This is a genomic window from Xanthomonas populi (assembly GCF_002940065.1).
In the GTDB taxonomy this organism is placed as follows: domain Bacteria; phylum Pseudomonadota; class Gammaproteobacteria; order Xanthomonadales; family Xanthomonadaceae; genus Xanthomonas; species Xanthomonas populi.
Genome location: NZ_MDEJ01000024.1, coordinates 1 through 40,736, shown reverse-complemented (window position 1 = coordinate 40,736; position 40,736 = coordinate 1). Strand labels below are relative to the sequence as shown.

The window sequence follows — 40,736 nt, the reverse complement described above, 5'->3', positions numbered from 1 at the left end:
GTCAGCTCAACACCAGCTTGCAGATGATCCACCTGGCGTTCCTGGCGTTGCTGCTTAGAAGACTTTGAACAGGCTCTGAGTTTTGTTAGCCGCTCTAAGGCCCGCGATCCTCAAGCACACGCCGCAGGAACGGCACGGTGATGCGGCGCTTGGCAGCCAGCGATTCGCGATCCAGTCGATCCAGCAGCACCACCAGCCCGGCCAGTTCGCGTTCGCTGTGGGTCAGCAGCCAGTCGATCGCCGCCTCGTCCAATGCGAGTCCGCGGCGTTGCGCACGATCGCGCAACACCGCCGCGCGCCCCGCGTCGTCGAGCACCGGCAGGCTGATACGGATGCACTGCGACAGCCGCGAGCGCAGATCCGGCAGCACCAATGCCAGGCCATCGGGCATCTGCCGCGCGGTGTACAGCAGGGTGGTGCCGGCCGCGCGCGCGCGGTTGTGGAACTCGAACAAGGCCACTTCGTCGTCGCGCTGTCCGGCGATGGTATCCACGCCGTCCAGCACGACCAAGCTGCGCCCTTCCAGCGCTTCGAGCGCATCGCGCAGTCGGCCTACCGCCGCGTGCAACGGAAGGTAAGTCGGCACGCGGCAGGCCTGCTCAGCCGCCGCGCACAAGGACAATGCCAGATGCGTCTTGCCGGTGCCTGCGGGGCCAGACAGATACAGCCAGTCGCTCACCTGCCCTGCCGCTAACGCCTGCAATTGCGCCAGCAGTCCATCTGGCGCGGCAATGTAGCTATCGAAGCGCTGATCGGGTGGCGCGCGCAACGCCAGCGGCAACTGCGGAACACTCACAACCGATCTGCGTCCTTGCTCGGGTCGATGATCACGCTGCGCTCGGTGGTACCGGATTGCAGCACGATGCCGGCGCGCTCGCCCGCGTACAGGTCGCTATGCGTGTATTGCTCATGCGCATAGCGCAGCAGTACGTTGGCCACCGCTGCAACCGGCAACGCCAGCAGCATGCCGAGGAAGCCGAACAACTGGCCGCCCGCCATCACCGCGAAGATCACCGCCACCGGATGCAGGCCGATCTTGTCGCCGACGATGCGCGTGGTCAGCACATAGCTTTCCAGCAACTGGCCGACCGTGAACACCACACCCACGCCAATCAGCAATTTCAGATCCAGGCCCTGCGCCTGCACCACCGCCGCCAACAACGCCAGAACGATGCCGGTGGTGGCGCCCAGATACGGGATGAAGCTGATGAAGCCGGCAATGATGCCGATCAACAACCCCAGATTGAGCCCGATGATGGACAGCCCGCTGGCATAGATGACGCCTAGCGCCAGCATCACCAGGAACTGACCGCGAATGAATCCACCGAGTACGTCGTTGGATTCTTGCGCCAGCCGGCTCACGGTGCCGATGTAGGCGCGCGGGATGACTGCGGCCACGCGCTCAACCAGGCGGCACCAGTCGCGCAGGAAGTAGAACGCCAGAATCGGCAGCAGCGCCAGGTTGACCACCCAGGTCACCATCGCAAAGCCCGAACGCGAGACGTAGCCGAAGAAAGTCCTGGCGGCGCCGCCGGCCTGTTCCCAATGGCTGCGGATCCAGTCGATCAGGCGCTCCGGGTCCAGCCAGCCCATCAACTCCACACCGGTCTTGGCTTCCAACCATGGAATCGCGGTACCGATCGCCCAGGTGCGCATCTGCGGCAGCGCCTCGATCAAGGTCATGATCTGGCGCTCGATCATCGGCACCAGAATCATCAGCGCCAGCACGAACAGCAGCAGCGCCAGCACGAACACCAATGCCACCGCCATGTTGCGCGAACGCCCGGCACGCTCGATGCGGTCCACCAGCGGGTCGCCCAGCCAGGCCAGCAGCAATGCGAGTACGAACGGGGTCAGGATCGGCGACAGCAGCGATACCACCCACAACACGCCGACACTCACCGCCACCCATTTGAGGCGGCGCAGGAACAGCGCGATTTCGGCTTCCGGAGTCAAAGTCATTTCAGGCGGTACTCGGCGTGCTCGTTTTCGAGAATGATCGGGCCCTCGGTCGGTACCGATACCGGTACCAACGGGCTGTTGTCGCCGAGCATACGGTTGAGGCCGGAAATACCCGTGAGCAGTTCCAGATCCACTTCCATACGATCGCCATTGGCACTGACCGGGCGAATGCTGCGCACCACCGACACGCCCTGCAGCGCAGCCGAGACACGCAGATAATCGTCGGCGCTGGTGATGCCGGTGATCACGGCGCGGTAGACGCCGGGCACGCCCGAGTCCACGCGCTGGGCATAACGCTTGACCAACGCATCGGCCGCGCCGTCGGCGCCTGCCGCCATTGCACGACGGGCATCGCCATCGCTGCTTGTCCAGCTGGACAGCACATTGCCGTTGTCGACGAAGACCCAATCGGCAGTCCAGCCTGCATCTGTGCGGTAGAGCTTGCCGATCAGCTGCATCGGGGGGCTGTATTTGGCCGATGCGCGCGACACCGCAGCGGTGTCCTTGCGCCAGATCGCGCCGGCCAGCACCTGTTCGGCGGCCGCGCCGCCCGGCAGGCCGAGCCGGTAACCGCGCTCGATGGCCCGGTCCAGCACGCTGCGCGCAGCATTGGCCTGGGTCACGCTGACCAGGCGCGGGCCGCTGCCGTCGTCGATGGCCAACCACAGCACCGGCTTAGGACGCGGCAGCGGCCACACCGGCAAGCCCAGAGCCGCGATCAGGCTATCCACATCGGTTTGCCGGAAGCGCGCCACCAGGGTGGTGCGGAAGGTCGGCGCGCCGGTACGCGAGGTGCCTTGATCCTGACGGTAGTCGTAATGTTCGACATAGTTGGCCGCATTGCGCAGCGCCTGCGAGACGCCGGGGCGGCTCATCGCGCTGCGATCGCCGGAGACCTTGCCCAGCACTGCGCCCAGCGCGCGCGCCAGGGCGCCAGGGCGGTCGGACTCGCTCTGGCTGTTGACCAGCACTTCGGCATCGTAGGCACTTTGCGCCTTGGCGACATCGCCTTCGATACGCAGATCGGCCTGCGCGAAGGCCGGCAGGACGGGCACGGCGACCACGATGGCGAGAAAGAAAGCGAGACTGCGGCGCATCGACGATTCCATGACTTAAGCGTATCCGGGTGAATTGTTGCCCGAATGGGACGCCAGCGCCAACGTGGCTGCTAAAATCGCCACCTTTACAGCTGAGCCCTCCCCGCCCGTGACCAGCCCAACGCCTTCCACTCCCTCGCCCATGACCTACCGTGAGGCAGGTGTCGACATCGATGCCGGCAATGCATTGGTCGAACGCATCAAGCCACTGGTCAAGCGCAGCTTCAGGCCGGAGGTGATGGGTGGCCTGGGCGGTTTTGGCGCCTTGTTTGACCTGTCGGGCAAGTACAAGGAGCCAGTGCTGGTGTCCGGTACCGACGGCGTGGGCACCAAGCTCAAGCTCGCGCAGCAGTTGGGCCGACACGACACCATCGGCATCGACCTGGTCGGCATGTGCGTCAACGACGTGCTGGTGCAGGGCGCAGAGCCGCTGTTCTTTCTGGATTATTTCGCCACCGGCAAGCTGGACGTGGGCACCGCTGCGGCCGTGGTAGGCGGCATTGCGCGCGGCTGCGAGCTGTCCGGTTGCGCCCTGATCGGCGGCGAAACTGCCGAAATGCCCGACATGTATCCGCCGGGCGAGTACGACCTGGCCGGCTTCACCGTCGGCGCGGTGGAAAAATCGCAGCTGCTGGATGGCGCGCAGGTGCGCGCAGGCGACGTGCTGATCGGCATTGCCTCGTCTGGCCCGCATTCCAACGGCTATTCGCTGATCCGCAAGATCTACGCGCGTGCCGGCGCGCCGGCCGAGCTGGTGCTGGACGACGACGTCAAACTGATCGATGCACTGATGGCGCCGACCGCGTTGTATGTCAAACCGATCCTGGCACTGCTCAAATCGCACGGCGAGACGATCCACGCGATGGCGCACATCACCGGCGGCGGGCTGACCGAAAACATCATCCGGGTGATCCCCGACGACCTGGGCCTGGACATCGACGCCAAGGCCTGGACGCTGCCGCCGGTGTTCGCCTGGTTGCAGCGCGAAGGCGCGGTGGCCGATGCCGAAATGTGGCGCACATTCAACTGCGGCATTGGCTTCGTGCTGGTCGCCGCGCCCGCGCAGGCCGCCGCGCTGGAACAGGCACTGGATGCACAGTCGCTGTCGCATTGGCGCATTGGCCAAGTGGTGCCGGCGCAGGGCGATGAGCGCGTGCGCATCGGTTGATCCAGGAGACCTGCATGGACGCTTCCCCACTTGCGCCGACCAACTCGGCCAGCGCTGAAGACCTGCAGCAGCTCAAGCTGCTGTCGGCCTTCCATTACGTGTTGGCCGGCATGACCGCCTTGTTTGCGCTTTTCCCGTTGCTCTATCTATTCATGGGCATTGCGATAATCACCGGGCATCTGCCCATGGCAAATGCCAATGCGGATGCAACATCGATGGATCCGCGATTGTTCGGCTGGTTCTTCGTGGTGTTCGCAAGTGTGTTCATTGTCTGCGGCCTGACGCTGGCAGGTTTCATGGCCTACGCCGGTCGCTGCATTGCTCAACGCAAACGGCATCTGCTGTGCCTGATCGTGGCCGGCCTCTCCTGCTCCTTCATGCCGTTCGGCACCATCGTCGGTATGTTTACGCTGGTGGTGCTGCTGCGTCCGCAGGTCAAGGCGGCGTTTGCGCCTGCCACTGCGGCAGCGTGACGCGCATCGTGCGATGACATCAGCGAATCAGACCGAATGAGTCTGCGCCTGGCGGTTCTGGCCTCCGGCCGCGGCAGCAATCTGCAGGGCATTCTCGATGCGATCGGCAGCGGTCGGCTGCGGGCCGAGGTCGTCGGCGTGTTTTCCGATCGTCCGCAAGCGCCGGTCTTGCAGAAGGTGGACGAAGGACGCCGCTGGAGCGCCAGCCCACGCGACTTCGCCGACCGCGCAGCCTTCGACACCGCGCTGGGCGATGCGATCACCGCCGCGCAGCCGGACTGGGTGGTCTGCGCCGGTTACATGCGCATCCTCGGCGAGCCGCTGGTGCGTCGCTTTGCCGGGCGCATGCTCAATATCCACCCCTCGCTGCTGCCCAAGTACCGCGGCCTGCACACCCACGCGCGCGCACTGGAAGCCGGCGATGCCGAGCATGGCGCCAGCGTGCATCTGGTCGTGCCGGAGCTGGATGCCGGCACGGTCATTGCCCAGGCGCGCGTGCCGGTGCTGCCCGACGACACGGCCGAGCAGCTGGCCGCCCGCGTGCTGGCCCGCGAGCATCCGCTGTTGCTGGCAGCGCTGGATCTGCTGACAAGCGGGCGCGTGGATGTGCAGGGCGACAGCGTCCAGATCGACGGTCAGTGCCTGTTTACGCCACTGCGACTAGAGTCCGCTGACACCGCACTCCGCTGAATGCGGAGACATCTCTCTCATCCTGCTTCGGACATCCTTGCAGCCCCCGTGCCTCGCTCTCAGCGCATGAACGTCATCCCGATCGCCACCGCGCTGTTGACCACTGCCCTGCTCGCCCAAGCCGGTACCTGCCGTGCACAACAGGCCCCGGCCCTGTCTGAGCCAGTTACTCCTGCGCCAGTTGCGCCGCCGCCGGCTGCGCCGGCATCGGCAGCTGTCCTGCCCGCCAGCAGCTGGACGCCGCCGACGCTGGCACCGTTCGTGGCGACCTATCAGGCGTTCTACCACGGCAAGGAAGCCGGCGATGCAACCATGCAGGTTAGCCATGGCGAAGGCAGCCAGTGGCGCATCGACATGTCGGTGCGCGGACGCAAGGGCTTTGTCAGCATCCTGGGTTTGAATCTGGAACAGAGCACCGTGTTCCGCGTCGATGGCGACACCTATGTGCCGCTGAGCCAGAGCACGGTGCGCAAGGCGATGTTCTTCGGCAAGAAGGTCAGCGGCGTCTACAACTGGCAGGCAGGTAGTGCGCAGTGGGACGGCGACTTGAAGAAGGAACGCCAGCAGCCGATTCCGCTGCAGCATGGCGACCAGAGCGCGCTGTCGTTGAACCTGTCGCTGATGCGCGACGCGCAACCCGGACGCAGCCTGAGCTATCGCTACGTCGATGTCGGCCGGGTGCGCAAATACGATTACAAGGTCGCCGATGCCACCGAAGTGGTGCAGGTCGGCGATCTGAGCTACGACGCGTTGCGCGTTTACCGCGTCAACAGCGGCGACAGCCAAACCATCCTCTGGATCGCCAACGGAGTTCCCACTCCGGTGCGCATCTTGCAACGTGACAAAGGTGAGGATCAGGTCGATCTGCGCCTGGTCGAATATCAAGGATTCTGACCGATGAAGAACGCTTCCCGCACCTATTCGCTGATCGCTGCCGCTGCGCTGAGTCTGGCGAGCCTGCCGGCGTTTGCCGTGCAGCCGTTCCAGGCCGATTATTCGGCAAACTACATGGGCATGCAGGCCAACGGCACCATGACCCTGGCCGCAGCCGGCGCCAATCAGTGGCGCTACACGCTCACCATCCAGAACCAGTTGGCCAATCTGACCCAGAGCACCGTGTTCGAAGAGAGCAACGGTCAACTGCGCCCGGTCAGCAGCAACGACACCTCGTCGATGATGGTCAAACGCCGCAACGTCACTGCCAATTACGACTGGAAGACCAGTCAGGCCACCTGGGGCGGCGACATCAAGCCGGACCGCCGCGGCCCGGTGAAGTTGCAGCCCGGCGATATGGATGCGCTGCTGATCAACCTGGCGATCACCCGCGACTTGGCCGCCGGTAAGCCGCTGAACTACCGCATGGTCGACGAAGGCCGCATCAAGCCGATGAGCTACAAAGTGATCGGCAAGGAAACCATCACCGTCAACGGCAAGCAGGAACAGGCGACCAAGGTGTCGCGCGTGGACGGCGATAAGGAACTGATCGCCTGGGTGGTCAAGGATCTGCCGGTGCCGGCGCGCTTGCTGCAGAAGGAAAAAGGCCAGGACGCGCTAGATCTGACAATCAAGGCGTTGCGCTGAGCGATGTGCGCCTGAGCAGGCGCAGGAATGCGCCGAGGCACGCTGCTGCGTAAACATGTAGCCTGGACACCAGCCAAGCGCAACAGGCAGCGATCGAACGTGAAAAGCCCGGCTGCATGCCTAAGAGCGGCTAACAAAACCTCTTGAATGCTATCTCGAGGTTGTAAAAATGGTGCCATGGCACGGAACAAAGAGATCCCTATTGCGCTGTGGAAGCGCATCCAACCACTGAGTCCGCAAGTCAAGCCTTATGCTAAAGGTTGGCGATCTTGTCTCAGTGATCAGCAGGCCCTCAATGGCATCGTCTGTGTCTTGCGCACGGGCATACCGTGGGAAGGAAGAGCTGCCTGTGGAAGCTGGCGATGGCAGCGGCATGACCTGCTGGCGCCGGTTGCGTGATCGGCAAGCCGCCGGTGTGCGGCATCGTCTGCATCAGGTGTTGCTGGCCGAGCTAGGGAAGGTCTGATTAACCCATGTATCGCCGCCATGCGGCTCATTCCAAATCAATAAGTTAAGCTTCGCGCAAGTGGTTAATCAGAGAATCCCTAGGTCGCGCCCAGACGCTGGATCTGAGCCGAGCCAGTCTGGACGCCGCCAGTGTGGCCTGCCCCCGGGGGCGCCTACACCGGGCCAAACCCGACCGGTCGCGGCAAACTCGGCAGTAAACGGCATCTGATCCTTGCTCGCAACCGCGTGCCCTTGGTGGTGTGCGTCACCGGTGACTCGGTTGTGTTTGAGGCGTTGCTTGAGGCCTTGCCTCCCATCACCGGAAAACCAGGACGCCCGCGACGTTGGCCAGACAAACTGCATGCCGGCAACGCCGACGATATCGAACGTTGTCGCACCTTCCGCAAGCAGCGCGGCATCATTGCGCCGATTGCACGCAAGGGCATCGACCGCAATGCTCGTCTGGGCCGTCATCGCTGGGTCGTCGAGCGTATGCATGCCTGGTTCGAAAGCATGGGCAAACTGCGTATCCGCCTTGAAACGCCGCATCAATCTCCACTTGGCGTTGCTCTGGCTTGCATGCTCCATCATCGGCTTACGGCTTCTTGCTAGGTGTTGTTAGCGACTCTGAAGAGCGCCGTTTGAGATCGGCCTCCGTGCGGCGATCCACGAGGTGCGGGATGTAGCCGTGCCTTGTCGATGGCGCGCAGGCAGGGCGCGCCACGATAGCCTGCATCGGCGCACAGATGCTTGCTGCGCCGATAGCATGGTCTCTGAACGCTTGACCACGATGGAATCCAGTACCGACTCCAGCGCTTTGCTGCCGTGCACGTTGGCCCCGGTCACGACGATCCACGACGGGACGCCACGCCCGTCCCCACTAACAGGCGGCGTTTGCTCCTTTCAAGAAAGCGTTTGTGGATGGGGCTGGCACTACCAAAGCGCTGCTTGGGTAGCGCTTTCCACTGGATGCCGGTCCGCAACACAGACGCACTCGCTGCCAATACCTGTCGCGCCGGCAGCGGCGGGCGACCGGCACCACCAGGCTTGCGCAGATAGATCTTCTTCGCCGCTACCGCCCGTGCAGGTATCAGCGGCTCCACCCGCGCCCAGAAAGCATCCGTTACTTGCCAAGACTCAACGCGTTGGCTCAATCTCGCTCTACGATACCGCTTCTTGAGCGGCGTCGGTCTGCTGGGTTACATAACTGACGGATAGGTTCTTAGGCTAGATGCCGCTGGATCATCCCGATCCAACCCCGGCAAAAAACCCCGAACCGGCACCACCCGCATTCTTTGGCCTGAATTTTGGCCTCAAAAACACTGGCTGTCGGTGGATGTCCGTGGTTTTTGCTGGAATGAAAAAGGAGCCGAAGCTCCTCTTTTCAACGACCTACAGATGCCAGTGGAAGTCTGTAGATCGATATTTGGAGCGGGAAACGACACTCGAACTCGCGACCTCAACCTTGGCAAGGTTGCGCTCTACCAACTGAGCTATTCCCGCTTGGGAGGCGAAATTCTACAGCGAACAGCCGGGCTGTCAACTATTGCTTTCGACTTTTTTGGCTTGCTGGTAATTGCGGCTTTTTCATCGGCGCGCAGGCTCGGCCATGCGGCCTGCAGGTACTGAAACCCGGACCACAGCGTCAGCAACGCGGCGATCGCCAGCGTCCAGTAACCGGCGCGGAAAATCAGATTACCGAACCAGATTTCATGCGTAGGCATCTGCCCTGGCGTGACCGAATACAGCAGGCACAGCAGCGCGACCATCTGTGCGGTGGTCTTGACCTTGCCGATCACCGCCACGCGCACCTTGGCGCGCTGGCCGATCTCTGCCATCCATTCACGCAGTGCGGAAACCGCAATTTCGCGGCCCACGATCACCGCTGCCCAGAACGCCATCCACGGTGTCGGGTGGCCTTGCACAATCAGAAACAACGCCACTGCAACCATCAGCTTGTCAGCCACCGGGTCGAGGAATGCGCCGAATGCGGAGTATTGGTGATAACGCCGTGCGACCCAACCATCCAGCCAGTCGGTAATGGCAGCTAGCCCGAACACGCCAGCGGACGCAAAATTGGTCCACGTATAAGGCAGGTAGAACACCACAACCAACACCGGGATCATCAGGATCCTCAGCAATGTCAGCCACGTGGGGATGGTCAACTTCATTACGGACTCGACTCGCCTGCCGCATCGGGGAGCGCCAGCCCATGCAGGTTAGCGTAGATTCGCGCGGCGAGTGCGGCATTAACCCCATCCACGCGCGCAATCTCGGCCTCGCCGGCGGCCTTGAGCCCGACCAGACCGCCGAAATGCTTGAGCAGGCTGGCGCGACGGCGCGGGCCGATGCCTGGGATATCCTCGAGCTTGCTGGTAATGCGCGTCTTCTGACGGCGACCACGGTGACCTGTGATCGCAAAGCGGTGCGCTTCGTCACGCACCTGCTGGATGAACTGTAGCGCCGGCGATGCAGCGCCCGGTCGCAATTCGCGGCCGTCGGCCATGATCAACGCTTCATGCCCTGCCCTGCGCTCCTCGCCCTTGGCCACGCCAACCAGCAGCACGTTCTCGATGCCCAGATCGGCGAGCGCGCCCTGTGCCTGCGCCAGCTGGCCGGCGCCGCCGTCAATCAGCAACACATCCGGCAGCACACCGTTCTCTTCCACTGCGCGTCGAAAGCGCCGTTCGATGGCCTGCCGCATTGCGGCGTAGTCGTCGCCCGGCGTGATCCCGGAAATATTGAAGCGCCGGTACTGCCCACGCACCGGCCCGCTGGCATCGAACACCACGCACGAGGCCACCGTCGCCTCGCCCATGGTGTGACTGATATCGAAGCACTCCACCCGCTTGACCTGCTCGGCCAGCCCCAGCATTTCACGCAGCGCTTCGCTGCGTGCGTGCTGCGCGCTTTGGCTGGTGAGCTCGGTGACCAGGGTCAGCTGCGCGTTGCGGGTGGCCAGCAGCAGATAGCCGGCACGCTCGCCGCGCACATTCCACTTCAAGTTCACCTTGTACTCACCGGCGGTGCTGAGTGCGGCTTCAATCAACTCCGAATCAGGGATTTCGCGATCGAGCAGGATCTCGCGCGTCGGCGAATGCTCGGCGTAGTACTGCGATACGAACGCGCCCAGGATTTCGTCGGCGCTGTCTTCGCCATTGGTCTTGGGAAAGAACGAGCGCGTGCCCAGATTGCGGCCGTCGCGAAAACTCAGCAGCAGCACACAGGCTTGACTGGCTTGCGTGGCACACGCCAGTACATCCAGGTCGGCGGCGCGGCCATCCACGTACTGGCGGTTCTGCATGCTGCGCAGGGAAGACAGCAGATCGCGCAGACGTGCGGCACGCTCGAACTCCAGTGCCTCGCTGGCCTGCTGCATCGACTGCATGATCTCTTCGCCAAGCTGGTCGCTCTTGCCTTCGAGAAACATCGTGGCGCGGCGTACCGACTCGGCGTAGTCGGGCGCTGCGACCAGATCCACGCACGGCGCGCTGCAGCGGCCGATCTGATACTGCAGACACGGCCGCGAGCGATTGCGAAACACGCTGTCTTCGCAACTGCGCAGCTTGAAGAGCTTGTGCATCAGGCTCAGCGTTTCGCGCACGCCGGTCACGCCGGTATACGGGCCGAAATAGCGCCCCTGCACCGCGCGCGGGCCACGGTGCAGCGCGATGCGCGGCCAGTCTTCGCGCGTCAACAGCACGTACGGGTAACTCTTGTCGTCGCGCAGCGACACGTTGTAGCGCGGCGACAGCGACTTGATCAGCTGGTTTTCCAGCAGCAGCGCTTCGGCTTCGCTGCGGGTCACGGTGACGTCCATGCGCGCGACCTGCGACAGCATCGAGGTCAGCCGCGCATTCTTCGGCGTGCCGTTGAAATAGCTGCCCACGCGCTTGCGCAACGCTCCGGCCTTGCCGACGTACAGAAGCGTATCGTCGCCCGCATACATGCGGTAGACGCCGGGCGCTGTGCTCAGTTGGGCAGCAAACGCCTTTCCATCGAAATCAGCTTGGCGCCTTGCGCTCATTCTTCTATCGAAACATCCTGCAGTTGGCCGCTCGCCAGGTCGTAGCGCAAGACGGCATGGGCATCGGTTTCGGCAATCCAAACCGCACCGGCGGCAACGGCAAGCCCGGCTGGGCCATGCAGGCGCCGCGGGAGGTCCACGGTGGTCAGTTCGCCGCCGCCCAGACGCAGGCAGCGCAGGCAGCGCAGGCGACCGTTGCCGGTGTCGGCGATCCACAGCACCGGCGAATCGGCGGCCAAGGCAATCGCCTGCGGAAACTGCAGGCGTGCGCTGCCACGCGGGCCGTCCTGGTCGCCGAACTGCCAGGTGCCCTGCCCGCCGACCAGCGTTTGCACCAGATCGCCGCGTAACTGCATGGTGCGGATCGACGAACCCAGCCCGTCACAGACATAGGCCACCTGCTGCACTGCCGCCAAACCGGCCGGTTGCGCGAAAGCTGCCAGATGGCCGCTGCCATCGCGAATTTCAAGCGAACCGGTGCCGGCGCGTGCAGTCAATGCAGCGCTACCGAGGTGATAGCTCCAGATGCGGTTGTCGCCAGCCATGGCGATCAACACCTGGTTGTCGGCGATGGCCAGGCCTTGCGGGTAATTCAGCGCTGACGCACCGGAGGACGCCAGCGGGCCTTCGACGGGCTCGCCAGCGCGACCAGTACCGCACAAGGTGACGACCTGCCCGTTGCGCAGATTGATGCGGCGTAAAGCGTGATTGCCGGTGTCGGCGACGTAAAGCTGGTCGCGTTCCAGCGCCAGACCTTGTGGACGTCGAAACGCCGCTTCGCCGACGCCACCGTCGATAAGATCGGCATTGCCATGGCCGAACTGGCGCAGCACACGCCCGCCGTGCGTGCATTCGAGCACACGGTGATGGCCGGTGTCGGCAATGTACAACCGGTCTTCAGTGGTGGCCAGACCGGTCGGAAAACTTAGCTCCAGGCGCGGCTCGGGCGCGCGTTCGGCCACGCCACGCAGGTCGATGTCCGACGGTGGCTGTTGGCCTTCGCACAGCGCCACCAATGCCTTGTCGAGATCGCCGGTCACGCCCACCAGGCGCTGGCGCTCGCGGCCGTAGGCATCGAGCAGCACCAGCGTAGGCCAGGATTCGATGCCGAAGCGGCGCCAGGTTTCCCAGTTATTGTCGAGCAGGATCGGCGCACTGACGCCATGCCCGCGCAGCTGCTTGAGCGAACGTTGCGGCAAGCGTTCGCTGTCAAAACGCGGCACCTGCACCACAATCACCTGCAACCGCCCGGGGCTGCGCGCCTGCCAATGCGCCAACTCGGCCAGGCGTTCGGCGCACCACACCGAACTGGCGTTGACGAACGCCATCACGAGCGCACGGCCGCGATGTTCCTGCAAGGTGGATGGCCTGGCGTTGAGCCAAGTGGGAAATTCCGGCAATTCCTTGGTGAGCTGGGCAGTCATCCGGTAATTATTCCCAAGCCCGATTAGCTGCGGGTGAGCCTGGCCACGGTCTGGCACGCAGCGGTGTCGACAAGCTGCCAGGCACGCTCGAAATCGTCCATGCCACCGGTGTATGGGTCGGGGATCTCTTCGCGCTCTTCAACGCCTGCCCAAGGGAGCCAGAGTGAAACCTTGTCGCGCAGCGGCGCCGGGGCAAGCTGCTGCAGATCGCGCAGATTGTTGCCGTCGGCGCACAGGACCCAATCGAAGTGGTCGAAGTCCGCTGCACGCACCTGACGGGCGCGCAACCCGGAGATATCCACGCCATGTCCGCGTGCGCAGCGAATGGCACGCGCGTCGGGTGGGTCGCCGGCATGCCAGTCGCCGGTGCCGGCAGAATCGACTTCGATGCGTCGCGACAGCCGCGCCTCGTCCAACCGCGCACGCAACGCGCCCTCGCCCATCGGCGAGCGGCAGATATTGCCCAGACACACGATCAGAACCTTCATGCCGATGCCACGCGGGTTTGCGCACGCGCCAGATCGTCCGGCGTATCGATGCCAGGCGGAAACTGCTCCGGCGTCAACGCCACCGCGATGCGGTAGCCGGCCTCCGTCACGCGCAACTGTTCCAGCGATTCGATGCGCTCCAACAGGCCGGGTGGCATCGCGGCAAAGCGTTGCAAAAATCCGGCGCTGTACGCGTAGATGCCGATATGGCGCAGCCACTGACCGTCATTGGCCAAACTCTCACGCTGGTTGGCGAAGCTGTCGCGATGCCAGGGAATCGGTGCGCGACTGAAGTACAGCGCATCGTCGCGCGCAGTGCGCACCAGCTTCACCACATTCGGATCGAACAGCTCGTGCGCGCTGTCCACCTGCGCAGCAAGCGTGGCCATGTCGGCGCCGGAGTACAGCAACAGCTCGGCCACCGCGCGTATGCCGGCAGCAGGCGCGAACGGTTCGTCGCCCTGCAGATTGACCACGCATGTGTCGGCCTCCCAGCCGGCGATCCGTGCGCATTCGGCAAGCCGGTCGGTCCCCGACACATGCTCGCTGCCGGTCATCGCCACATGCACACCGGCCAGGCGCTGGATCGCCTCGGCAATGCGCGCATCGTCGGTGGCCACCCAGACCTCGCGTGCACCTGCGAGCAGCGCCCGCTCGGCCACATGCTGGATCATCGGGCGATCGCCGATGCGCTGCAGCGGCTTGCCCGGCAAGCGCGTGGAGGCATAGCGCGCGGGAATGGCGACGACGAAATCTGCTGGCGTTGTGTGGGTCATGCGTGCGCGCTCTGGGATGCTGGAATGATGGAAGAAAAGAGATCGTTGGTAAGGTAGCTATCCCACCACCATTACCGGCGCAGCACTCACACGCCCTGCCGACTCGCCAACTTGTCCAGACGATCCAGCAGACTCACCCAGAACGCGGCTGGCAGCTCCGCCTTGAGCGGCACGCTGTACAGCCACTCGTCGGCGAACGGCCGGCACTTCACTGCGTCCTTTTCGGTCATCAGCACCGGCAAGCGGCTGCCGAAACTAAAATCCGCCGCGCGATACACATGATGATCGGGAAAGGCGTGCGGCACCACGCCAATGCCGCGCGCGCGCAGCATCGCAAAGAAGCGTTCCGGATGCGCGATGCCGGCCACCGCATGCACGCGCTGCCCGGCGAGCATGCTCAACGGCTGCACACGCTTGCCATCCATCGGTTGCACGCTGTCGATGCTCAGGCGCATCTGCCATTCGCCGAAACCTGCGTCGTCAGGTATCTGGGGTGTCGCTGCATCGCTGCCCTGCCCCAGATTGACCACGCGGAAATCGCAATCTCGCGCACGCGCCGCAGGTTCGCGTAGCGGCCCGGCCGGCAGCAGGCGCCCGTTGCCGTAGCGGCGCTGACCATCGACCACTTCGATTTCCACATCGCGCGCAAGCCGGTAGTGCTGCAGCCCATCGTCGCAAACGACGATGTCGCAACCCGCTTCGACGAGTGCACGTGCCGCGGCCAGACGATCGCTGTCCACGCGCACGCGCGCTCTGGTTTTCCAGGCGATCAACACCGGCTCGTCGCCGCCGAGCGCGACGGGCGTGTCCGCTTCGACCCAGCGTGCCGTGCCCGATTCGTCACGGCCATAGCCGCGACTGGCAACGCCTGGCGTCCAGCCTGCTTCTTGCAACTTGGTCACCAAGGCGATCGTCAGCGGCGTCTTGCCGGTGCCGCCGGCAGTGACATTTCCCACCACAATCACCGGCACCGGCACGCCGTGACGCTTGCGCCAGCCGCGGCGATACAGGGCGCGTCGCAGCGCAATGGCGGCGCCGTAGACCGGCGCAAGCATGCGTGCGGATAGCGGAATCGGCGCATTGTCGTACCAATAGCCCGGCGTGCGGGCGCCGCACTTGCTCATACCTGCCGTTCGCGGAACTGCATGCCGTGCAGGTGCGAATACAGCCCGCCCTGCGCCAGCAATTCGTGATGCGTGCCGCGCTCGACGATGCGGCCCTGATCCATCACCAGTACCTGGTCGGCATGCTCAATCGTAGACAAACGATGCGCGATCACCAGCGTGGTACGGTCAGGCATCAGCTTGTGCAAGGCTTCCTGCACCAGCCGCTCGGATTCGTTGTCTAGCGCGGCGGTGGCTTCGTCCAGAATCAGGATCGGCGCGTCCTTGAGCATCGCGCGCGCAATCGCCAGACGTTGCCGCTGTCCACCGGACAAGCGACCGCCCTTGGTGCCCACATGCGACTTCAATCCTCCGGGCAGTTGTGCGACAAATTCCATCGCGTTGGCGCCAAGAATTGCGCGCTCCAGCTGGCCGGCGTCGGCACTGCGCATTTGGCCATAGGCCACGTTGTCGGCAATGCTGCCGTCGAACAACATCACCTGTTGGCCGACCAGCGCGATCTGCCGACGCAGATCGGCCAGCGAGTACGCCTGCACCGGATGTCCGTCGAGCAGGATCTGCCCGGCCTCGGCTTCGTAGAAGCGCGGAATCAGCTTGATCAGACTGGATTTTCCGCTACCCGAGCGCCCGACAATCGCCGTCACCGTGCCCGGTTGGGCGACAAAGCTCACGTCGGCCAGCGCCGGATTCACCTGATCCGGATAGCGCGCGGTGACATCGCGGAATTCGATCAAGCCCTTGGCGCGCGTGAGCGGTACAGCGCCCTGATCCGGCTCGTCGGGGCTGTCGAGCAGCGAGAACAGACGCTCGGCCGACGCCAGGCCGCGCTGCACCATGTTCTGCACATTGGTGAGTTGCTTGAGGCCTGGAATAATGGTCAGCATCGAGGTCATCAGCACCACGAAATCGCCAGCGGTCAGCCGCCCCGCCAGTGCCTGCGCACCGGCCACGAACAGCAGCGCCGACAAACCGATCGCACCGATCATCTGCACGGTGGCAGTGGAAATGCCGCGCGTGGATTCGACCTTCATCGCCAGACGCAGATTGCGGTCGGCCAGCGCGCCATAGCGCTCCATTTCAGTCTGCTGCGCGCCGTAGATCTTGACCTCCTGATGGCTGGACAAGGTCTGGTCGGCCGCCTGCAACAGATGCGCGCCGCTCTCCTGGATGCTGTGGCTGATGCGCCGATAGCGCCGCGCCACCTTGTCCATCACCCAGGCCAGCAGCGGTGCCAGCACCAGGATGGTCAGCGTGACCTGCCAGCTATGCCACAGCATCAGCGCCAATGCACCGATCACCTGCAGCGACTGCTGGATCATTACCTTGACCGCATCCACTGCGGCCTGCGCCACCTGATCCGAATCAGAACCCAGGCGTATCAGCATCGACGGCACCGGCTCGGAATCGAACCGCGATCCCGGCAGGCGCAGATATTTGGACATCACCTTGACGCGCAGATCGCGCGCGATGCTGCGCGCGGATTTGCCCATCGCCATATCGGTGATGTAACCGGCAATCCCGCGCACCACAAACAACAGGATGATCTGCACCGGCAGCCAGCGACTGACTTCGGCGTTCTTGTAGATGAAGGTTTCGTCGGTGATCGGCTTCATCAACGCCAGAAAGCCGGTCGTGCCCGCCGCTTCGACCACCGCGGCAAGCAGCGCGGCAATTAGAAGCAGCCGGTACGGCTTGGCGAAGGCCAGCAGGCGACGGTACGTGCGCCAAGACGAAACTGGCGCCGGGCGGTCGTTGAAGTTAGTCACTGGCGGGTTCCGTTGTTGCTTGTGTTGCCGACAATGCCGGTAGCAGCAGAATTGCCCGCTTCGGGCGCAGTGGCGATCGCGATACGGCGAAAGCCCAGTTGTCCCAACGCGTCCTGCGCGGTCACCACGGCCTGATATGGCGTGCGTGCATCTGCGCGCATCAGCACGGTCTGCTCGCGGTCGTCGCCGGCGATCCTGGCAATGGTCTGCTTAAGCGAATTCACATCCAAACGCAGCACTTCCTGGTCGTTGATGAAATAACGCCCATCGGCATTGACCAGCACGCTCAACGAACGCGGTGGCGCACTGGTGTGTTGGTCGCTGGCAGTCGGCAGCTGCAATTGCAGCGTGGAACGTGCGTCGAAGGTCGTGGTCACCACGAAGAAGATGATGAGGACAAGGATCACGTCAATCAATGGCACCAGATCGATATGCGGCTCGTCATGGCGTCGGTCGCTGCCGATGCGCATCCGTTAGCCCTTTGCCATGACAGGCTTGGCACTTGCCGCAACCGGCGGCGCAGTGGCCGGCACCGCGTGTCCATCCATCGTATCCAGCAACAACGTGGCTTCCTGCTCCATCTCGATGATGTAACCGGCGATTCGGCCCTTGAAGAAGCGATGCGCCATCAATGCCGGCACCGCGATGATCATGCCGGTGGCCGTGCACACCAGCGCCTTGCCGATGCCACCAGCCAGCTGGTTCACATCGCCAACGCCGTGATCGAGGATTCCCATGAACATCTGGATCATGCCGACCACGGTGCCCAACAGACCCAGTAGCGGCCCGGCCGAGGCGATCGTGCCCAAAGCATTCAGATAGCGCTCCATGCGATGCACCACATGCCGGCCGGTGTCTTCAATGCGTTCGCGGATCAACTCGCGCGGACGACAACGCACATCCAGCGCGGCGGCAAGCAAGGCGCCCAGCGGCGAATTGCAACGCAGCGACTCGATATGGCTGGGATCGAGCTTGCCGCGCGCGGCCCAGTTGCGGACCTCTTCGCCCAGACCTGGCGGAGTCACCTCGTTGCGGCGCAGGCTCCACAGACGCTCCAGCACGATCGCCATGGCGATCACGCCCAGCAACAGCAACGGCACCATCGGCCACCCGCCTGCCTTGACCAGCTGTAACACGATTCGATTCCTCCGGCAACGCGGCCGCCTATTCGCTGGCCGATAGGATAGCAGCCGACCGCCGCCGTTCCGCAGCATCCCACAGCCGCGGCTGCCAGCGCCGTCGCTCGCGTACCTGCAAGCCTTCGGCGCCCAGCCATACCCGGATCGCCCCGACCTGCGCAGTGTCGAGCAGCTCGGCGCCACTTCCCTGCCAGCGTTGCACCACCTCCGCACGCGGGTGACCGAAGCGGTTGCCGTGCCCGGAGGACACCAGCGCCAGCCGCGCGCCGGTCGCGGCAATTGAAACCGGCGTGCGAGCCGTCGGCACTGCCGTGGTGTGGGACGATCACCAGATCGGCGCGCAGCTCCGATGCATATTCACGCAGCAAACGCCTCTCGACGATCTCACCGATGTCGCCTGTCAGCAGCGCACTTCCATAACGCGTTTCGACCCGCAGCACGCAGCTGGATTGATTGCGCAAATACGGAAAGCCGGCGCTCGGATGCAGGAAGCGAAAGCGCACACCTTCCCATTCCCACTGCTGGCCAGCATGGCAGCGTGTGCTGACGTCCAGCGGCGCATCAGGTGGCGCAACAGTCATGGTAAAAGGCAATCCCGCACGTACCGCTGCGTAGCCGCCGGCATGATCGGCATCGGCATGACTGAGCACGATGGCATCCAGGCGGCGCAAGCCGAATGCACGCAACGCGGGCAGTACCACCCGCTCGCCGGCATCGAAGCCATCGCGTACCGCCGGGCCGGTATCGAACAGCAGCGCATGCCGTTGCGTGCGCACCAGCACCGCCAATCCCTGCCCCACGTCCAGCACCTGCACGTCGGCCTCGCCGGCCGCAGGCAGTTCGCGGTCCGGCCACAGCAGCGGCAACCACAGCAGCAGTGCCAATGACTTGCCCGGCGTACCGCGCGGCAGCAACAGCCAGAACGCGCCGAGCAAGGCCAACACCAGCGCGATCGCATCGGACTCAGGCACCCACCACAACGCCACCGGAGTCTGCCCGAGCCAGACAAAGCCTGGCCAGGTCAGCTCAAAACACCAGCCGGCCAATCGCCATGCCCACACGCCTGCGCCTGGATAGAGCGCTTCGAGCGCAGTACCCAGCAAAGCGAGCGGCACCACCACGAAGGTCCACCAGGGAATGGCGATCAGATTGGCAAACGGCCCGACCAACGACGCCTGCCCAAACAAGCTGACCGTCAACGGCAGCAAGCCAACGGTGGCGACGGTCTGCGCCGACAAGAAGCTACGCAGGATCGCGCGATCGTCGGACGGCAAACACCACACCAACCACGCAACGCCGGCGAAGCTGAGCCAGAAGCCCGCAACAAGAACGCTCAGCGGGTCCCACAGCACGACAGCCAGCAAGGCGAGCGCGAGAATCTGCGCAGTGGTAGCGCGTCTTCGCACCACCCGCGCCAGCGCGACCAGGCCAATCATCAACACCGTGCGAACAGTGGGCAGTGCCAGCCCTGCCAATACCGCATACGCGGCGGCGGCGAGCAATGCGGCGATGGCCGCCGCGTGGATGCGTGGAAAGCGCGTTCCGAGCGCAGGCCATAATCGCCAGATTCCGGCGACTAGCATTGCGAAAAACGCGGCGACCAATCCGACATGGAATCCGGAGATTGCGATCAAATGGCTGAGCCCGGTCGCACGTAACGTGGCCCAGTCCGTGTCGTCCAGCCCGCGCGTGTCGCCAAGCGCAAGAGCACGCAGATAAGGCGCCGAGGGGCCGGGCACGCGCGCGGCAATCCGCTGCGACATGCGTTCGCGCCAGGCATCCACACCGCGCGGTGCGGCAATTTGCCGTGCAGTGGCAGGCACACGGATATAACCGGTCGCGGCGATGCGCTGCGCTAGCGCCTGACGCTCGGCATCGAACCCACCAGGATTGCGCAAGCCACGCGGCGCCCGCAGCTTGAGTCGCAATTGCCAAGATGCACCCGCGCTTAGTGCTGCGCGTGGACCGATGCGTTCGGCACCGAAGTCGTCATACCAGGCCAGCTGCAACAGCTTGCCGCGCAATGCGACTGGCTGTGTGTCGTCATCAACGCGCAGCTGAAAGCGCGTGCGTCGTTGCTCGGCCACCGGAAGCCCGACGATCTGGCCGCGCACAGCCAGCTCGCGCGCTTCGTCTTGTGGGAGCAGTTGTGCCTGCAAGGCGCTTGCGACCTGCCATCCCATCAGACCGAAGCCACACAGTGCCTTTGCCATCGCCAGCAACGACAGGATCCGTTGCGGCCGCAGCCACAGGGTCAAACCGATACCCAGCGCACCTGCACAAACACAGGTTGCGTAGACCGCACGCGGCAGCACTGCAGGCGACCAAGCGCACGTCGCCACGCCCAGCAGCAACGCCGCTGCCACGGCGACCGCCGATCCACCGCGAGGCGCCGACTGCGCTGGTGCTGACACATCCATATTACTGGTCGCCATCCCGTCTGTGGTCCATCCACCGACTCAAGCTAGGTCATCGCACACCTTGACCACAGCGGTGATCGGCGCATTGGCGGGTAGGAAGACGGCTGCGCCGGCAGTGGTGTATTCAGTCATCAAGGCGCAATGCAGATGGATCCATAGGACTTGCGCTGCGTGCCAAGTCGTCCCTGAGAGATTTTTATAAGTGAAGCGAAGTGTAGCGACAGGCCTGCTACAGGCTGTGGCAGACCAGTGTGAGCGAGTGAAACACGCACCATCCCGGCATGCATTCGCTTCGATTTCATGGTCGCAGCGCTATGTTCAACGCTGTCTTCAAGGAGTCACCCCATGCGTAAAGGAATTGCATTGATTGTCGGCGTGACCGGCATTTCCGGTTACAACATCGCCAACGTGTTGGTCGCCGACGGCTGGACCGTCTACGGGCTTGCCCGTCGCCCACTCGCCCAGGACGGCGTGATTCCGGTGGCAGCCGACCTGCTGGATGCCGAGAGTACCGCTAAGGAGCTGCGCGGCCTGCCGATCACCCACGTGTTCTTCTGCACATGGACACGTCGCGATACCGAGCGCGAAAACGTCGAAGCCAACGGCGCAATGATGCGGCATCTGTGCGAGGCGCTGAGCGATGCACCGCTGCAGCACATGGCGCTGGTCACCGGCACCAAGCACTATCTGGGCGCGTTCGAGAACTACGGCAGTGGCAAGGCCGAAACGCCGTTCCGCGAAAGCGAGCCGCGCCAGCCTGGCGAAAACTTCTACTACACGCTGGAAGACCTGTTGTTCGCACATGCGCAGCAGCACGGCTTCGGCTGGAGCGTGCATCGCTCGCACACCATGATCGGCATGGCCAATGGCAGCAATGCGATGAACATGGGCGTGACACTGGCGGTGTACGCGTCGCTGTGCAAACACACCGGTCAACCGTTCGTGTTCCCCGGCTCGCAAGCGCAATGGAACAGCCTCACCGACCTCACCGACGCCGGCCTGCTTGGCCGGCAGCTGGCGTGGGCCGGACTCAGCCCGGCCGCACGCAATCAGGCCTTCAACACCGTCAACGGCGATGTGTTCCGCTGGCGCTGGATGTGGGGCCAGATTGCCGAATTCTTCGGGCTTGAAGCGCTCCCCTGCCCCGAAACGCAGGCGCCGCTGGAAGCACGCTTGGGCGAAACTGCGCCGGCCGTGTGGGCCGAGATTGCCAAGCAACATGGGTTAGTGGAAGCCGACGTGAACCGACTGGCATCGTGGTGGCACACCGACGCCGACCTTGGCCGTGAAATCGAGTGCGTCAACGATATGACCAAGAGCCGCGAGCTGGGCTTTCTGGACTTCTACGACAGCCGCGCGTCGTTCCTGGAACTGTTCACGCGACTGCGTGCGCAGCGCATCATTCCCTGATGCGCAAGGTCGCCGTTACATTCGTGGCGGCGACCGCGTGTTGTCAAAGCGACGTTTGACTCGATAGCGCTTGCGAGCACCACATCGTGAGCAAGCGTGTTGTTGCAACATCCTGCCGCTGCATCCCGTCGATGCAGCGCTCACTGCAATCAGAATTTTCAGCAATGCCCAGTCGCCAGAGATTCCGATGGCTGGGCGTTGCTTATACCGCAGACGGCGCCAACTCGCGCAGCTTGCCCTGATGCAGCTCCAGCACGCGATCGAGGCGACGCGCCAGACTGCGATCGTGCGTCACCAGCACAAGACTGGTGCGCTGAGCACGATTGAGTTCCAGCATCAGCTCGAACACGATCTCCGCGGTGTTGTCGTCCAGGTTGCCGGTGGGCTCATCGCCCAGCACGCAGCCCGGCTTGTTCACCAGCGCACGCGCCACTGCAGCACGCTGACGCTCGCCGCCAGACAACTCGCTGGGCTTGTGCTCGATGCGATGCCCGAGCCCGACCGATTCCAGCAACTGCAGGGCCTGCGCCCGGGCAACCGACACCCCTGTGCCAGACAACAGCACCGGCATCATCACGTTCTCCAACGCGGTGAATTCCGGTAGCAGATGATGGAACTGGTACACGAAACCCAGCGCCTGATTGCGTAGCTTGCCGCGCTCGGCATCGGACAGCGCCGACATGCGACGCCCTGCCACATACACCTCGCCCGAGGTCGGAATATCCAGCCCGCCGAGCAAGTGCAGCAGCGTGCTCTTGCCCGCGCCGGAAGCGCCGACGATCGCAACCGTTTCGCCGGTCGCCACCGACAGATCCAATCCATCGAACACCGGCGTACGAATTTTGCCTTCGGCGTAGGTCTTGGCCAGACCCTCGGCGCGGATCACCGCCTCTGCTTGATTTGGCTGTTGCACTGCCGATTCCCGGATCTCATTCATAGCGCAGCGCCTCCGCCGGCTGCGTGCGCGAGGCGCGCCATGCCGGATACAAGGTCGCCAGGAAACTCATCACCAACGCCACCACGGTGATCACCACCACGTCCTGGGTCTGCATATCAGTCGGCAGGCCGGTGATGTAGTACACATCCTCCGGCAGCAGCTTGACGCTGAAGATGGTCTCGATCACGCCGAGGATGCGTTCCAGATTGAGCGTCAGCACGATGCCGCCGATCACCCCCATGATCGTGCCCATGAAGCCGATCAACGAGCCTTGCACCATGAACACCTGCATCACCCCCGCAGGCGACAAGCCCAGCGTGCGCAGGATGGCGATATCGGCTTGTTTGTCGGTCACCAGCATCACCTGCGAAGACACCAGGTTGAAGGCACCCATCGCCACGATCAGCGACAACAGGATGCCCATCACGGTCTTTTCCATCTTTAACGAATGGTAGAGATTGGCGTTTTCCTGAGTCCAGTCGCTCACCAGATACGGGCCATTCAACTTGATCGCAAGGTCGCGTGCCACGGTCCAGGCTTGATCCATGTCGTGCAGCCGCAGCCGCACGCCGGTGACGCCCTCCATGCGTAACACGCGCGCTAGGTCCTGCATGTTGACCACCGCTAGACCGCGGTCGATTTCGTTGTAGCCCGCTTCGAAAATACCGCTGACGGTGAAGCGCTTGAGCCGCGGCATCGCGCCCAGCGGAGTGGCCTGGGTATCGCTGAGCAAGACGACAAGGCTGTCGCCGACCTCCACGCCCAGCCAGATCGCCAGTTCCTTGCCGATGACGATGTTGTAGGAACCCGGGGTCAGACTATCGACCGAACCCTGCTGCATCTTCTTGGCCAGTACCGAGACCTTGCCTTCTTCGGCGGGAATAATGCCGCGCACGATCGCCGGCTGCTTGCGCGGGCCTTGCAGCAGCGATTCTGTTTCAATATAGGGCGCGGCACCGGCGATACGCGGATCGGCCATGGCGACCTCGACCGCGTGCTGCCAGTCGTGCATCGGTGCGCCGTCTGCGCTGACCGTGGCGTGTGCGGCCATCTGCAGCAGGCGGTCACGGATTTCCTTCTGGAAACCGCTCATGACCGCCAGCGTGGTGATCAGCACCGTTACACCCAGGGCGATGCCCAGGATCGATGCCATCGAGATAAACGAGATGAAGCCATTGCGCCGCTTGGCACGCAGGTAGCGCAAGCCGATGGCAACCGGGATAGGTTTGAACATGCGGTTCAACCAGGGAAGGGACGACATGGTGCCACTTGCGGCCGCCCGGACGAAATGGCGTGTGCCTGAGCGGCCAGACGCAGTTCACGTCGTTGCACTGCCGGCAACGTATCCGGCCAGAAATGCAGACGCTGCCGACGTGCATCCAGACGCGTCCACGACACCACCGCAATCGGCCCGCGCCATGTAACCTGCAGGCTCTGTATCTGCTCGCCGTCAACGCTGGCAGGCGTTTCGCTCCAGGGCACGACCACTTGCCGCACTGGCGAACGCAACAGCACACGAAACGATCGACCGCCGGCCAATAGCGCGTAGACAGACAACAACGCTGCCAGCCACACGGGCACCCCGCTACGCCAGACTGCCCACAGCGCGAGAACGATTAGAACGCTCACTGCGCAAACCAGCCCGCGCGAAGGCCGCCATTCAAGCCGGCATGGCGCGAATATCGGCGATGAGTGCGGCGTTGGCGGCATCGGGGCAGGCCTCGTATCCCATGAACCAGCGCCACAACTTATCGTCTTCGCAATCCAGCAGCTGTAGGAAAACAGCGCGCTCGGATTCGGAAGCCTGCGCCCAGCGTCTTTCCAGATAGCGCCCGAACAACTGATCGAGCTCGCGCATGCCACGCCGGCAGCGCCAGCGCAGTTTTTTCAGCAACGTTTCTTCGTCCATCTCACTCTCCATCTCGCCTGGTGGCGAGGGCGAAAACGACAACGGCACCAGACCATGGGCCGGTGCCGCTTTGAACCATCTCCCCGCCAAGGCGGGACATCATTGCCTTGCGATCAGGCGCGACGCGCCATCATCAACTTCTTGATCTCGGCAATCGCCAGCGCCGGGTTCAATCCCTTCGGGCAGGTCCGTGCGCAGTTCATGATGGTGTGGCAGCGATACAGCTTGAACGGATCTTCCAGATCGTCCAGACGCGCACCAGTGTCTTCATCGCGCGAATCAATGATCCAGCGGTAGGCCTGCAGCAGGATCGCCGGCCCCAGATAACGCTCACCATTCCACCAGTAGCTCGGGCAGCTGGTTGAACAGCAAGCGCACAGAATGCACTCGTATAACCCATCGAGCTTGCGGCGGTCTTCCGGGGACTGCAGGCGCTCGCGATCCGGCGGCGGCGGGGTCTGGGTGCGGATCCACGGCTTGATCGACGCGTACTGCGCGTAGAAATGGGTCAGATCCGGCACCAGATCCTTGATCACGCTCATGTGCGGCAGCGGATAGATCGGAACTTCGGCCTTGCCGCAGGCGGCAATCGCCTTGGTGCACGCCAACGTGTTGGTGCCGTCGATATTCATCGCGCACGAGCCGCAGATACCTTCGCGACACGAGCGGCGGAACGTCAATGTCGGATCGATCTCGTTCTTGATCTTGATCAACGCGTCCAGCACCATCGGGCCGCACTTGTCGAGATCGATCTCGTAGCTGTCGGTACGCGGATTAGCCTCGCCATCCGGATCCCAGCGGTAGACCTTGAAGGTGCGCTTGTTCTTGGCGCCCGGTGCAGGGTAGTGCTTACCCTTGCCGATCTTTGAATTCTTGGGGAGGGTGAACTCTGCCATAGCTGCTCTCGTTGGCTCAGGCGATGCGCGGTGCGAACGACAACCGCACCGTGCGCATGAAGGTAAAGGCGATGGATGCCACCACCGAAGTGGTGGCGCAGCGACCGGCGTACAGCCGGCACTGCTCCTGCGTCATGTCGCGATGCGACTCCAGCGATGCAGTGCTGCAGCGTCCAGACATACAGGCGGACAGAGGCAACATGCAAGCGGATCGATCCATGCGCATCGTTCAATAAACGCGCGGCTTAGGCGGGACCACGTCCACGTCCTTGCTCAGCGTGTACATGTGCACCGGGCGATACTCGAACTCGCACTTGCCCTTGTCGTCGACAGTGACCAGCGTGTGCTTCTGCCAGGTGACGTCGTCGCGATCAGGAAAGTCTTCGTGCGAATGCGCGCCGCGGCTTTCTTTGCGCTGTTCGGCCGAGTTGATCGTCGCCACTGCGTTGAGCAGCAGGTTGTTCAACTCGTAGGTTTCGATCAGATCCGAGTTCCACACAAGCGAACGGTCAGAGACCTTGACGTCTTCAAAGGTGGCGAAGATCTCGGCCATCTTGTCGACGCCCTCTTTCAGGGTCTTGCTGGTACGGAACACTGCCGCGTCAGACTGCATGGTGCGCTGCATGTTGTCGCGGATCACCGAGGTCGGCGTGGAGCCATTGGCGTGACGCAACTTGTCCAGCAAGCCCAGCGACTTGTCGCAGACATCCGATGGCAACGTCTTGTGCGGCTGGTTGGGCTTGACTGTCTCTGCGCAGCGGTTTGCAACCGCACGGCCGAACACCACCAGATCCAGCAACGAATTGGAGCCTAGACGGTTGGCACCATGCACCGACACGCAAGCGGCTTCGCCGATTGCGTACAGCCCTGGCACCACGGCATCCGGATTGTCGCCCTGCTTGCGCACGACTTCGCCGTAAAAATTGGTCGGAATGCCGCCCATGTTGTAGTGCACGGTCGGCAGCACCGGGATCGGCTGCTTGGTTACGTCCACACCGGCAAAGATGTGCGCGCTTTCGGCAATACCGGGCAGCTTTTCGTTGATCACTTCCGGGCCGAGATGGGTCAGGTCGAGCAGGATGTGGTCCTTGTGCTCGCCAACGCCACGGCCTTCGCGGATCTCCACGGTCATCGAACGCGACACCACGTCGCGCGATGCCAGATCCTTGTAGTGCGGTGCATAGCGCTCCATGAAGCGCTCGCCGTTGCTATTGCGCAGAATGCCGCCTTCGCCGCGGACGCCTTCGGTGATCAGGCAGCCCGCACCGTAGATGCCGGTGGGATGGAACTGCACGAACTCCATGTCCTGCACAGGCAGGCCGGCACGCATGACCAAGCCGCCGCCGTCACCTGTACAGGTATGGGCAGAGGTGGCGCTGAAATATGCGCGGCCATAGCCGCCGGTGGCCAGCACCACGCCGTGGGCGCGGAACAGATGCAGCGAGCCCTCGGCCATGTCCAGCGCTAGCACGCCGCGGCAGACGCCTTCTTCGTCGAAGATTAGATCGAGCGCGAAATACTCGATCATGAAACGCGCGTTGTGTGCCAGCGACTGCTGATACAAGGTGTGCAGCATGGCGTGACCTGTACGGTCGGCCGCAGCGCAGGTGCGCTGTGCAGGCGGGCCTTCGCCATACTTGGTGGTCATGCCACCGAACGGGCGCTGATAGATCTTGCCTTCTTCGGTACGCGAGAACGGCACGCCGTAATGTTCGAGCTCAATGATGGCCGGGATCGCCTCACGACACATGTACTCGATCGCGTCCTGGTCGCCGAGCCAATCGGAGCCCTTAATGGTGTCGTAGAAGTGGTAGCGCCAATCGTCTTCGCCCATGTTGCCGAGCGCGGCGGAAATGCCGCCCTGCGCCGCCACGGTATGCGAACGGGTCGGAAAGACCTTGGTCAGGCAGACCGTCTGCAGCCCCTTCTGGGCCAAGCCGAACGTAGCGCGCAGGCCGGCGCCGCCGGCGCCTACCACGACCATGTCGTACTTGTGTTCTGTGATCTTGTAAGCGGACATCGAATTATGGATTCCTGTTTGGTCGCGGGCGGCTCAGCTGAAGCCAAGCGCGATACGCGCCACGGCAAACACGCTGACAATGGCGCCCAGCACGGCGACGAAGCGCACGATGGTCTGCGCCGCAAGCGCGAGCAGCGAGTTGTGCACGTAATCTTCCATCACCACCTGCATGCCCAACTGCGCATGCCAGAACGAGGCGATCAGAAAGCCGACCAGCAGAATCGCGTTCCATGGTTTAGCCACGGCAGCGCTGGCTGCAGCGTGGTCGGCACCGATCAGGCTCAGTACGAAGATCAGGAACCAGATCGACAGCGGCACCAGTGCGGTGGCGGTCAGGCGCTGCACCACAAAGTGTTCGGTGCCGGTCTTAGCAGCACCCAGGCCACGCACGTTTTTCAGCGGGGTACGGTAGCGATTCATACGGCACCTCCGGACAGCAACACATACGCCCAGATGGCAGCGGTGAGCACAAAACTCAGAATGACCGACAGCCAGCCAAGGCTGACGAACGAACGCACGGCATAGCCCTGACCGAAGTCCTGCAGCATGTGGCGCAATCCACCAAACAGGTGAAACGCAAAGGACCAGGTCCAGCCGAACAGGAAGACCTGGCCGTACCACGCCGAGGCGTGTTCGCGGAAACAATTCCAGTGGTCAGGGCCAAGCATCAATGTGAGCAAGGCGGCGGCAATCACCAGGGCGCCGATGGACAGTACGATGCCGGTGGCTCGATTGAGAATCGAGGTAACCATCTGTATCTGCCAGCGGTACACCTGGAGATGCGGGGAAAGAGGACGTTCTCGGATCGCCATTCGCTTGGCTCGTTATCTCGGCTGGGCGGCACTAGGCCGCTGTGGCTAAAAGCTGCTCAAAAATCGATGCAGCGTCCATTTTTTTCCCAGTCGCCGTAGCGCGTTGGCTCAGGGCCGTCGCGCCCAGCAATCTCATTGGGCAGTGGCTGCTTCTCGGGAATGTGCTCCTTAGAAGAAGGCTGCGTCTCGGAATCCTGCACTGGGGTGGGGGTTGAATGGCCTATCATAGTGGTCTCACAACATTACGATTTTAGTCCTCCCCTTCCGTGGCTGACAACCTGAATCTTATTCCGCAGGGTTTTGGCTCCCTGCACAGCATGCAATACGTCCGCTTGATCGGGACGGATGCAGTGGCGTTCGCGCATGCGCAATTTTCCAACGACGTACAGGCGCTGGCGGTTGGGCAGTGGCAGTGGAATGCGTGGTTGACTTCGAAAGGGCGCGTGATTGCCATCTTCGCACTCTTGCGAGAGGACGATGCAAATTTGCTGATGCTGTTGCCCGATGGCAATGCGGCCGAGATCGCCTTGCAACTTGGCCGTTTCGTATTTCGGCGCAAGCTCAAGATCGATGCTGCAGCGCTGTATGCACATGGCGGATTCAAAGCGCCGCAGCGCGCGCAAGGTGCGAATGCCGCTATCGGAACGCAGCGTATCGAATTCGACATGGGCACCACTGCCCTGCCGCGCACGCTACTGCTGAATGCCGAAGAAGCATTGGCGGCGGAAGCATTGGCAGCGCCTATCGAATTACCGAGCGGGGATGTTGAATGGCGCCGCGCCGATCTGCAACTGGGATTGGCGCGGCTGCCCGATGCACAACGCGAACAATGGACGCCGCAACAGTTGGCGCTAGATCGCCTGCACGCTTTCAGTGTGAAAAAGGGCTGTTATCCCGGCCAGGAGATCGTCGCGCGCACGCACTTCCTGGGTAAAGCCAAGCGCGCCTTGCAGCTGCTGGAAGTCGATGGCCTGATCGATGCGGGCGGCGCGGTCACGCTGGATGGAACGGCCATCGGCACGCTGGTCAGTGTGGCTGGTGACCTGGCGTTGGCGGTGCTGCCGTTGGAACTGACATTGGAGGCTGGGGCCACATTGCAAGTGGGCGCGCACAGCGCACGCCCACTTGCCATTACACCAGGATTGGAGCGTTAAGCCGGATCCAGCCGCTCACCGGTGGCAGGGCCGAAGAAGTGCAGCGCTTCGCCACGCAGCGCCAGGCGCAGTGGCTGACCGATCGCCGGCAACGCCTGCGGCGCCACGCGAATAACCAGCGGCTGCCCACCACGGTCGAGGTTGAGGAAGATCTCGTTGCCGACCGGCTCGATGACTTCCACCTTTGCATCGAAGCCCAGCAGCGCATCCTCAGATGGCTGCAGATGCTCCGGGCGCACGCCGACGATCAGGTCACAACCGAACCAACTGCGATCCACCCGCGCCGCACCCAGCGGCACGCGCCAGCCGTCGGCCATGACCAGATGCAGGCCGTCCTGCTCGTCCAGACGTCCCTGCAGCAGGTTCATCGCCGGGCTGCCGAGAAAGCCGGCCACGAACAGATTGACCGGGCGCTCATACAGCGCCATCGGGCTGTCGATCTGCTGGATCACGCCATCCTTGAGCACCACGATGCGCTGGCCGAGCGTCATCGCTTCGACCTGGTCGTGGGTGACGTAGATCATCGTAGTGCCGAGCGTGCGGTGCAGCTGCGCAATCTCGGTCCGCACGCTGTGGCGCAGCTTGGCATCCAGATTGGACAGCGGTTCGTCGAGCAGGAACACCGACGACTCGCGCACCATCGCCCGGCCCAAGGCCACGCGCTGACGCTGGCCGCCGGACATCGCTTTGGGCAGCTTGTCCAGCATCGGGGTCAAGCCGAGCAATTCGGCGGCGGTATCGACGCGTGCGGCGATGACCTGCTTCGGATGGCCGCGCAGCTTGAGGCCGAAGGACAGGTTCTCGGCCACGGTCATATGCGGATACAACGCATAGCTCTGGAACACCATGGCGATGTCGCGATCTTTCGGCGCCACGTCGTTGACCACGCGCTCGCCGATCTTCAGCGTGCCAGCGCTGATGTCCTCAAGCCCGGCGATCATGCGCAGCAAGGTCGACTTGCCGCAGCCGGACGGACCCACCAGCACCATCAGCTCGCCGTCGGCAACTTCGAAGCTCGCACCTTGCACCGCGACCTGGCCGTTTTCGTAGACCTTGCGGACACCTTCCAACTGCACTTTCGCCATCTTCGGCCTCAACGTAAGTTGTACGCCCTGCCCTCGGCGCTCCCGACGGCAGTGACGCCACATGCGTCTGCAAGGAAATCTCCTGCAAACGGATGCATTGGTTTATTCTGACATGTAATCGTTTTCACATGGCAACATCAATCTCGGGAAGGACCACGCCGCCACTTACCCAAGCCGCTGTTTCAAGCGGTGCAGCCTACCGTGCGAGGCCCGGCATTTCGCCACGCATGTGCAGGTATACCGCCGCAGCGCTAACCGCTGAGCGCCACTTGCTGCAACAATCGGGGATTGGGTGCGCGTCCATCCTCCGCTGAGCGAACGCCAGTGTCGCTCAGGAACAGACGTACTGACCGCCGGCTGTCCGGCGCCTTTCCGCCAAGCTGCTGATAACGATGTCTCCAGAATCTGAAATTCGGTCCATGCACAACACCCTGATCCTGTTCGGCGCCACCGGCGATCTCGCCCAGCGCTATCTCTTTGCTTCCCTGCTGCGACTGTTCGTCGACGGCCTGCTGCCGGAGGACTTCCGTATCCGTGCGCTGGCGTTGTCGCCGCACGATACCGACGCCTTCCGCGAGGTGCTGCGGCCGCGTCTGACTCAGGCCTTGCCGATCGCCACGCCCGAACAGATCGAGACGCTGCTGCAGCGGGTCGACTACCGCTCGGTGGATCTGCGCGATGCCGAGTCGGTGGCCAATGCCGTGCGTGAACTGGCCAGCCGCCAGTGCGTAAGCTATTTGGCGATTCCGCCGGGCCTGTACATCAGCACCTGTCAGGGCCTTGCCCTGGGTGGCGCGCTTGCTTCGCCGCATCGGCTGATGCTGGAAAAACCGATCGGCCACGATTCGGACAGCGCCCGCGAGATTCTGCAGTCGATTGGCGCGCTGATCGACGAAGACCGCGTGTTCCGCCTGGACCACTACCTGGGCAAGGCGGCGGTGCAGAACCTGATCGCGCTGCGCTTCGGCAACACGCTGCTGGAGGCGGTGTGGAACCGTACTTACATCGAGTCAGTGCAGATTCTGGTCGCCGAAAGCGAAGGCGTGGACGGGCGCGATGCCTACTACGCCCGCTCCGGCGCACTGCGCGACATGGTACAGAGTCATATCCTGCAGCTGTTGTGTCTGGTGGCGATGGAGCCGCCAGCTTCGCTGGAAGCGGACCGCATCCGCGACGAGAAGGTCAAGGTGCTGCGCGCATTGCGCCCGATGACCGCCGAGCATGCCGCCCGCGATAGCGTGCGCGGCCGGTACACCGCCGGCAGCATCAATGGCCAGCCAGCGCAGGCCTATCACCCGCCGGAAGGCAGCGACGTGGAAACCTTCGTCGCGGTGACGGCGCACATCGACAACTGGCGCTGGGCCGGGGTGCCGTTCCATCTGTGCACCGGCAAGCGCTTGGCCGAACGCGCCACACGCATCGTGGTCACGCTCAAGCCGGTGACGCATTGGTTGTTCGAGCGCCCGGACCGGCAGAACGCGGTGCCCAACCGCCTGACCTTCCAGCTGCAGCAGCGGGAAAACATCGAGCTCGGGCTGATGAGCAGCCTGGCCGGCCCGGAATGGGGCGCGATCGAGCTGCAGCCGCTGGAACTGGAACTGTCGGTCCCGACCGGCCTGCATCGCCGCATCGCTTACGAGCGTCTGTTCGTGGACGCCTTCAACGGCAACCCGGCGCTGTTCGTGCGCGACGACGAGGTCAAGGCTGCCTGGTCGTGGATCGACAGCGTCAGCGATGCCTGGAAAGACGCGCAGTTGCCATTGCAGCCCTACCCGGCCGGCAGTTGGGGTCCCGATAGCGCGGCGCCGTTCCTTCCCCCGGCCACCGACATACAGGGACACACCGCATGAGCGCTCCTTCCAAGCCGGTGCTGGTCGCCGATATCGGCGGAACCAATGCGCGCTTCGCGCTGGCCGACGTCGATGCGTCGCTGCCGCTGCTGGACGACACTTCGCGTGAATTTGCGGTGGTGGATTTCGGTTCGCTCGGCGAAGCCGCACGTTATTATCTGGACCAGATCGGCGTGCATGCCACCCAGGGCGTGTTCGCCGTGGCCGGCCGCGTGGATGGCGACGAGGCGCGCATCACCAACCATCCGTGGGTGATCTCGCGTTCGCGCACCGCTGCCATGCTGGGCTTCAGCACGCTGCACCTGATCAACGACTTCGCTGCGCAGGCCATGGCGATCAGCCTGCTGCGCCCGCAGGACGTGGTGCAGGTGGGCGGCGCCAGCTGGCGCCCGGCGTCGATCGATCAAGCGCGCAATTATGGTGTGATCGGCCCGGGCACCGGGCTGGGCGTGGGTGGTCTGATCGTGCGCAACGGGCGCTGTTTTCCGCTGGAAACCGAAGGCGGCCATGTCAGCTTCCCGCCGGGTACACCGGACGAAATCCGCATCCTGGAGATTCTCTCCGAGCAGTTCGGCCGGGTCTCCAACGAGCGGTTGATCTGTGGCCCAGGCCTGGTCAATATCCATCGCGCGCTCAGCGAGATTGCCGGAGTCGACCCGGGCCCGCTACAGCCCAAGGACATCACCGCGCGCGCCGCTGCAGGCGACCCGCGTTCGTCGCGCACCATCGATCTGTTCTGCGCCATTTTCGGTGCGATTGCCGGCGATATGGTGTTGATGCAGGGCGCCTGGGACGGCGTGTTCCTTACCGGTGGGCTGGTGCCCAAGGTGCTGGACTCGCTGCAGCATTCCGGCTTCCGCCAGCGCTTCGAACACAAGGGACGCTTCTCCGCGATCATGTCGAAGGTGCCCTCGCTGGCAGTCATGCATCCGCACGCCGGCCTGCTCGGCGCCGCCGCGTATGCGGTGGATGCGCAGCATCAGCATCCAGGGGAGCAGCGATGATTTTGCAGAACAACCCGCGCATCACACTGCTGCGCTACGAAGACCCGGCCGAATGGACAGAGGCAGTGGCCAACGAGATGGCCGACCTGCTGGAACAGGAGATTTCGCGCCGCGGTCAGGCGCGCATGCTGCTGTCCGGCGGCACCACGCCGGCGCCGGTGTACGAATCCCTCGCCCACCTGCCGCTGGATTGGTCGCGGGTCGAAGTGGGCCTGGTCGATGAGCGCTGGCTGTCACCGCAGGATCAGGACAGCAACGCCTGGCTGGTGAATCACAGCTTTTTGACCCATGCACCTTCCGCGACCTTCATTCCGCTGGTGCGCCCGGGCAAGCAATTGCCCGAGTGTGTGCACACCGCCAATCTGCAGGCCACACATGTCGAACCCGCCTGCCTGGCAGTGCTGGGCATGGGCGGCGACGGGCATACCGCCTCGTTGTTCCCAGGTTCGACCGACCTGACCAAGGCACTGGACAGCCCCCAGCCGTACGCGTCCTTGGACGCAACCGGCTGCCCGGGTTCCAATCAGTGGCCGTTGCGCATCACCCTGACGCCGGCCGGGCTCGCTGCCATCCCGACCCGCCTGCTGTTGCTGCGCGGCAAGCAGAAGCTTGACGTGCTGCAGGCCGCCTTGGCGGGTGAGGATGTCAGCGAGTACCCGATCCGGGTGGCGCTACAGCAGCCGGGCCCGACGTTGCGGGTGCATTGGTGTGCTTGAGTACCAAACTTTCGCAGCGTTGTGCTGATGCACGTGTTGTCGATGCAGTCGTCGATACGAATCGTCGACGCACGTTCATCGCAAGAACCCGCACATCCGTGTGCGGGGATTCAAATCCCCCGTTTCTCTAGCCGGTAGCCAATGAGCCTGCATCCGAACATCCAAGCTGTCACCGACCGTATCCGCAAGCGCAGCGCTCCATCGCGCGCGGCGTATCTGGCCGGTCTCGATGCCGCCCTGCGTGAGGGCCCTTTCCGTAGTCGTTTGAGCTGCGGCAATCTTGCGCATGGGTTTGCCGCGTCCGAGCCGACCGACAAGTCGCGTCTGCGCGGTGCAGCCACGCCTAACCTCGGCATCATTAACGCCTACAACGACATGCTGTCGGCGCATCAGCCATTCGAGCATTACCCGCAGCTGATCCGCGAGACCGCGCGCGCGCTCGGCGCCACCGCGCAGGTCGCCGGCGGCGTGCCGGCCATGTGCGACGGCGTCACCCAGGGCCGCGCCGGCATGGAGCTGTCGCTGTTCTCGCGCGACACCATTGCCCAGGCCGCGGCGATCGGCCTCAGCCACGACATGTTCGACAGCGTGGTGTATCTGGGCGTGTGCGACAAGATCGTCCCAGGCCTGTTGATCGGTGCGCTGGCATTCGGGCATCTGCCGGCCTTGTTCATGCCGGCCGGCCCGATGACGCCGGGCATTCCGAACAAGCAAAAAGCTGAAGTGCGCGAGCGTTACGCTGCTGGCGAAGCCACCCGCGCCGAGCTGCTGGAAGCCGAGTCCTCGTCCTATCACTCGCCCGGCACCTGCACGTTTTATGGCACCGCCAACTCCAACCAGGTGTTGCTCGAAGCGATGGGCGTGCAGTTGCCCGGCGCCTCGTTCGTCAACCCGGAACTGCCGCTGCGCGATGCGCTGACCCGCGCCGGCACAGAGCGCGCGCTGGCTATTTCCGGATTGGGTCAGGACTTCCGCCCGTTGGGCCGCCTGATCGACGAGCGCGCCATCGTCAACGCCGTGGTTGCGCTGATGGCCACCGGCGGTTCGACAAATCACACCATCCACTGGATCGCGGTGGCGCGCGCGGCCGGCATCGTGTTGACCTGGGACGACATGGATCTGATCTCGCAGACCGTGCCGCTGCTGACCCGCATCTACCCGAATGGCGAGGCCGACGTGAACCGCTTCCAGGCCGCTGGCGGTACCGCATTCGTGTTCCGCGAGCTGATGGACGCCGGCATGATGCACGACGACATCCCCACCGTGGTCGAAGGCGGCATGCGCGTCTATGCCAACGAGCCGCGTCTGCAGGATGGCGCAGTGGTCTATGTGCCCGGCACCGCGACCACCGCCGACGACAGCGTTGCGCGTCCGGTCAGCGCTGCATTCGAATCGCAAGGCGGCCTGCGCCTGCTGCGCGGCAACCTGGGCCGTTCGCTGATCAAGCTGTCGGCGGTCAAGCCGCAGCACCGCAGCATCGAAGCGCCGGCGGTGGTGATCGATACCCCACAGGTGCTCAACAAACTGCATGCCGCCGGCGTGCTGCCGCACGATTTCGTCGTGGTGCTGCGTTATCAGGGCCCGCGCGCCAACGGCATGCCGGAACTGCACTCGATGGCACCGCTGCTGGGCCTGTTACAGAACCAGGGCCGGCGTGTGGCGCTGGTCACCGACGGCCGTTTGTCCGGCGCCTCGGGCAAATTCCCGGCCGCAATCCACATGACTCCGGAAGCCGCACGCGGTGGTCCGATCGGGCGCGTGCGCGAAGGCGACATCGTGCGCCTGGACGGCGAAGCCGGCACGTTAGAAGTGCTGGTCTCGGCCGAAGAATGGGCATCGCGCGACGTCGCACCGAATACGACGGTGGCCGGCAATGACCTGGGGCGCAACCTGTTCGGCATCAACCGTCAGGTTGTCGGCCCGGCCGATCAAGGCGCGATTTCGATTTCCTGCGGCCCAACCCATCAGGACGGCGCGCTGTGGAGCTACGACGCCGAGTACGAACTGGGCGCCGATGCGGCGGCCGCAGCGGCACCGCACGAGTCCAAGGACGCCTGATCTCACTTCCTTCTGAGCGACCGCCTGGCGGTCGCCGTCTACCGGAGTTGCAATGACGATTGCCCAGACCCAGAACACTGCCGAACAGCTGCTGCGCGACGCCGGCATCCTGCCGGTGGTCACCGTCGATACGCTGGACCAGGCGCGCCGCGTCGCCGATGCGCTGCTCAGAGGCGGCCTGTCCGCGATCGAGCTGACCCTGCGCACCCCGATCGCGATCGAAGCGCTGGCCATGCTCAAGCGCGAACTGCCCAACATCGTGATCGGCGCCGGCACCGTGCTGAGCGAGCTGCAATTGCGTCAGTCGGTGGATGCCGGCGCGGACTTTCTGGTCACCCCGGGAACTCCCGCGCCGCTGGCACGCCTGCTTGCCGATGCGCCGATTCCCGCAGTGCCTGGCGCGGCCACGCCGACGGAACTGCTGACCCTGATGGGCCTGGGCTTTCGCGTGTGCAAGTTGTTTCCGGCCACCGCCGTGGGCGGTTTGCAGATGCTCAAAGGCCTGGCAGGTCCGCTGTCCGAACTCAAGTTGTGCCCCACCGGCGGCATCAGCGAGGCCAACGCGGCCGAGTTCCTGTCGCAGCCGAACGTGCTGTGCATCGGCGGCTCGTGGATGGTGCCAAAGGACTGGCTGGCGCAGGGCCAGTGGGACAAGGTCAAGGAAAGCTCGGCCAAGGCTGCGGCGATCGTGCGGCAGGTGCGTGCGGGCTGATTTCTGGGGGCCGCATTCAGCGAGTTGAGAAGCCGGGTTGCTGTGGAAAGCTGGTTGGCTCAGGAAAGCTGATCAACTGGCGATTTTAGTTTTGATTGAGGAAAGCGTGGTTGGCTGGCGCTTTGATTCTCTGCGTGGGAGCGGTCCACGGGCGCCAGGGCAGGACACGCCGTGAACCCATCCATGGGGGTTCTTACACGACATCCTTGTCGTGTAAGGTCCTACCCCGGCGCCCGCGGACCGCTCTTCGAATGTTCCTGTGTTGGCGGAACCGAGAGCAGCGATTGCCGTGAGGCATGCTCGACATACGCCATGAGAGACTTCAGCACGGTTGACTACTCAAGACTCCAACGCAGCGCTCGCAAGCGGCGTCTTCGGCACACCACGCGCACATCGCACCAGCGCTGCTGCGCCGTTGCTCATGTCATCGAGAATCGCGTAGATCGTTGGCAAAACAGCAGACTCACCACCGTCGAAAACGCCAGGCCGCCCGCAATCGCGCGGGCCATCGGGAAGTACGGTGGGCCCGGGAAGTACGGTGGGCCGTCGCTGAACATCGTGGTGCTGGTCAGCCAGATCGGCACCATCGCCAGGATGGCGGTGCCCCTTGTCATCGTGGTTGGCCGCAAGCGCTCGCGTGAGCCTTCGATCAAGACCTGCGTGCGGCCCATGCCGCGGCGGCGCAGATTGTTGATGTGCTCGCTCATCCCGATGCCGTTGTTCACCACCACGCCCATCAGCACCAGAATGCCGATGAAGGACATGATGCCGAACGAGGTACCGGTGATCCAGAACAGCCAAAATACACCGAAGATCGAAAACAACACACCGCTCATGATCGCCGCAGGAAACAGCAGCGACTCGAACACCGCCGCCATCACTACGTAGATCATCACCAGATTGAACACCATCTGGCCCATCACCTCGCCATCGTCCTGGTAATCGCCGCCGTCGAAGGTAAGCTGTAGCCGGCCGGAAAGCTCATTGCCTTGAGCGGCTTCTCCATCGCCGCACGCGCCTCGGGCACGGTGACCTTGTCGGCCAGATTGGCTTTGATGGTCAGCGTGGTCTGGCGATTGGGGCGGCCGATCTGCGTTGCGGCCGGGCGTATCTGCACGTCCACCAGACTGAGCAACGGCACGCCGCGCCCATTCTTGGTGCGTACCGTGAAGCTGGCAAGATCCTCAGGCTTGCGCTGTTCGGCGCCGGTAAACCGTACCCACACCGGCACCGCGTTGTCGCCGCAGCGGAACTCGCGCAGACGCGGATCGCCAACTCGCTGGTACGGCCGCCGGTATCCGCATGCATGTCGCGCAATTCCTTGCGCTGTGCAAGCAATGGAATCACCTCTTCAGCCAGCGCCTGCAATACCTGAGTCGAATCGCTGACCAACTGCACCTGCACACCTTGGTTGCCGCTGCCGCCAGCGCCCTGATTGCCGATGCTGTAATCGGCACGCGCCGAACGCGGCAACGCCTTGCGGATGTGTTCCAGCAATGGCGGCAGGTCTTTGACCTTGCTCGCATCGAAAGTCACCGTCGTGCTGCTGCCTGCCATCTCGCTGAACCACGAATACAATTGGGTGATGTGGTACTTCTTGCGATTGGCTTCCAGGAAATTTTCAACTCGCCCGACCTGCTCGCCCAACTGTTCATGCGTGTACGAGCCTTTCCATTGGTACTGGATGAAGGCCTCGTTACCGCCATCGCCGCCGAACATGTCGACCTTGGTCAGCTTCATCGGCACCAGGCTGATCGCACTGACCAACACGATACCGGCCACGCTCCAGCCGCGATGGGCCAGCGTCCATGCCAGCACCTTGGCGTAGCGGCGCTGCAGCCGCGCGATCACACCATGCTTGGAGGCACCATCGGCGGTGTCTTCATACGCGCGGACAGCATCGGAATCAAGCTGATCGCCAGCAGCCACGAGGCCAGCAACGACACCGAAATGGTAATCGCGATCTGCGCCATGAACATGCTGATGTTGTTGGTTTCGCCGAACAGATTCGGCACGAACACGATGCAATGACACAGCGTGCCGGCGCTCAGCGCGATCGCCACGCTGCGTGTGCCCAGCAAGGTCGCCAGCTGCGGTTGGCCCGGCATACGCTCGCGTTCCTGGTAGATGCTTTCCACCACCACCACTGCGTTGTCCACCAACATGCCGACCGCCAGCAGCAAGCCCATTATCGTCAGAATATTGAGCGTGACGCCGACGAAATACATGAAGCCCAGCGTGATCGCAAAGCAGATCGGGATCGCCAGCATCACCATAGCGTCGAGGGCCAATGCCGCAGGAAGAAGAACAGCACCGTGATCGACAACAGCAAGCCCACCGCGCCGGCTTCGGCCAGTTCGGCCAGCGACGAGGTCACCGCCTTGCCCTGGTTGTCGATCACCTTGACCTGCACATCGCGAATCGCAGGTTCGGCGCGGATGTCTTCGACTTCCTTCAACGCGGCCTTTGACACATCCACCAGGTTGGCGCTGCGCTCCTTGTAGACATCCAGACCGATCGCCGGGCGCCCGTCCAACCGACGTCCGTAATTCATCCGCGTCGGCTTGAGCCGCAGCTCGGCAAATCGCCCAAACGCAGTCCTTTTGCGTTGAGCACCAACTCGCGCAGCTCCTGCAGGTCGCGTAGCTCGTCGATCGACTGCACGCGAATACGCTGGCCGTTGTCGTCGATCTAGCCCGCAGACACCGAGAAATTGAGCTTGCTTAGACGCTTGCTCAAGTCATTGAGGCCGAGATATTGCACGGTCAGCCGGTACGGCGCGATGGCGATCTCGACCTCATTCGGCGGTGCGCCGGCGATCTCCACCTTGGCTACGCCGGGGTTACGTTTGATACGCCGCTTGAACTCGCGGTCGAGCATGTCGTAGGCGCAGGTCAAGTCGGTCTGGCTGGCCAGGCGCACCTTGAGCACCGGCTCGTCGCTGCTTGACAACTTGAAGATATGGAAGCGCTGCAGATCCTCCGGAAAATCATCGCGAATCGCATCCATCCGCTCACGCGCGTCGGATGCGGCTATGGCGATATTGCGGTCCCAGTCGGAGAACTCGATGAAGATATTGGCGCCGTCGGCGGTGGCGGTCGAGCGCGTGCGCTTGATGCCGGTGATCGTCGCCAGCGCTTCCTCGGCCGGACGCACCAGGTTACGTTCCACCTCGTCCGGGTGGAGCCGGTGGACGGCAAGTGCACGAACAGGAACGGTGCGGAAATGTCCGGCAGCGCTTCCAGCGGCAGCCGGAACGCGGCGATCAGCCCCACCACCACCAGCGAGACGAAGCACATGATGGTGGTGACCGGGCGACGGATACTGAAGGCGGCAACGCTCATAGCGCCTCCAGTCCGTCGGATGTCCCGATTGCCTGCGCACGCTGCACCGCCCGCCATGCGCAGGCCACGCTCCAGATAGTAGGCATCGGCGCAACGATCCAGCAGAACGTACACCACCGGGATCACCAGCAAGGTCAGCAACGTGGACAACTGTTTGATCCCAGGTGTTGATGGTGCACTCTTTTCACTCGAATGGAAGCAAGCACAATGGGCCAGGTTCTACATGGGAGCGCCACTACGACTGAGG

35 protein-coding genes, 1 tRNA gene and 4 pseudogenes are annotated in these 40,736 nt (G+C 63.5%); 13 read left to right on the top strand and 27 right to left on the bottom strand.

Features of this window, described 5'->3' with window-relative positions; genetic code table 11:
* Positions 1-94: 94 nt before the first annotated feature.
* The 3 genes from hda to XpopCFBP1817_RS06010 are packed head-to-tail and all read right to left on the bottom strand — an operon-like array spanning position 95 to position 3,071.
* Positions 95-796: a DnaA regulatory inactivator Hda gene (gene hda / locus XpopCFBP1817_RS06020; protein WP_128416426.1), complete on the bottom strand. Its 702-nt coding sequence runs from the start codon at positions 794-796 to the stop codon at positions 95-97.
* Positions 793-1,962 (bottom strand): AI-2E family transporter, encoded by a 1,170-nt coding sequence (locus tag XpopCFBP1817_RS06015; RefSeq protein WP_128416425.1) that lies wholly within the window; start codon positions 1,960-1,962, stop codon positions 793-795. The genes hda and XpopCFBP1817_RS06015 overlap by 4 nt, the downstream gene beginning before the upstream one ends.
* Positions 1,959-3,071, bottom strand: coding sequence for a DUF2066 domain-containing protein (locus XpopCFBP1817_RS06010; RefSeq protein ID WP_128416424.1), 1,113 nt, complete (start codon positions 3,069-3,071; stop codon positions 1,959-1,961). The genes XpopCFBP1817_RS06015 and XpopCFBP1817_RS06010 overlap by 4 nt, the downstream gene beginning before the upstream one ends.
* Positions 3,072-3,093: 22 nt before the next feature.
* Here XpopCFBP1817_RS06010 and purM point away from each other — a divergent pair, with 22 nt between their 5' ends.
* From purM to XpopCFBP1817_RS05980, 6 genes and pseudogenes are all read left to right on the top strand, one after another.
* Positions 3,094-4,227 (top strand): phosphoribosylformylglycinamidine cyclo-ligase, encoded by a 1,134-nt coding sequence (purM, locus tag XpopCFBP1817_RS06005; protein WP_208619551.1) that lies wholly within the window; start codon positions 3,094-3,096, stop codon positions 4,225-4,227.
* 14 nt (positions 4,228-4,241) lie between these two features.
* Complete coding sequence (locus XpopCFBP1817_RS06000) at positions 4,242-4,700, top strand: hypothetical protein (protein WP_128416422.1); 459 nt, start codon at positions 4,242-4,244, stop codon at positions 4,698-4,700.
* A gap of 36 nt (positions 4,701-4,736) precedes the next feature.
* Positions 4,737-5,390, top strand: a complete 654-nt coding sequence (gene purN / locus XpopCFBP1817_RS05995) for a phosphoribosylglycinamide formyltransferase (protein ID WP_128416421.1) — start codon at positions 4,737-4,739, stop codon at positions 5,388-5,390.
* Between the two features lie 66 nt (positions 5,391-5,456).
* Entirely contained in the window at positions 5,457-6,284 is an 828-nt protein-coding gene (locus tag XpopCFBP1817_RS05990; protein WP_128416429.1) for a DUF3108 domain-containing protein, read from the top strand.
* Positions 6,285-6,287: 3 nt separating this feature from the next.
* The gene (locus tag XpopCFBP1817_RS05985) at positions 6,288-6,971 is read left to right on the top strand and encodes a DUF3108 domain-containing protein (RefSeq protein WP_128416420.1); all 684 of its coding nucleotides are present in this window, start codon (positions 6,288-6,290) and stop codon (positions 6,969-6,971) included.
* Between the two features lie 177 nt (positions 6,972-7,148).
* Positions 7,149-8,040: pseudogene (locus XpopCFBP1817_RS05980) on the top strand (IS5 family transposase).
* Here XpopCFBP1817_RS05980 and XpopCFBP1817_RS22625 read toward each other — a convergent pair.
* The 12 genes and pseudogenes from XpopCFBP1817_RS22625 to XpopCFBP1817_RS05920 all read right to left on the bottom strand — a co-directional run.
* Positions 8,020-8,572 (bottom strand): annotated as a pseudogene (locus XpopCFBP1817_RS22625) (transposase); the annotation flags it as partial. The pseudogenes XpopCFBP1817_RS05980 and XpopCFBP1817_RS22625 sit on opposite strands and share 21 nt — an antisense overlap.
* Before the next feature lie 273 nt (positions 8,573-8,845).
* A tRNA-Gly gene (locus tag XpopCFBP1817_RS05970) sits at positions 8,846-8,921 on the bottom strand.
* The gene (pgsA, locus tag XpopCFBP1817_RS05965; RefSeq protein ID WP_128416418.1) at positions 8,912-9,589 is read right to left on the bottom strand and encodes a CDP-diacylglycerol--glycerol-3-phosphate 3-phosphatidyltransferase; all 678 of its coding nucleotides are present in this window, start codon (positions 9,587-9,589) and stop codon (positions 8,912-8,914) included. Before pgsA ends, XpopCFBP1817_RS05970 begins: the two co-directional genes overlap by 10 nt.
* Positions 9,589-11,445, bottom strand: a complete 1,857-nt coding sequence (gene uvrC / locus XpopCFBP1817_RS05960; RefSeq protein ID WP_128416417.1) for an excinuclease ABC subunit UvrC — start codon at positions 11,443-11,445, stop codon at positions 9,589-9,591. Before uvrC ends, pgsA begins: the two co-directional genes overlap by 1 nt.
* Positions 11,442-12,869, bottom strand: a complete 1,428-nt coding sequence (locus XpopCFBP1817_RS05955) for a hypothetical protein (protein WP_167393843.1) — start codon at positions 12,867-12,869, stop codon at positions 11,442-11,444. The genes uvrC and XpopCFBP1817_RS05955 overlap by 4 nt, the downstream gene beginning before the upstream one ends.
* 23 nt (positions 12,870-12,892) lie before the next feature.
* Complete coding sequence (locus XpopCFBP1817_RS05950; protein ID WP_128416415.1) at positions 12,893-13,357, bottom strand: low molecular weight protein-tyrosine-phosphatase; 465 nt, start codon at positions 13,355-13,357, stop codon at positions 12,893-12,895.
* Positions 13,354-14,133, bottom strand: coding sequence for a 3-deoxy-manno-octulosonate cytidylyltransferase (kdsB, locus tag XpopCFBP1817_RS05945; protein WP_128416414.1), 780 nt, complete (start codon positions 14,131-14,133; stop codon positions 13,354-13,356). Before kdsB ends, XpopCFBP1817_RS05950 begins: the two co-directional genes overlap by 4 nt.
* Positions 14,134-14,219: 86 nt before the next feature.
* The gene (gene lpxK / locus XpopCFBP1817_RS05940; RefSeq protein WP_128416413.1) at positions 14,220-15,257 is read right to left on the bottom strand and encodes a tetraacyldisaccharide 4'-kinase; all 1,038 of its coding nucleotides are present in this window, start codon (positions 15,255-15,257) and stop codon (positions 14,220-14,222) included.
* Positions 15,254-17,023, bottom strand: coding sequence for a lipid A export permease/ATP-binding protein MsbA (gene msbA / locus XpopCFBP1817_RS05935; protein ID WP_128416412.1), 1,770 nt, complete (start codon positions 17,021-17,023; stop codon positions 15,254-15,256). Before msbA ends, lpxK begins: the two co-directional genes overlap by 4 nt.
* Complete coding sequence (locus XpopCFBP1817_RS05930; RefSeq protein ID WP_128416411.1) at positions 17,020-17,493, bottom strand: ExbD/TolR family protein; 474 nt, start codon at positions 17,491-17,493, stop codon at positions 17,020-17,022. Before XpopCFBP1817_RS05930 ends, msbA begins: the two co-directional genes overlap by 4 nt.
* Before the next feature lie 3 nt (positions 17,494-17,496).
* On the bottom strand, positions 17,497-18,159 hold the full coding sequence (locus tag XpopCFBP1817_RS05925) for a MotA/TolQ/ExbB proton channel family protein (RefSeq protein WP_128416410.1): 663 nt from the start codon (positions 18,157-18,159) through the stop codon (positions 17,497-17,499).
* A pseudogene (locus XpopCFBP1817_RS05920) lies at positions 18,053-20,597 on the bottom strand (DNA internalization-related competence protein ComEC/Rec2); the annotation flags it as partial. The pseudogene XpopCFBP1817_RS05920 and the gene XpopCFBP1817_RS05925, both read right to left, overlap by 107 nt.
* A gap of 330 nt (positions 20,598-20,927) precedes the next feature.
* On the opposite strand from XpopCFBP1817_RS05920, the gene XpopCFBP1817_RS05915 reads away from it, so the two are divergent.
* On the top strand, positions 20,928-21,992 hold the full coding sequence (locus XpopCFBP1817_RS05915; protein ID WP_128416409.1) for an SDR family oxidoreductase: 1,065 nt from the start codon (positions 20,928-20,930) through the stop codon (positions 21,990-21,992).
* Between the two features lie 202 nt (positions 21,993-22,194).
* Here the strand turns inward: XpopCFBP1817_RS05915 and lolD are convergent, their stop codons facing one another.
* From lolD to XpopCFBP1817_RS05865, 10 genes are all read right to left on the bottom strand, one after another.
* Positions 22,195-22,929, bottom strand: a complete 735-nt coding sequence (lolD, locus tag XpopCFBP1817_RS05910) for a lipoprotein-releasing ABC transporter ATP-binding protein LolD (RefSeq protein ID WP_167393842.1) — start codon at positions 22,927-22,929, stop codon at positions 22,195-22,197.
* Positions 22,922-24,163, bottom strand: coding sequence for a lipoprotein-releasing ABC transporter permease subunit (locus tag XpopCFBP1817_RS05905; RefSeq protein ID WP_128416408.1), 1,242 nt, complete (start codon positions 24,161-24,163; stop codon positions 22,922-22,924). Before XpopCFBP1817_RS05905 ends, lolD begins: the two co-directional genes overlap by 8 nt.
* Positions 24,164-24,168: 5 nt before the next feature.
* On the bottom strand, positions 24,169-24,639 hold the full coding sequence (locus XpopCFBP1817_RS05900) for a YgfX family protein (RefSeq protein ID WP_128416407.1): 471 nt from the start codon (positions 24,637-24,639) through the stop codon (positions 24,169-24,171).
* The gene (locus tag XpopCFBP1817_RS05895) at positions 24,590-24,838 is read right to left on the bottom strand and encodes an FAD assembly factor SdhE (protein WP_167393841.1); all 249 of its coding nucleotides are present in this window, start codon (positions 24,836-24,838) and stop codon (positions 24,590-24,592) included. The genes XpopCFBP1817_RS05900 and XpopCFBP1817_RS05895 overlap by 50 nt, the downstream gene beginning before the upstream one ends.
* 113 nt (positions 24,839-24,951) lie before the next feature.
* Positions 24,952-25,734 carry a succinate dehydrogenase iron-sulfur subunit gene (locus XpopCFBP1817_RS05890; protein WP_128416406.1) on the bottom strand — a complete coding sequence of 261 codons (783 nt, stop codon included), beginning with the start codon at positions 25,732-25,734 and terminating at the stop codon, positions 24,952-24,954.
* Positions 25,735-25,750: 16 nt separating this feature from the next.
* Entirely contained in the window at positions 25,751-25,915 is a 165-nt protein-coding gene (locus XpopCFBP1817_RS05885) for a hypothetical protein (RefSeq protein WP_244171069.1), read from the bottom strand.
* A 48-nt stretch (positions 25,916-25,963) separates the two neighbouring features.
* Entirely contained in the window at positions 25,964-27,754 is a 1,791-nt protein-coding gene (gene sdhA, locus XpopCFBP1817_RS05880) for a succinate dehydrogenase flavoprotein subunit (protein WP_128416404.1), read from the bottom strand.
* Between the two features lie 33 nt (positions 27,755-27,787).
* Positions 27,788-28,174 (bottom strand): succinate dehydrogenase, hydrophobic membrane anchor protein, encoded by a 387-nt coding sequence (gene sdhD, locus XpopCFBP1817_RS05875; protein ID WP_128416403.1) that lies wholly within the window; start codon positions 28,172-28,174, stop codon positions 27,788-27,790.
* A complete protein-coding gene (sdhC, locus tag XpopCFBP1817_RS05870) occupies positions 28,171-28,566 on the bottom strand; it encodes a succinate dehydrogenase, cytochrome b556 subunit (protein WP_128416402.1) in 396 nt (131 codons plus the stop codon). Before sdhC ends, sdhD begins: the two co-directional genes overlap by 4 nt.
* A 56-nt stretch (positions 28,567-28,622) precedes the next feature.
* Positions 28,623-28,766, bottom strand: coding sequence for a DUF1674 domain-containing protein (locus XpopCFBP1817_RS05865; protein ID WP_244171068.1), 144 nt, complete (start codon positions 28,764-28,766; stop codon positions 28,623-28,625).
* Positions 28,767-28,832: 66 nt separating this feature from the next.
* Here XpopCFBP1817_RS05865 and ygfZ point away from each other — a divergent pair, with 66 nt between their 5' ends.
* Positions 28,833-29,720 (top strand): CAF17-like 4Fe-4S cluster assembly/insertion protein YgfZ, encoded by an 888-nt coding sequence (gene ygfZ, locus XpopCFBP1817_RS05860; RefSeq protein ID WP_128416400.1) that lies wholly within the window; start codon positions 28,833-28,835, stop codon positions 29,718-29,720.
* On the opposite strand, the gene XpopCFBP1817_RS05855 is transcribed toward ygfZ, so the two are convergent.
* Entirely contained in the window at positions 29,717-30,805 is a 1,089-nt protein-coding gene (locus XpopCFBP1817_RS05855; protein ID WP_128416399.1) for an ABC transporter ATP-binding protein, read from the bottom strand. The genes ygfZ and XpopCFBP1817_RS05855 overlap by 4 nt on opposite strands.
* Positions 30,806-31,224: 419 nt before the next feature.
* On the opposite strand from XpopCFBP1817_RS05855, the gene zwf reads away from it, so the two are divergent.
* The 5 genes from zwf to XpopCFBP1817_RS05830 all read left to right on the top strand — a co-directional run bounded on the left by zwf (position 31,225) and on the right by XpopCFBP1817_RS05830 (position 37,145).
* Entirely contained in the window at positions 31,225-32,655 is a 1,431-nt protein-coding gene (zwf, locus tag XpopCFBP1817_RS05850) for a glucose-6-phosphate dehydrogenase (protein WP_128416398.1), read from the top strand.
* Positions 32,652-33,659 (top strand): glucokinase, encoded by a 1,008-nt coding sequence (gene glk / locus XpopCFBP1817_RS05845; protein WP_128416397.1) that lies wholly within the window; start codon positions 32,652-32,654, stop codon positions 33,657-33,659. The genes zwf and glk overlap by 4 nt, the downstream gene beginning before the upstream one ends.
* Positions 33,656-34,375, top strand: a complete 720-nt coding sequence (pgl, locus tag XpopCFBP1817_RS05840) for a 6-phosphogluconolactonase (RefSeq protein WP_128416396.1) — start codon at positions 33,656-33,658, stop codon at positions 34,373-34,375. The genes glk and pgl overlap by 4 nt, the downstream gene beginning before the upstream one ends.
* Positions 34,376-34,516: 141 nt before the next feature.
* Positions 34,517-36,433 carry a phosphogluconate dehydratase gene (gene edd / locus XpopCFBP1817_RS05835; protein ID WP_128416395.1) on the top strand — a complete coding sequence of 639 codons (1,917 nt, stop codon included), beginning with the start codon at positions 34,517-34,519 and terminating at the stop codon, positions 36,431-36,433.
* A gap of 52 nt (positions 36,434-36,485) precedes the next feature.
* Positions 36,486-37,145: a bifunctional 4-hydroxy-2-oxoglutarate aldolase/2-dehydro-3-deoxy-phosphogluconate aldolase gene (locus tag XpopCFBP1817_RS05830; protein ID WP_128416394.1), complete on the top strand. Its 660-nt coding sequence runs from the start codon at positions 36,486-36,488 to the stop codon at positions 37,143-37,145.
* A 339-nt stretch (positions 37,146-37,484) separates the two neighbouring features.
* Here XpopCFBP1817_RS05830 and XpopCFBP1817_RS23535 read toward each other — a convergent pair.
* A pseudogene (locus XpopCFBP1817_RS23535) lies at positions 37,485-40,489 on the bottom strand (efflux RND transporter permease subunit).
* Positions 40,490-40,736: the final 247 nt, after the last annotated feature.

Excerpts from the sequence above, each read along its gene's own strand:
- XpopCFBP1817_RS05895 (WP_167393841.1), bottom strand. The coding sequence starts at position 24,838 with ATGGACGAAGAAACGTTGCTGAAAAAACTGCGCTGGCGCTGCCGGCGT.
- edd (WP_128416395.1), top strand. The coding sequence starts at position 34,517 with ATGAGCCTGCATCCGAACATCCAAGCTGTCACCGACCGTATCCGCAAG.
- XpopCFBP1817_RS05955 (WP_167393843.1), bottom strand. The coding sequence starts at position 12,869 with ATGACTGCCCAGCTCACCAAGGAATTGCCGGAATTTCCCACTTGGCTC.
- XpopCFBP1817_RS05890 (WP_128416406.1), bottom strand. The coding sequence starts at position 25,734 with ATGGCAGAGTTCACCCTCCCCAAGAATTCAAAGATCGGCAAGGGTAAG.
- sdhD (WP_128416403.1), bottom strand. The coding sequence starts at position 28,174 with ATGAATCGCTACCGTACCCCGCTGAAAAACGTGCGTGGCCTGGGTGCT.
- purN (WP_128416421.1), top strand. The coding sequence starts at position 4,737 with ATGAGTCTGCGCCTGGCGGTTCTGGCCTCCGGCCGCGGCAGCAATCTG.
- sdhA (WP_128416404.1), bottom strand. The coding sequence starts at position 27,754 with ATGTCCGCTTACAAGATCACAGAACACAAGTACGACATGGTCGTGGTA.
- zwf (WP_128416398.1), top strand. The coding sequence starts at position 31,225 with ATGCACAACACCCTGATCCTGTTCGGCGCCACCGGCGATCTCGCCCAG.
- XpopCFBP1817_RS05905 (WP_128416408.1), bottom strand. The coding sequence starts at position 24,163 with ATGTTCAAACCTATCCCGGTTGCCATCGGCTTGCGCTACCTGCGTGCC.
- glk (WP_128416397.1), top strand. The coding sequence starts at position 32,652 with ATGAGCGCTCCTTCCAAGCCGGTGCTGGTCGCCGATATCGGCGGAACC.
- XpopCFBP1817_RS05985 (WP_128416420.1), top strand. The coding sequence starts at position 6,288 with ATGAAGAACGCTTCCCGCACCTATTCGCTGATCGCTGCCGCTGCGCTG.
- XpopCFBP1817_RS05950 (WP_128416415.1), bottom strand. The coding sequence starts at position 13,357 with ATGAAGGTTCTGATCGTGTGTCTGGGCAATATCTGCCGCTCGCCGATG.
- XpopCFBP1817_RS05915 (WP_128416409.1), top strand. The coding sequence starts at position 20,928 with ATGCGTAAAGGAATTGCATTGATTGTCGGCGTGACCGGCATTTCCGGT.
- lpxK (WP_128416413.1), bottom strand. The coding sequence starts at position 15,257 with ATGAGCAAGTGCGGCGCCCGCACGCCGGGCTATTGGTACGACAATGCG.
- XpopCFBP1817_RS06010 (WP_128416424.1), bottom strand. The coding sequence starts at position 3,071 with ATGGAATCGTCGATGCGCCGCAGTCTCGCTTTCTTTCTCGCCATCGTG.
- XpopCFBP1817_RS05830 (WP_128416394.1), top strand. The coding sequence starts at position 36,486 with ATGACGATTGCCCAGACCCAGAACACTGCCGAACAGCTGCTGCGCGAC.
- uvrC (WP_128416417.1), bottom strand. The coding sequence starts at position 11,445 with ATGAGCGCAAGGCGCCAAGCTGATTTCGATGGAAAGGCGTTTGCTGCC.
- XpopCFBP1817_RS05990 (WP_128416429.1), top strand. The coding sequence starts at position 5,457 with ATGAACGTCATCCCGATCGCCACCGCGCTGTTGACCACTGCCCTGCTC.
- sdhC (WP_128416402.1), bottom strand. The coding sequence starts at position 28,566 with ATGGCGATCCGAGAACGTCCTCTTTCCCCGCATCTCCAGGTGTACCGC.
- pgsA (WP_128416418.1), bottom strand. The coding sequence starts at position 9,589 with ATGAAGTTGACCATCCCCACGTGGCTGACATTGCTGAGGATCCTGATG.
- XpopCFBP1817_RS05900 (WP_128416407.1), bottom strand. The coding sequence starts at position 24,639 with ATGCCGCCAACGCCGCACTCATCGCCGATATTCGCGCCATGCCGGCTT.
- kdsB (WP_128416414.1), bottom strand. The coding sequence starts at position 14,133 with ATGACCCACACAACGCCAGCAGATTTCGTCGTCGCCATTCCCGCGCGC.
- lolD (WP_167393842.1), bottom strand. The coding sequence starts at position 22,929 with ATGAATGAGATCCGGGAATCGGCAGTGCAACAGCCAAATCAAGCAGAG.
- XpopCFBP1817_RS05855 (WP_128416399.1), bottom strand. The coding sequence starts at position 30,805 with ATGGCGAAAGTGCAGTTGGAAGGTGTCCGCAAGGTCTACGAAAACGGC.
- XpopCFBP1817_RS05885 (WP_244171069.1), bottom strand. The coding sequence starts at position 25,915 with ATGTCTGGACGCTGCAGCACTGCATCGCTGGAGTCGCATCGCGACATG.
- pgl (WP_128416396.1), top strand. The coding sequence starts at position 33,656 with ATGATTTTGCAGAACAACCCGCGCATCACACTGCTGCGCTACGAAGAC.
- XpopCFBP1817_RS05930 (WP_128416411.1), bottom strand. The coding sequence starts at position 17,493 with ATGCGCATCGGCAGCGACCGACGCCATGACGAGCCGCATATCGATCTG.
- XpopCFBP1817_RS06000 (WP_128416422.1), top strand. The coding sequence starts at position 4,242 with ATGGACGCTTCCCCACTTGCGCCGACCAACTCGGCCAGCGCTGAAGAC.
- XpopCFBP1817_RS06015 (WP_128416425.1), bottom strand. The coding sequence starts at position 1,962 with ATGACTTTGACTCCGGAAGCCGAAATCGCGCTGTTCCTGCGCCGCCTC.